Annotated in this window: 42 protein-coding genes and 1 pseudogene; 17 read left to right on the top strand and 26 right to left on the bottom strand. The window is 49.5% G+C overall.

Annotated elements, in window-relative coordinates; translation table 11 throughout:
* Positions 1-631 (bottom strand): DUF1294 domain-containing protein (locus tag OCL06_RS04045; protein ID WP_262992473.1); only part of this gene is annotated, 631 nt, incomplete at its 3' end.
* A gap of 228 nt (positions 632-859) precedes the next feature.
* Here OCL06_RS04045 and gloA point away from each other — a divergent pair.
* Complete coding sequence (gene gloA / locus OCL06_RS04050) at positions 860-1,408, top strand: lactoylglutathione lyase (protein WP_262992474.1); 549 nt, start codon at positions 860-862, stop codon at positions 1,406-1,408.
* A 127-nt stretch (positions 1,409-1,535) separates the two neighbouring features.
* Here gloA and OCL06_RS04055 read toward each other — a convergent pair whose 3' ends face one another.
* The 17 genes from OCL06_RS04055 to OCL06_RS04135 form a co-directional block, all read right to left on the bottom strand.
* The gene (locus OCL06_RS04055) at positions 1,536-2,171 is read right to left on the bottom strand and encodes a LysE family translocator (protein ID WP_262992475.1); all 636 of its coding nucleotides are present in this window, start codon (positions 2,169-2,171) and stop codon (positions 1,536-1,538) included.
* A 630-nt stretch (positions 2,172-2,801) separates the two neighbouring features.
* On the bottom strand, positions 2,802-3,260 hold the full coding sequence (locus OCL06_RS04060) for an SRPBCC family protein (RefSeq protein ID WP_262992476.1): 459 nt from the start codon (positions 3,258-3,260) through the stop codon (positions 2,802-2,804).
* Between the two features lie 225 nt (positions 3,261-3,485).
* Positions 3,486-3,752, bottom strand: coding sequence for a DksA/TraR family C4-type zinc finger protein (locus tag OCL06_RS04065; RefSeq protein ID WP_262992477.1), 267 nt, complete (start codon positions 3,750-3,752; stop codon positions 3,486-3,488).
* A 205-nt stretch (positions 3,753-3,957) separates the two neighbouring features.
* Positions 3,958-4,242, bottom strand: coding sequence for a hypothetical protein (locus OCL06_RS04070; RefSeq protein WP_262992478.1), 285 nt, complete (start codon positions 4,240-4,242; stop codon positions 3,958-3,960).
* Positions 4,243-4,374: 132 nt separating this feature from the next.
* Positions 4,375-4,629 (bottom strand): hypothetical protein, encoded by a 255-nt coding sequence (locus OCL06_RS04075; RefSeq protein ID WP_262992479.1) that lies wholly within the window; start codon positions 4,627-4,629, stop codon positions 4,375-4,377.
* Positions 4,630-4,706: 77 nt separating this feature from the next.
* The gene (locus OCL06_RS04080) at positions 4,707-5,297 is read right to left on the bottom strand and encodes a flavodoxin family protein (RefSeq protein ID WP_262992481.1); all 591 of its coding nucleotides are present in this window, start codon (positions 5,295-5,297) and stop codon (positions 4,707-4,709) included.
* Between the two features lie 134 nt (positions 5,298-5,431).
* Positions 5,432-6,100, bottom strand: a complete 669-nt coding sequence (locus OCL06_RS04085; RefSeq protein ID WP_262992482.1) for an RDD family protein — start codon at positions 6,098-6,100, stop codon at positions 5,432-5,434.
* Positions 6,101-6,286: 186 nt separating this feature from the next.
* Positions 6,287-6,649 carry a VOC family protein gene (locus OCL06_RS04090; protein WP_262992483.1) on the bottom strand — a complete coding sequence of 121 codons (363 nt, stop codon included), beginning with the start codon at positions 6,647-6,649 and terminating at the stop codon, positions 6,287-6,289.
* Positions 6,650-6,786: 137 nt separating this feature from the next.
* Entirely contained in the window at positions 6,787-7,176 is a 390-nt protein-coding gene (locus OCL06_RS04095; protein ID WP_262992484.1) for a hypothetical protein, read from the bottom strand.
* 364 nt (positions 7,177-7,540) lie between these two features.
* Complete coding sequence (locus OCL06_RS04100; RefSeq protein WP_308445993.1) at positions 7,541-8,164, bottom strand: alpha/beta fold hydrolase; 624 nt, start codon at positions 8,162-8,164, stop codon at positions 7,541-7,543.
* Between the two features lie 84 nt (positions 8,165-8,248).
* A complete protein-coding gene (locus OCL06_RS04105; RefSeq protein WP_262992485.1) occupies positions 8,249-8,623 on the bottom strand; it encodes a nuclear transport factor 2 family protein in 375 nt (124 codons plus the stop codon).
* Between the two features lie 130 nt (positions 8,624-8,753).
* Entirely contained in the window at positions 8,754-9,182 is a 429-nt protein-coding gene (locus OCL06_RS04110) for a styrene oxide isomerase (RefSeq protein WP_262992486.1), read from the bottom strand.
* Positions 9,183-9,485: 303 nt separating this feature from the next.
* On the bottom strand, positions 9,486-9,749 hold the full coding sequence (locus tag OCL06_RS04115) for a Txe/YoeB family addiction module toxin (protein ID WP_262992487.1): 264 nt from the start codon (positions 9,747-9,749) through the stop codon (positions 9,486-9,488).
* Positions 9,742-9,996: a type II toxin-antitoxin system Phd/YefM family antitoxin gene (locus OCL06_RS04120; RefSeq protein WP_262992488.1), complete on the bottom strand. Its 255-nt coding sequence runs from the start codon at positions 9,994-9,996 to the stop codon at positions 9,742-9,744. Before OCL06_RS04120 ends, OCL06_RS04115 begins: the two co-directional genes overlap by 8 nt.
* Before the next feature lie 173 nt (positions 9,997-10,169).
* On the bottom strand, positions 10,170-10,973 hold the full coding sequence (locus OCL06_RS04125; RefSeq protein ID WP_373318440.1) for a DUF4437 domain-containing protein: 804 nt from the start codon (positions 10,971-10,973) through the stop codon (positions 10,170-10,172).
* 964 nt (positions 10,974-11,937) lie between these two features.
* On the bottom strand, positions 11,938-13,347 hold the full coding sequence (locus OCL06_RS04130) for a serine hydrolase domain-containing protein (RefSeq protein WP_262992489.1): 1,410 nt from the start codon (positions 13,345-13,347) through the stop codon (positions 11,938-11,940).
* Positions 13,348-13,882: 535 nt separating this feature from the next.
* Entirely contained in the window at positions 13,883-14,419 is a 537-nt protein-coding gene (locus OCL06_RS04135; RefSeq protein WP_262992490.1) for an AAA family ATPase, read from the bottom strand.
* 191 nt (positions 14,420-14,610) lie between these two features.
* On the opposite strand from OCL06_RS04135, the gene OCL06_RS04140 reads away from it, so the two are divergent.
* A complete protein-coding gene (locus OCL06_RS04140) occupies positions 14,611-14,853 on the top strand; it encodes a type II toxin-antitoxin system ParD family antitoxin (protein WP_032095989.1) in 243 nt (80 codons plus the stop codon).
* On the top strand, positions 14,850-15,152 hold the full coding sequence (locus tag OCL06_RS04145; RefSeq protein WP_163088624.1) for a type II toxin-antitoxin system RelE/ParE family toxin: 303 nt from the start codon (positions 14,850-14,852) through the stop codon (positions 15,150-15,152). The genes OCL06_RS04140 and OCL06_RS04145 overlap by 4 nt, the downstream gene beginning before the upstream one ends.
* Positions 15,153-15,246: 94 nt before the next feature.
* On the opposite strand, the gene OCL06_RS04150 is transcribed toward OCL06_RS04145, so the two are convergent.
* The 5 genes from OCL06_RS04150 to OCL06_RS04170 all read right to left on the bottom strand — a co-directional run bounded on the left by OCL06_RS04150 (position 15,247) and on the right by OCL06_RS04170 (position 21,121).
* Positions 15,247-15,747 (bottom strand): YcxB family protein, encoded by a 501-nt coding sequence (locus OCL06_RS04150; protein WP_218398315.1) that lies wholly within the window; start codon positions 15,745-15,747, stop codon positions 15,247-15,249.
* A gap of 122 nt (positions 15,748-15,869) precedes the next feature.
* Positions 15,870-16,190, bottom strand: coding sequence for a hypothetical protein (locus OCL06_RS04155; protein ID WP_262992492.1), 321 nt, complete (start codon positions 16,188-16,190; stop codon positions 15,870-15,872).
* A gap of 211 nt (positions 16,191-16,401) precedes the next feature.
* Complete coding sequence (locus OCL06_RS04160) at positions 16,402-16,734, bottom strand: hypothetical protein (RefSeq protein WP_262992494.1); 333 nt, start codon at positions 16,732-16,734, stop codon at positions 16,402-16,404.
* 139 nt (positions 16,735-16,873) lie between these two features.
* Positions 16,874-17,143, bottom strand: a complete 270-nt coding sequence (locus tag OCL06_RS04165; protein ID WP_262992495.1) for a hypothetical protein — start codon at positions 17,141-17,143, stop codon at positions 16,874-16,876.
* Positions 17,144-17,731: 588 nt separating this feature from the next.
* Positions 17,732-21,121, bottom strand: a complete 3,390-nt coding sequence (locus OCL06_RS04170; protein ID WP_262992496.1) for a hybrid sensor histidine kinase/response regulator — start codon at positions 21,119-21,121, stop codon at positions 17,732-17,734.
* A gap of 176 nt (positions 21,122-21,297) precedes the next feature.
* Between OCL06_RS04170 and grpE the strand changes: the two genes are divergently transcribed.
* From grpE to OCL06_RS04200, 6 genes and pseudogenes are all read left to right on the top strand, one after another.
* Positions 21,298-21,927 carry a nucleotide exchange factor GrpE gene (gene grpE, locus OCL06_RS04175; protein ID WP_262992497.1) on the top strand — a complete coding sequence of 210 codons (630 nt, stop codon included), beginning with the start codon at positions 21,298-21,300 and terminating at the stop codon, positions 21,925-21,927.
* Positions 21,928-22,005: 78 nt separating this feature from the next.
* Positions 22,006-23,946: pseudogene (gene dnaK, locus OCL06_RS04180) on the top strand (molecular chaperone DnaK); the annotation flags it as partial.
* Between the two features lie 175 nt (positions 23,947-24,121).
* Positions 24,122-25,255, top strand: a complete 1,134-nt coding sequence (gene dnaJ / locus OCL06_RS04185; protein ID WP_262992498.1) for a molecular chaperone DnaJ — start codon at positions 24,122-24,124, stop codon at positions 25,253-25,255.
* Between the two features lie 124 nt (positions 25,256-25,379).
* Complete coding sequence (locus OCL06_RS04190; RefSeq protein ID WP_373318441.1) at positions 25,380-25,859, top strand: c-type cytochrome; 480 nt, start codon at positions 25,380-25,382, stop codon at positions 25,857-25,859.
* A 208-nt stretch (positions 25,860-26,067) separates the two neighbouring features.
* Positions 26,068-28,992 carry a TonB-dependent receptor domain-containing protein gene (locus OCL06_RS04195; RefSeq protein WP_262992499.1) on the top strand — a complete coding sequence of 975 codons (2,925 nt, stop codon included), beginning with the start codon at positions 26,068-26,070 and terminating at the stop codon, positions 28,990-28,992.
* A gap of 377 nt (positions 28,993-29,369) precedes the next feature.
* Entirely contained in the window at positions 29,370-31,931 is a 2,562-nt protein-coding gene (locus tag OCL06_RS04200; protein ID WP_262992500.1) for a putative bifunctional diguanylate cyclase/phosphodiesterase, read from the top strand.
* A gap of 163 nt (positions 31,932-32,094) precedes the next feature.
* On the opposite strand, the gene OCL06_RS04205 is transcribed toward OCL06_RS04200, so the two are convergent.
* A complete protein-coding gene (locus OCL06_RS04205) occupies positions 32,095-32,970 on the bottom strand; it encodes a glycosyltransferase family 2 protein (RefSeq protein ID WP_262992501.1) in 876 nt (291 codons plus the stop codon).
* Between the two features lie 296 nt (positions 32,971-33,266).
* Positions 33,267-33,950 (bottom strand): cytochrome b/b6 domain-containing protein, encoded by a 684-nt coding sequence (locus OCL06_RS04210; RefSeq protein ID WP_262992502.1) that lies wholly within the window; start codon positions 33,948-33,950, stop codon positions 33,267-33,269.
* Between the two features lie 158 nt (positions 33,951-34,108).
* Here OCL06_RS04210 and dapB point away from each other — a divergent pair, with 158 nt between their 5' ends.
* The 6 genes from dapB (at position 34,109) to OCL06_RS04240 (ending at position 41,148) form a co-directional block, all read left to right on the top strand.
* Positions 34,109-34,915 carry a 4-hydroxy-tetrahydrodipicolinate reductase gene (gene dapB, locus OCL06_RS04215; protein ID WP_262992503.1) on the top strand — a complete coding sequence of 269 codons (807 nt, stop codon included), beginning with the start codon at positions 34,109-34,111 and terminating at the stop codon, positions 34,913-34,915.
* Between the two features lie 270 nt (positions 34,916-35,185).
* The gene (carA, locus tag OCL06_RS04220) at positions 35,186-36,319 is read left to right on the top strand and encodes a glutamine-hydrolyzing carbamoyl-phosphate synthase small subunit (RefSeq protein ID WP_262992504.1); all 1,134 of its coding nucleotides are present in this window, start codon (positions 35,186-35,188) and stop codon (positions 36,317-36,319) included.
* 13 nt (positions 36,320-36,332) lie between these two features.
* A complete protein-coding gene (gene carB / locus OCL06_RS04225; protein WP_262992506.1) occupies positions 36,333-39,557 on the top strand; it encodes a carbamoyl-phosphate synthase large subunit in 3,225 nt (1,074 codons plus the stop codon).
* 120 nt (positions 39,558-39,677) lie between these two features.
* Positions 39,678-40,154 (top strand): transcription elongation factor GreA, encoded by a 477-nt coding sequence (gene greA / locus OCL06_RS04230; RefSeq protein WP_262992507.1) that lies wholly within the window; start codon positions 39,678-39,680, stop codon positions 40,152-40,154.
* Between the two features lie 44 nt (positions 40,155-40,198).
* Complete coding sequence (locus OCL06_RS04235) at positions 40,199-40,606, top strand: hypothetical protein (protein WP_262992508.1); 408 nt, start codon at positions 40,199-40,201, stop codon at positions 40,604-40,606.
* On the top strand, positions 40,606-41,148 hold the full coding sequence (locus OCL06_RS04240) for an NUDIX domain-containing protein (protein WP_262992509.1): 543 nt from the start codon (positions 40,606-40,608) through the stop codon (positions 41,146-41,148). The genes OCL06_RS04235 and OCL06_RS04240 overlap by 1 nt, the downstream gene beginning before the upstream one ends.
* A 114-nt stretch (positions 41,149-41,262) precedes the next feature.
* Here the strand turns inward: OCL06_RS04240 and OCL06_RS04245 are convergent, their stop codons facing one another.
* Positions 41,263-41,709, bottom strand: a complete 447-nt coding sequence (locus OCL06_RS04245) for an Hsp20 family protein (RefSeq protein ID WP_262992510.1) — start codon at positions 41,707-41,709, stop codon at positions 41,263-41,265.
* 398 nt (positions 41,710-42,107) lie between these two features.
* On the opposite strand from OCL06_RS04245, the gene OCL06_RS04250 reads away from it, so the two are divergent.
* Together OCL06_RS04250 and OCL06_RS04255 are read left to right on the top strand one after the other, a co-directional pair.
* On the top strand, positions 42,108-43,424 hold the full coding sequence (locus tag OCL06_RS04250) for a L,D-transpeptidase family protein (RefSeq protein ID WP_262992511.1): 1,317 nt from the start codon (positions 42,108-42,110) through the stop codon (positions 43,422-43,424).
* Positions 43,425-43,447: 23 nt separating this feature from the next.
* Positions 43,448-44,497, top strand: coding sequence for a D-Ala-D-Ala carboxypeptidase family metallohydrolase (locus tag OCL06_RS04255; RefSeq protein ID WP_262992512.1), 1,050 nt, complete (start codon positions 43,448-43,450; stop codon positions 44,495-44,497).
* Positions 44,498-45,486: the final 989 nt, after the last annotated feature.

Below are 45,486 nucleotides of genomic sequence, written 5' to 3' on the forward strand. Positions count from 1 at the left end.
CATTTTGAGATCTCCATTGTCTCCAGTTTATTGGAAATCTCATCAATGTCATGGTGTTATTTTTGGGGGAGAGGTCAGATTTGTGTCTGAACACTTTCTGTGCCAGTAACCCACCGGGCCAACCACCCAGCAGACTCAACAGGTGAAGGTGGTTTTCCGGTGTCCTGCGGCGTCCAGCTTTGGCCGCAGACTTATCATAACCATACATCATAAATGCCAGTAAGCTGGCCGCCAGATAGACGTAAAGTAGGGGGTCTGGCACTTTGTGCAGCGATACACTTAACAGCAGCACCGACGCAACATTAACAGTCAATACAGCTGGGAGAGTAACAGACCTGGCCTGTTGCGGTGTAACGCGACCAGGCTCGCGGGCATAGCGAATGTTGGTGGCGGTTAATTTACCTGTTGCTTGTGGCTGCGGCTCATAAACAATGATATCGCCTTCCACCGGCCGGCGAGGTGGCCGCTTAAATGCTTTTATATGCACAAAGGCTGTCTTGCCACCGCCATTCGGTGCTACAAAACCATATCCTTTTTCATCATTCCACGTGTGTAACTTTCCCTGATACTTCATCGCTGATCCCCGCACGCTCTTTCTGAATAGTATCTTCTCAATACCATGGGCTGCCAATATATCAGTGTGAGACAGTTATACACTATGCAGTAAATTGTCCACACGGGCGTAACGCCGCACTGCCACGACTTTGCATTGTTTTGTGCGCTGATAGAGACGCGAACTGGCGCTGCTGTTCGAGCAGACGGTGGTTTGGCAACCGCTTATCTTATGTTTACCATTGTGTTGCAGGGGCATAATCCCCATGCTTTTAAGACGTAAGAAAACAACAGAGGAGCACAATTTATGAGTCGTCATTTTGATGAAGCGGAAGGTTTGTGCGAAGAAAAAGATCCAGCCACCGATGGCTTTGTGTTTAATCAGACCATGTTGCGCATTGCCGACCCAAAACGCTCATTAGATTTCTACACCCGCGTAATGGGCATGACGTTGTTAAAGCGCCTGGATTTCCCAGAGATGAAATTCAGTTTGTATTTTTTGACCGCCGGTGAAGATTTCACCGATGTCAGTGAAGATGATAAGGAACGGACCAGACAGACCTTTGGTCGGCCAGCTATGCTGGAGCTTACCCACAACTGGGACGATACCGCCGAATCAGCCGATTATCATAACGGTAATTCTGACCCTAAAGGTTTTGGCCATATTGGCTTTCATGTGCCTGATCTCGGCCATGCCTGTGACCGGTTTGAGTCGTTAGGTGTCCCGTTTCAGAAGCGCCCGGACGATGGAGCCATGAAAGGCATCGCCTTTATTAAAGATCCTGATGGCTACTGGATTGAGATATTTGAAGCTTCGCAGGTGGCCAGCGTGTGCGCCCCACATATTACAAGCTAAAAAGATTGAGCACGGGCAGGGCAGAGTGTGTGGCGCTGCCCGCTGCCACGTGTGGATGAGAGACAAAAACGCGCAGCCACACCGGCGAAGAAACTACACTGGGTACCTGCAGTCCGGCACCATGCCTTTAACTGCCCAGCAGGGCAATTTTCACTCCGAAGCCGATCAGTACCACCCCGACCACGCCTTCAATTATATGTCTGGCGTTATTAAACGCACGCAGCAATTTAGGGTGAGTAAGAAACAACGCCACGCCGCTGAACCACACTAAGTGTGCCATGGAGATAATTGCCCCATATACTAGCTGAATGCCTACCGGTGTGGCCCGGTCAACGACTTGCGTGAATATGCTCAGAAAAAACACCGTGGTTTTAGGGTTCAGCGCATTGGTCAGAAACCCCGTTTTGAAGGCTGACAACGCATTCATAGTGCCCTGTGAAGTCGCTGCCTGGATGGTGTGTCGTGACATGATGGTAGTGACACCCATGTAAATAAGGTAAGCAGCCCCACAATATTTTATTACCGTGTACGCCATCGGCGAATTGGCAATAATTACGGCCAGCCCCGCGATAGAATAGCCCACATGCACCCAAATGGCGACGCTCACACCCAGTGCTGAGCACAAGCCCGCACGCCGCCGGTACAGCAGGCTGTTGCGGGTGATCATCGCGAAGTCTGCGCCCGGGCTTATCGCCATAAAAATGGCAATAACTGTCACGCTCATAAATTGTGACGCATATTGACTTAGTGTTACGGCTTCCATACGCCTCCAGCACGGGCTAATTCCGGGTGCAGGCTTCCAGGTAAGGGCCCGCTCGCTGCATTCTGATCTTACCCTGGCCTGCGCCTTGTTACGGACTTTGCATAGCAGGTAAGCGGCTGACAGTGTAATGCATTCACGCATCACCGGCTATGCTAACAGCGTAGATTAATCGGTCGAAACAAGCTGGTTTGCAGTACCATCATGCAGTAATGAAAGGAGCACGTCGGGCGGGTAAATAGTGGGGTAAGCGAGCCGGGTAAGAAGAGGAGCGTGCCATGGGGGTAACTTTATTCGTCTTTATCCTTGTTTTTCTTAGCGGCAAGTACTGCACCGACAAACAGAACAAATATTAGCAGTCCTGCGGCCAGTAAAATCTGAATTATTAAGTCCATAACCTCTACTCCTGATTGTGTTAGTGCCTGGCAGCCTAGTCTGGTTTGTTGCCGAAAGCCGGGTCACTTATGTCGGTGCTCACTGCCTTCCTGTGCTGAAAATTCTGCCTTTCACGCGTAACCACCCCGTGGTTGCTACACAACGGTAACTGTACCGGGCTGCTACGTAGTAGCCCAGGCAGTCAACGGTCAGTACTGGCAAGTTAAGCAGTACATTCCACATCCTTAGCTACCGTTGTCATAACTTACTGGCTTCCGCCACTGCTTTAATATCTTTAAGATCCTGATCGATGGTTTTCTTCAGGGCACTTTTAGCCATCCAGCCAGTAAGCGCCCAGATTATTTTCGCCATGAACGTTTCCGGTTTGCCATCAAAGTGCATGGTCAGCGCGGTGGTTCCTCCCGCGTGGCTAAGTTCCAGCCGGGAGGTATACACAGCCCCATGGCTCGCAGCTTCTGCTTCATAAAAGTCGGGCGCACTGGCCTGGGTGATCCACATTTCCTCGGTAGCGTCCTTACCCATCATTTCTCTGGTTTCGCGCCATTTCAGGCCGGTAATCGAGGGACCCGTGGCGGGCTTCAGAATTTCTACTTCTTTTATCCCTGAGATTCGGTGCTGCGCATTTTCAATATCGGTAATAATGCTCCATACCACTTCCTGGGGGGCCTGAATGTCGATACTTCTACTGACTTGCATGGTGATGTCCTTCGCTAAGTGCGCTCTGGCAATTTATTATGCTTAGAAGCAAGGGGCGCTCGTAATACAACTGCTGTAATTAGCTGGCAGCTGTTCTAAGCATAAGTCAGTTCCGGTTTTTTGCCAAAGACGCAGAAGACGCGAGAACGCAGCTTGGTTCAGAGTGAGTCAGTAAGCCGCCATGAAATACATGTAGCAGACAGTGCCCGGTAAGCGAGCAGAGCGTTACCGCAACAGACTGTCTTTGCTGGCCCGTCGATTCATGCCGCCCCCGGTGGGATTTTTTGACTCTTCCTCTGCCTGACAGCTGACACAAAGCTGAACGCCCGGAATAGCGGCTCTGCGTGCTTCCGGGATCGGTGCATCACACAACTCGCAGCGTTCTGCGCTTTCGCCCCGGGGCATATTGCTTTTGGCACTGGCGACAGCATCTTCTACGCTGGCGTCGATTTGCTCCTGAACAGCGCCGTCTTTCGCCCATCCACCGGCCATAATTCCTCCTTAATGCGTATACTTAGCATGGTGTTTGAGCAAGCGTGCAGTGCGTAACCCTACCGCGTATGCAAACGCGAATGTGCGCTCACTATTGCTTGCCCTTGCCAGTTGTTACGTCCGCACCGGCAAATACGTTCGCTTATAGCGAAGCCGAGGAGTGGCAGACAGAAAAATTAGGGTTTGGGGTGGGAAGTCACAGGCTTCAGGTTGCTTCAGGCGCAGGGCCACACACTACCCGTTCTTCACCGACGTGGAAAATGTTATTAACCGCCACGTAAGTACCAGAAACCACGCCAGTCACAGGGAGTAGCACGAGTCCGCTGATACTGTAAAAGGTATTGGTCTCTTTAAAGCCGTTTACCACTTTTAAGGTTTTGCGGTCGCTTGATATCCCGCACCGGTTCACTTTGGTGAGATCGTTTTGCGGTACCACGACACATCCGGCCACAAGCGCAGATAGCGTCATGACGAGCAAAGCTTTATTCATAAGGAATTTCATTCATATCTTCCATGACAAATGACAACAGGCAGGGCGTTGTCTGAAGGAGAGGGACTGCCGGAGTGGATTTCACGCCACAGCCCTCTCCGGTAGCCAGCCAGTTTTATGCCGGGCTAGAGTTTAGGCAAAGGCACCCATTAGCGACAGGGACACTAGCAAAAGAGTTAGCAGTCCAACGGCTGCACACCAGAAATCGGTTTTAGCGTGATGGTCGGCGGCGAATGACGTCGTGCGCTGCGGATATTGGCCCAGTGTAAGTAGTTTGCATATCGGGTAACCCACCCAATAACACACGGCCCAAAATAAAATATCCAACAGCACGAAAACTATGATCCTGAATAGTCCTTTACCTACTTCGCTTGCTACTTCTTCCACTGAACATTCCTTTTAATTGTTTTCGACGATTGATATGCAAGCGCATCTTATTTTTTAACGCGCTTCAGGCAGTGAATTTACTCCACATCGTCAGGCATTGACAGGGAATTATAAGCGGCGGCATGCCGGTACACTCTGGCGGCCAGGTACTTTGCACTGGCCATATCCGACTCATGTACTCTGCCGTCATTGCTTTGGGCGGTCACTCCCAGTTGGCACCCCAGGCGATTCATTCCGTCAGGCGTATGGTTATAAGGCGTATCCAGTCCAATCCATAGCATGCCATGTTGGCTTGCCAATAGTTGCAGATAAGTCAGAGTTGACGCCTGATCGCCGTTAAGCCCGGTGCCGGATGTGACGCCGGCTGCGAGCATGCCGGCCCAGCGCTGTTCGGCCCAAAAGTCGCTGGTGGCATCCGCAAACGCTTTAAACTGAGCAGCGACCCCGCCCATGTAGGTGGGGGAGCCGAATATTATGGCCTGGCATGTGTGCAGCCTGGAAAAAAGCTCGCCAGGTACAAAACGCCCCTCCACAATTTCCTGCGCCTCAACACGGTGCTCGACGACCTCGCAAGGAAAGCGGCCCAGTTCAGTGGCCATGGCTGTCATCAGTTTGCCGGTGACATCGGTATTGCTAAAATATACCAATCCTATTTTGACCAAAAGCACGTCGCTCCTTTATTCAGATGAGTTGCGTTATTGTGCCCGATGTCCATGTTCAGAACTATTGTGGTTCGCATGTCCACCAAATCAGTTGGTCTCTTAAAACCCGTATAGACGATACGGATGAACAATTATAAGAGTCAGGTGCGAACCACCACGGTGCCGCCAATAAAGTCATGCAAAGCCCGGCGCTTTTTATTGAACAACATAGTAATAAACTCTGACAATGCCCACACTACACTCAGAGTACCAACGAAGGTGAAGGTACCAAGGAGAAACGGTGAGATGTCGTTGTACAGTTCCAGATCGATAGCGACAAGAACTATCAGTACCGCCCAGACTGCATTGAGTATGAGGGTTACTGATTCTCTTTTGCCAGCCTGGCAGATACCGATACGTTTCTCATCGGCCACGTTTACCACTTTTACCCCTAGCAACATTTTGCCAAATGACTGCCCGAATATACCATGCATAAAGATAAGATAAATTGATAGCTGAACGGCATTTAACGCCTGCAAAAAACTGTCATTGGGGGCATAGTCGATCCCAAATAGCAGACACTCAATATAAATGACTATGGCAAAGATAATACCGTCTACCAAGGCCGCCCAACAACGTGGCCAGAAAGTGTGATACTTGTCACTTTCAGTCAGTTCTTCTCCGGTTTCCACATTACGTTGAGTCTGTTTATTAGCTATTAATCGGTTAACTTCGCTATACCGTTCTGGGAACTGCTCTCTGTCTATATTTTGCCTGACATCGAGTAATTCATCATATGTGTAATTCTGAAATTCTGGTGCATTTTCCATTGTATTTTTATTCTTATATTTAAGGGCAAACAAATTCGATAAATTCACCCTGGTGGTGAGATTAACCAGTCCTCCAGACTGGAGATGTGCACCAGGACCTTAATCAACCAGCGATAAGCGTTTGTCTGTGAACACACAGATAACGCCCAAATTATTGTAAATCACGTCGTAATTATAATCGCACACTTACGCTGAACGGTTAAACTGTCGCAACTGAATGTGATTACCATCGCGATCGGCGATATTTGACACTTTAAACAATGGGTTGGCCCATTCGCCGTCGAATGCCTGTCCACCGAGTGTGGTGGCTTTCTTCCGGGTATCAGTCATGTCTGTGACGGTAAGAAAAACCTTAACCGGGCTCAGCCCGCTTTCGGGTATAGCAAAGGGCGGCGCATGAATGATTAGGTTAAAGCCGTCTTTTTCCAGGCTGGTAAAGTCCTTGGTTTCTCTGCTCACCTGCATATTAAAAAGCTGCACATAAAACTCAGCTAAATTGCTCACATCGTCGGAGTATACAAGCACGCCATTTTGCGCGGGGCCGGTCATAAACATTTCCTTGTGGTTTGTATCATGCAAATACTGTCCAACACGCTAGCTCGCCGGGCAGTATTACGCTTCTGAATGAAAAGCAACTCTTGAGCTGTCTGGCCAGCAGCGTCGCGCAAGCGATGATGGCTGGTTGATCAGGCATTCTCGCCGCCACGGCATCTGAAGTTGATGAGATAAATGATAAAAGCGTCTGCACCAATATGAATGGCTGATGCCAAGAAGGGACCGAAGCCAGCGTCTGTTGATAGTTTGCTTAGAAACCGGTTGTCATGGCGTATTAAATAAGACAGTTGCTCGGTGGCTGCCGAAAGTAAACTGTACTCATTGTATATTGCAGATAGATTAGTAAGGGCGAATGCAGCGAATAAACCGATAACTACCTTCCGCTTTGTCTCGTTCCAGATGATTTTTGACGAAAAAATCCAGCCGATCAGAAATACGCATGCCGTAACGTAGAAATTCCAGAGAAATCCAACCTGCTCCCGGATCGTCAAAATAGCCGTTACTAATTCTGATTCATTCATCTTACTTCCTTGTTGATACCGGGTGCTGCACGTCCGTTGCTTGGGGCAGTTTCAGTTTGACTGTACTGTTATATGTAGTCGGTACCTAATTTAGCACCAGTTGCTAAGCAGGCCAGACCGTTTAATAGTTAAAAAATCACTGTAAAACAGTCCAGTACGAAAAGCCAGACTAAAGAACGGTAACCGGCTAGGAGAGGGGCTATGAAGTCGGGCCGTAGAAGCTTCGACTGGTCTTTAGTTTTGGGGGAAAGGTCACTATCGCGGTATTTTATCTAAAAGAGTTAGCCACCGCATGGTGCTGTGCCACGTTAAAGGTTGTTGCACGGCATCACGGCAGCGTTTGTTTGTATCGGGATAAGCTGCGTTATTCGCGTTCTGGTAACGCCGCCATAAAGGGCGAGATAAATGCCTCAAAGTCTTCAATAAAAGGCAGGTGGTCAAGATCTTCCAGCTCTACAACGTTTATAGCCGGGTTACGTTGCTGTACCCGCTTACCAAGCTTGTCATACTCGCCTAACGTGTAGGTAACACCCTCTTTTTTCCAGTTACGGCCCGGGCCGGTGGTATCGCGGGTGCCCAGTATCAGGGTTACAGGCATGGCAAGTTTATCAAACTCGTCAATGACCGGCTGGGTAAAGATCATATCGTAGGTGAGGGCACTCACGCGGGCCAGAGTCGGCCAGTCGTCCCCGTTTACCCAACCTTGCAGGGGCAGAGTCAGTGCGGTGTACCGGTCATTCCATGCACCGTCATAGTAGTTCTTACGCTGATAGCTAACTATCGCTTCGGGCGTTTGAGATAACTCGTTTTCATAAAAGAACTGCACATCCTTATAACGGACATAATAGAGATAATTTTCCAGCCCTATCGGGTTTACCAGGATCAGTTTGTTCACCGTGTTTTCATACATCAGTGAAAAACGGCTGGCCAGCATGCCGCCCATTGAGTGACCAGCCTCAGAAAAGCCAGTAGCGCCATCACAGCTCACGATAATCTTAATCCCATCGGTCTCCCTTACTATGCCTGACTTTAGTTTTTGCGGGGCATGAGCCTGGCATGCGTTCAGCTTACTTTAAACTGCTGTTTGCGGGTCACCAGTTCCGACGAAGCCCACCATGCGGGATATTAAATCGCCGTCTTTTTCTACAAAATACTGCCCCAATTGAACTTTATTTTGGCCATCAGGGCCAGCCCCGCTAAAAGCCACCGTGGCCCGGGTCACGCTACCATTCGTGTCGCTTTTAACGACGTTGGCCGACCACCCCGGCGCATTCGCGCTAAACATACCTACGTAGTCACTTAATGCGTCCACCCCCTTGATAGTGTCTGAAGTTCGAGGGTCATCGTATTGAATATCTTTTGCTACCGCACTGGCAATTTTATTAAGCCGCTCATTAGCTTCTTCGATTTGCCACGCATCAAAAAAGTCTGAGATAGGGTCTGACATACATTTCTCCGTTTGAGTTTGGTACTGCTCACGATTGAGCCCCATGACGAGCTAATTAACGTAGGCTAACAGTGTAGCAAAGCGGCTACCCCTGTAAGTGTTCCGGAAAGTCTATGAGTTTGTGCGAATGTTATACGTCGTCCCGTTTATACAACCCGAAAACAATAATTGCTATACCAGCGAGCATCGTTAGGCCGACAGATATTAGTCCAAGACTAACAACCTGCTCTTGCAAAGGTGATGCAGAGTAACCTGTCCCTGCAATGGGCGTCATTTCGCTTGAACCGAAAATTGCAGCAAGGGTAACGAACGCCCAATTAGCGAAGCTGCCGTAGACGAGAAGCCAAAATGCAGCAGATTCAAGCTTCGGAGACAGAGTCACGTATCCCCATGCGGCGCCGAGTGCGATCAGGAAAGTGCCATTCATAACGCCCTCCAAATGACTGGCGAGGCCCATCCGCGGGTTTGTGAATTCAGGGATGCCGAAGCCGGTGAACAGACCGAGTAAAAACAGCACCGCGCCGAGACCTACGAAGCGTTTAGCTATCAAATTAGTCATGACGTTTAACTTCTAAAAAAGGAACGCAAGCATGCGGGTTAAAATCCCAAGCAGGGCGAAGGAGCCCATGTGTTTGTGTCCCAAAGACAGAAAGATCTGGCTTGGCCATTTTGCTATAGGTCACGGTTCACAATATCCTAATCATTTAATTGTAAAAGTAGCAAAAATCTTTGATATTGCGACAAAAAAAAGGAAAATTTGAATAGTAAAGTGAACAGCCGCATAACCGGCTAACATCCGGTTCGAAGTGACGGTAACACTTCTAGGTAGTGCACTGCTTACCTATTTATTACCTGCTACTTATTAGTAAAGGTATCGACACGAGATAACTGTAATTGCTTTATCATCCACGGCGTATACCAAGCGATTAGTATCATCTATTCTGCGAGACCAGAAGCCTGAAAGATTTTCTTTTAGGGGTTCCGGTTTTCCAATACCCTCAAACGGCGAACGTTTAACGTCGGTAATTAGTTTATGCATACGTTTTAAGGTTTTATTGTCTTGAGTCTGCCAATAAACGTAACTACTCCAGGCTTCATCAGTCCATGATAAAAGCTTATTACTCATCAATAAGCTCTCGTTGCGCCGTTTTACCGGATTTAAACTGCGCAATTGAACGGTTTAAATGTTCAGCGTTCGCTGGCGAACGAAGTAAATGCACAGTTTCCATAAGGCTGTTGTAGTATTCCAGTGACATTACCACCGCATCCTCAGAGTCACGACGCGTTATTACCGTCGTATCAGCATCATTAATAACACCGTCCAGAACGGCTTTCAGCCCGTTGCGGGCTTCGGTAAAAGAGACAATTTTCATTTTGGACCACACTTGTACAGTATATAGGACAAGCTTAGGTCGGGACTGAGGACATGTACAGAATGTTGTGCATGAGTTCGCTGTCGCAGCTAGCGCTTGCAACTGTGATGCACAAGCCAGCGCAAAGCAGCGATTTATTGGGCCTTAGCCTACATTTGATATGGCGTAACTGGTTATTTTACGGTGTAGCTGCCACTTGAGTTAATGTAGAGAACGATTTCAGTTTCAGCATTAATTCTATGTTCACCTTGCGCTTTCGAACTAAAGAAGCTGCTGGGCGACAGTGCAGTTTTCGTTTTAAGGTCATTCCACTGATGCGTAGCTTTGCCTCTTACCAATACAGCTTTCAGGCCATTATCGTTTTTGATTGTGGCTTCGAAACCTGCTGGTATTTTAACGAAGCTGCCATTGGCTGAGTGAGGTTCTCCCCATAGGTAAGCTATTTGTAAAACACCTTTATTAAGCCACTTAATGTCTTTAGCACTAAGCCAAACCAGATTGCGTTCATCTATATTGATTGGACGCTCTCCGCTATCAAACGCTTTGTCTGAAGAAAGGACGAGGTACGGACCGCTGTCGATTTCCAGATAGATTAAGTTCTTTTTTCCATCAGCCGCTGTGACATGGTTTTCGCCCGTTGGTTGTGTCCAAAAAGAGCCTGGTGGTAGCCACATTTTTTCGGCCGAAGGGTCGTCGTTATGCATCAGTCCTTCGATTACAATTCCACGGTAGGTAATATTGTGAATGTGCGGTGGCGAAGAAAACCCTTTATTAAATTTCACCAACATACCTGTTGCCATATCTTTGGTGCGATCTCCCCACAGGTCAGCTGCTTTTGGGCTTGCCTCGCCCCTGAGAGGATTAAGGAGCCCCCACGCGATATCATCCGTCGCTATTACCGTGTGATCATCAGGCTTAGACGGCAAGGTAGTCATACTCATTACCAGCGACAATAAAGCCAATCTCACGTTATTCATTTTCAGCTCTCTTAATTCGATTCAAAACCATCTATCGTTTTTCCAAACTTTCGCGTTACGGGCAAAATACGCAGGCTACAAGACCCAGCAAAACGCAGGGCGCCGATACGATAATGTTCCCGCGAACACAGTGACCCACAATAGTTGTTTGTTATGTTTCTATACTGGTTATTGAGCACCAATTAGCCAAGGCATTGATGCGCCTAACAAGACTGAGAACACTCCACAGATGAATCTGATGTGGTTCATAGTGCTACATTTTGAATATAGAAAAAATCCGATGAATAGTGCCAGAATGGACCAAAGTATTGATCCCATACCAAATACATACAGCGCAGATTGATTCACTGAAGTTGTATAAGCTGGTCCTGATAGCCAGCGTAACAGAAAGGCCACGATCACGCCCAATATGGGGAGTGCGGTAACCATAAAGACTCTTTTCTTTGTAATCCATTTAAACATCGTTACATCCTTGTGATTCAGAAGAAGTGTTAGCCTCCCGCTGGCACTGCAAGCGCCTTGGGAGGTGGTATTAAGCGCCTTACCCAACAGTACCGAGATACATTAGTGCTCCCCCGGCCGAAAGCGCGAAAATGCCGACTGGACGAAACCAGCGTCCAATTTGGGCTGTTAATATTGCAAAGCGTTTATGCTGACCAGAGCCGATTACAACTAAAATAATACTGATAAAGCAAAGAACACTACCCAGCACCAAAAGTAATCACGGATCCATAGAATACTTCGACTGCCAGAGGAATAATAGCCCAACAATAAGGCGACTCGCTATTTCAAAGCTGTGAAACCAAGGTTTACTGGTGAACCCAGAAATGCCATTTGCACAAGCCATTGGTTTAAAGAGCATGATGCCACCCAGTGTAAACATACCCGAACCAAAAAGAGTTAATAACATTCAAATATTCCGTGGTGTATAACGTTATGCGAAGAGACACGGGATAGCGTGTTGCTACTTGAGCGTAACGTTATGACCGTAATTATCACTTACATAATCGCTGTGGAACCTGGCGTCAATTGCTAACGATTTACTAAATGTACTTTTCGCTTTATCGCTATCGCCTTTCGACCGATAGGCAAACGCCAGGCTGTCATAAACCTGCGGAGCATCAGGAAACAGCGCAATCAAATATTCAAACATATCAAACGCTTCTGCCCATGATTCTGTTTTGAGTAGTTCCATACCTAATTCATTGACTATTCGGCCGATAAATTGTGTATAGCCGCTATCACTGTAAGCCTGTTTGAAATGCTTGGCGAACTGCTTTTTTCCGTTGGCTTTGTAATACTCGTAGGCATAGTTTTTTTCTAATGGCCTAATCGGTTCATACTCACTGTTATTTAGGAACGAGAGTATCCGGCCAGAAACGAGCTCGGCAACCAGGTTATCAGTATTTGCCAGCACGACAATTTCATAGCCATTGTCTAAATCGACTTCAACTGCAGCACTGACTCCCAGACCACCCCCATATGCGCCCCAATGGGCCCCGTCCATTGCAAATACCTTGCGGTTAAGAGGATCTGAGTTTGTTAAGAGCTTATCTGTATAGAAGAGTGCCCGGTAGAAGCGTTGCACATCCTCCACGGTCGACTCCATTCCGCCATCAGGACTGGGATGTTCAGTGATACCTGCTCGCCTCAACACGTTATCGTACTGGTAGGTATACCGAATCGACTGATGTTTGTGAGAATTAATAGGCTGGAAGGTTGTTGAGGACATCCCAGCCGGATTGAAGATATTGCTTGTCAGTAGATCCTCAAAGGATTTCCCCGTTACTTTTTCAAGAATCACCCCCAGCACCACATACCCGTAATTCGAATATCTGTGGTCAGTGCCAGGTTTGAATAAAAGCGGCCAGTCTACTAACAGTTGAAGCTTCTTGTCTAACGTATCAAATGCACGCTGATTTTGACGATATTCGGCCACAAAGATGTCAGCAAAACCCGCGCAATGATTTAGTAGCTGTTCAATGGTTATTTCGTCAGCATGAGCTTGCTCGAACCCCAATGCAAAGGTGACCAGTTTATCGCTTAATTTTAACTTACCTGCCTCAACCTGCTGCAAGATCAAGACTTTGGTAAAGTCTTTCATAATGGAGCCAAGATTAAACCGGCTTTGAGTACTGTTCTTAATTTTGTTTTCAATATTCTGATAACCATAAGACGACGAAAACACCTGCTCATCATCTTTCGTTATCAGTAAGTTACCCGAAAACCAACCCATTTGATGGTATTGCATGGCAATATTATCTGCGACTGTGGCAAGGCTGGTGGACTGACTTTGACACTTACCCTCGCTACTCAAAACCTGCGAACAGCCAACGAAAAACAGAAGAAAAACTAAAACTGATTTTAGAGCCATTTAACTGACACCTTTCTGTCATTACTTCCTACTTAGTGGCACAAACCCGCAGGGTATTCTGCAAGGCGAGGGGAGACCTGAGTGTTTGCGTGCCAGCGAACGCAGTAAGCGCCAACAGTTGTTTGTTAGGCATGTGTTCAAATATCCTTGCTTATTGCATGAGCCAGCAAACCTAAGGGAGTTGCCATTATAAAAGATATAAAAAGTCCAAAAGGCATCACTACAAATATTAAGGCGGACTCGTTTAGAGGCCCGTCAGCAATAACAGCATATGCAGTCATAGATAGAATGGCGAGTGTAAATGCGGCTGACATTATGAAGTTGGTTCCCCAGATAAACCTCGACTTTCCGCTGTTTGCTCCCGCATTTTCAAACAGATAGGCAAATATAGCTGGTAAACTTGCACACCAGAAAACAAGCTCGATTAAATTCCCAAAATTTAACGGGTAGTCATATCCACTGATAATGCTCAGAAAACGATTACACCTGTGACAACCCAAAAATACCTTTCCATGGTCTAGTTTCCTGTATATGTCTAACCCTTCGCTAAAATGTGCGCTTTTTCAGCGTCGTTTTTGAGCGTTTGGTTATGTCTTTTTTTATTACTGGTTATCTCTGTCTTTCTGCCTTTAAAACCTTGAAAAAGGTTACTATGCGCACCGTATGAAAGTGAGTCGTCTCGTTTCATATAGCCTGCAATCCAATCAAGAAGCATTGGCAAGTTATTATCCTGAGCTTCTTTGGATTCGTATTTATGAGGCTCCCATGGCCTGTTCCTCGCATTGTTCTGACAGAGCTCCGTTGGCAAATTCATAAAAATCGCTTCGTTTGCGAACGGCTTCAGCAACTCGAGAAAATCTGCGTAACAGCCCTCCACAACCCACTCATCATTTTTCCTGATGAAAGCCTGAATCTGTTTATACGCCTGCTCTATCGGTCGCCGTTCGGGCGGATTCGTCGGAAGCCAGGCGAGGGTATCTAAATCGAGATGGGCTAATCCTTCATCTCTAAGTTCTTTTGCTAATGTAGACTTTCCTGAACCCGAGTTTCCAAAGACAATGATTTTTCTCACGGATTCTCCGCTTTCAATTTAGACATAACACTCACCTAAGGGGCAGGAACGCGTGGTCTACTATCGGAGCGAAGCGACAGCGCCCTTAGTGTTACTTACCCAGCGAGCGGTTTAATGTGATTGTTATGAGCTATTGACTTATAATGCACAAATACCATAATTAGGTATATATTGGTACTTGGAGAAAGCAAATGGCTAAAAATACCAGCATTACCCTTGGGGACCATTTTGATGGCTTTATTGCTAGCCAAATTCAAACTGGTCGATATGGTTCAGCGAGCGAAGTGATTCGTTCAGCTCTTCGCTTGCTAGAAACACAGGAGACCAAATTAAACACTTTGCGTCAATTACTTGTAGCAGGTGAAGAAAGCGGCGAGGCTGAATACGACCTTGAGCACCTGGTATCAGAACTAGATGGTGAATTAAAAGAGTGAAGCCATTTAAGTTAACTGTACTCGCAAAATCCGATTTAAAAGATATCGCGTTGTTTACGCAACGGAAATGGGGCCGAGAGCAGCGTAATGTGTATCTAAAGCAGTTCGACGATTCATTTTGGATGCTGTCTGAAAATCCTGATATCGGCAAAAGCTGCGACGAAATAAGGGACGGATACAGAAAGTTTCCGCAAGGTAGTCACGTTATTTTCTACAAGCAAACAGGTAGCCAGGAAATTCTGATTATTAGAATTCTTCATAAAAGTATGGATGTAAATCCTTTACGCTTTGGCGCATAACTTTTAAATAAGGGGCGCAGGCGCGTGGGCTAAAATGCGAAGCAGCCCACGTGTATGCGTCCCAGCGAACGAAGTGAGTGCCTTTATTTTTTTGTTAGGCATGCTCCCAAAACTTCCTTGCAGCATTTGCAAAATCTATAAATGCCTTTGAATCCGAAAAACTACGAGACGGTATTGTATGGAACAATCCTGGTGCTATTTGGATATACAGAATAGGGCCATGCACTTTTACGGAGAGAACTCCAGACCATTTCGTAAGGGTTTCATTCGCATCCGTTTTTTCAAATAACCCAGCTTCCGAAATTTGGTAAATATGAGTGCCTAATACTCCATTTGATTGCTTAGACATTATAAGAAGGCAAAAAACGTTTATTGCGAATGATAGCGCTGCACCTAAAAATCCAGAGAATAAAGCTATGAAGAAAGCAGTAGCCCAGAGAACTGGTGAGTCTGGAAGTCCACTTTTATAAAATGAAAAGCATAGTACGAGTAGAGAGATCCCCAAAATAAAGTAATAAGTTCCTTTACTTCTTAGTGCTACAGATAGATTTAATTTCAGCAGATCCGATCTGACAATGTTAGTTGTAATTTCCATGTTACTCCTGAATGCCTAACACCCACATAAGGGGCAGTAATACGTGGGCTAAAATAGGAGCGAAGCGACCGAGCCCACGTGTTACTGTCCCAGCGAAGCGCCTTAATGTGTTTGTTATATTTTTAGTTAAAAATAACCGGCACTGTTACCGAAATACCACAGCCTTCACCGTATGAAAAAACAAAAAAGTGTTTTCTAACCAGTTCATTTCCAACTGTATACCAAACCACCTTTCCTTCATCATGCTCGAAAGCGTCCGCTGGCATAAACAGAGAAGGCTCCTCAAGACTATCGATAAAAAGTACCGAATTTTGATATTCTCGATCGTCAATTTTGTTTGGTATCACAATTTCTACTGAATAACTTCCATCAAAATAATCGGTATTAACTTTAAAAAGCGATCGATATTTTTCATTCCAAAGAAACTCTTGTTCCTCAGTCATAATGCAAGTAGTCGCGTTCGAAGCGCCGCAAAATAATAAACTTAATAAGATCCATCTCAATTTTAACTTACTCCGAAAATATAACGGCCCGCATAACGGGCAAAAATACGTAGGCTAAAATACCGAGCGAAGCGAAGGGAGCCTACGTATTTTTGTCCCAGCGAGCTTGCGAGCGAGTTTATGCGATTGTTAGGTGCGTGCATATTAAACCCTAGCTTTTACGCCATTTTTCCATTTGTTCTACTATTCCAGGGTAGCGCCAACTGGTGATAAATAGAATGGGTGAAATAAAGATGACCGCCGAAAACAGAAGGAAAACCAATTTTTGTAATTGTGGCAGATTTAGTGATGAATACGCACGCCAAAATATTGCTACACCTATTAAGGTGAAAACAAGATAAAAGATAGTAATGAGGTAATGAGTTAAAAGGTTTATAACCGTTTTACTTTTAGTTATTTGCGTTTTTTGAAGCTTACAGTGAAGCTCTGCTGCTAATGCAGCGACAAAGGTTGAGCATAGAACCAAAAGAGCTTGAGAAATCATTACAAAGTTTTCTTCCCTAAAAAGCACCTAACTTCCAAATATGGGGCAAAAACACAATGCTATGATCGCGAAGCAGCATTGTGTTTTTGTCCCAGTGTGCGCATGCGCACACGCCATTATTTGTTTGTTATAAGCCATGTTAATCACAACCGCTATCCGGACTGCAGCTACCTGATCCATTACCGCCGGGGCTATTCACCACGACCCCTCCATTTCTCTTATTAACCATTTTTACCTTGAGAAAATCTGATACTAGCGCAGCCCCAATTAATGGAATTAACCACAATGCTAAAAACAATATTACCCGAGCGTCGCCTTTTATCTTTGATTGCTTAAACAGTTTTACTGACATGCTTACTGCTAGTAGCAGATGTAAAATAAGCAGACCTACAAAAAACAACTCAAACATGCTCGAATCCTAGAGGCTTATAACACCAAGCTAAGGGGCGCAAGCGTGTGGGCTAAAATACGAAGCAGCCCACACGTCTGCGTCCCAGCGAGCGTAGCGAGTGACTTGAGCGCTTTGTTAGCCGAACCGCTGAACATGCGCAGCTTGCTGCCACCACTAGCTGATTAGCCTGGCCTTTTTAAATTTAAAAACTGACTGTAAAGCAGCCTTCTGCGAAAAGCCAGATGAATGAAAGGTTGCCGGATAAAAGAGCTAGCAGATATAAGCGGCTAAGCGGCATAGTCTGTGCGGTGTTGATACTGCCTAACGAAACAACCTTGATATTGCCTGTTGCTTACCAAGCGAAAACTTTAAAGGGTAGGGCAATGACGGCTAACAATTTACTAGATCCCCAACCGGTCTGATTCCCCAAACCGAAACGGGGTTTTTAATTTTTGTAATAACTAGAGATTACGCGATAACTCCCCGATACGAAAGTGAAAACCCATTGTGGGGCTTTCTGCTCATGAATTAAAAACACCAAAACGCCGGTATAGTTTAAATGGTGTATTTTGCGCATTGAAGCAAGCAAAACCAGCCACGGCCACATTAAATTTCAGGCGATTCAGCGCCCAAATTGCCAAAATGTACATCACGCTTAATCAGCCGTTTCAGCGCAGCGGGTTTGACAGGTTTGGGCAGATACAACAAATCTGCTTCCATCGCCTCGTCCCGAATGCCGTCGCTCCGGTTCGCCGTGATTAAAATTCCCGGTACTGGAGTTTTCCACTGTTTACGCAAACACTGAGCGGCCTCAATACCCGTTTCTCCGTGGTCAAGGTGGTAATCTACCAACACGATATCCGGGGTAGTATCGCAGCGCGCTAGCGCCTGCGCGTAGGTGGCGGCACTCACTACACTCGCCCCCCAGTCCGATAACAGTGAGGTCATGGCAACTGTAATTTGTGCATCGTTTTCTAACAGCAGGACTGTTTTGCCCGCCAGAAGCTGGCCACTTGGCTCAACCGCCGGGGCCGCTTTGCGGCTTTGTTCCATGGCTACAGCGCAGCGCGGCAGTGTGACTCGAAAAACGGTGCCTTTGCCCATTTGTGAGTGTAAATCTACATTGTGTTTCAGCAGGTGGCTGATCCGCTCAACAATCGTCAGCCCCAGGCCCAGCCCCTGATTGTGGTTATCTTTATCTAACTGATGAAACTCGTTAAATATTTCATGCTGCTGATGTTCAGCAATACCCGGCCCGGTATCGTATACACATAAAACCACTTTGCCGCTGCCCTGACGGCGGGCGCCAATCAGTACACCGCCGTGCTGGGTATAGCGAATAGCGTTGGACAATAAATTCTGCGCTATACGCCGCAACAGCTTTTTATCTGATTTAACAATCAGGCGGGTTTTGCAGTAACGTAATGTGAGTCCCTGTTCAGCGGCAATTACCGAGAACTCGCGCACCAGTGAGCTCAACACATCATCCAGACAAAACTGACTAACCTGCGCAGTTAATACCCCAGACTCCAGCTTGGTCATGTCCAGTAGCATCGACAGCAGGCTTTCGGCGCTGTTAAGTGAATTTACCAGCCCTTCAGTTAACGACGCCTGTTCAGTGCCTGAATGCTTTTGAGCCAGCATGGCTGCAAATAAAGTGGCGGCATTAAAAGGTTGCATTAAGTCGTGCCCGGCGGCAGCTAAAAACTTGGTTTTACTCTCGTTGGCATGATCGGCCTCCAGTTTGGCCTGGTGCAGCTCTTCGGTGCGTCGGCGTACCCGGTCCTCCAGTTCAGCCTTGGCCGATTTCAGCTCATCCTGAATGGCAATGTATTCGGTAATATCGCTGTATGTGGTCACGTATCCGCCACCGGGCAGGGGGCTGCCGTTCAGCTCTATTACCCGGCCATCGGGTTGCTTACGCACATATTTGTAGCGGCTGCCTGCTTTCATATATTCAATGCGTTTGGCAATTTCACGTTCAAAGTCGTGCACTTCGCCAAGCAAGCCTCGCTGAGCGTTGTATAACAGCAGCTCTTCTATCGCCATGCCCGCTTTCAGAAAGCCTCGGGGGTAATGAAAAAGCTCAACGTAGCGCTCATTCCACGCCAGCATGCATAACTTGTCATCCAGCACGCTGATCCCCTGTTCAATGTTCTGCACAGACGACTGCAATACCTCATGATTAAACTGAAACGACAGCGAGGCTTCCTCTACCCATTCCACCAGTTCAGGCAGGGTATCCTGGGTAGTATCGGCAATGGCGCTTAATAAAATACGCGCACTGGGGTTGCCTACCTGACCGGCAATCAGCTTTTCCGCGCGTTGCAGCAGTGAGCTGCTGGCATAGCCGCCGCGCTGCTTATTAATATCCACCGACAACTGCTGAATGAGCGCCCGGTTAACTTCCGGCTCCAGTACCTTTTCAGTCAGCGCGGTCAGGTCGCTGATGCGTATAGCTAAATCCGGTCTACCAGTTTGTGAATTGTCTTCTGGCATCACCGGCAGAGCGCGCCGGGAGGTAAGCAGGGCAACCACCACAAATACCACGCAGTTCACCAGTAAGGAGTAGGCAAATCCCAGGCCTAGCTCGCCGTCAGTGGGGGCGGGGTTAAAGTAATAACTCGACATTACACTGGGGTATAACAACCACATCACCCAGCAGACAAAACCGGCCAGCAGCGCACATTTGGCAGCCTGCCGTGTGGCCCGGCGCCAGTACACTCCGAACATAAGAATGGGAAATGCCTGCGCAAGCAGGGCAATGGCGATGATGCCGCTTTTTACCAGTGGAGCCGACTGGCTTACATTGAGGTGATACCAAAACGCTACCGACAACACCACCAATACCGTCACCCGGCGAATGGTAAGCAGGCTGCGAGCCTGCATGGTGTTGTGCGGATCCTGTTTAAGCGCCAGCTTCAGCCACAGCGGGGTAATGAGGTTATTGGATATCATAATACCGAGGGCCAGCGTGGCTACAATGACCATAGACGTGGTGGCAGACAACCCGCCGATAAAGGCAGTAACCGATACCGCCAGATTGTCAGCTTGTAGCGGTAACGCCAGTACATAGGCATCGGCCTCCATGGAAGCGGGCAACAGCAAACTGCCGGCTAAGGCAATAGGTAGCACAAACACCGTCATGCCCAGCAAATATAGCGGAAACAGCCAGCGCGCGGTGCGTAACTCACCCTCACCATTTAATTCTATAAAGTTCATATGGAACTGGCGGGGCAGTACGAACATCGAACATACCCCCAGCATCACGTGACTGATATACACCCACAGCCCGGCATCGGCATACAGCACCTGACTGGCGCGGGGATCAGCCGCGGCCTTAGCCACCACATCCAGCACGCCGTCAAACAATACATAACAAACAAAAATGCCGACGACGAGCAGGCCTGCCAGTTTGATAAGTGATTCCGCGGCAATGGTGAGCAGTAAGCCGGGGTGCTTGTCGGTCAGGCTCAGCGTGCGGGTGCCAAATAAGATGGCAAACAACGCCATCAGCGCCGCCACATAAAATCCCACTGTTCGGCTACTGTCCTGAGTGGTGGGGGTCAGTAAGTTAATACTTTCAGTAATGGCGTCCAGCTGCAGGGCAATATAAGGAATCACCCCGATAAAACTGAGAATAGTAATAAGGCCTGCCAGCGTATGGGAGTGCTGATAACGCAAACCAATCAGATCGGCCAGCGAACTGACATTATGCCGCTGACACAGCCGGGCAATCCGCAACACCACCGGAAACGCAAACGCCATGGTCAGTATAATACCGGCATAGGTAGGCACCACCGCCCACCCGTATTGCGCGGCCTGGGCGGTGGTGCCGAAAAAGGCCCAGGAGGTGCAGTGCACACCTAAACCCAGGCTGTACAGTACCGGGTGCTGCTGATTATCGCGCAGGTGTTTGTCGCCCCAGAAAGCGAGTAAAAACAACAGGCCCAGATACAGAGCGACAATGCAGCCAACCGTCCAGATACTTAACATGCGCGTATTTTGTTTGTTAAACAGTGTCTTACCCTAGCACACCTGTTTTGCAAAGAGGATATTTTCAGCAAAACCCATAAAAAAATCAGGGTGAGACTTGAAGGCAGCTAAACCAACCCCATTAATAGCTCCAACGTATATTTTGCCCCAATTATCGCAACATTCTGGAGGTAGGCATGAGCGAACCGCGCGACGTGCAGGAGCAGCAAGAAGAGCAGAACGCACAACAGGCTGAACAGCAGTCTGCAGATGCGGCGCAGGAAACTGTACAGGCGCAGGAAGACGCGCCGGTAGATGAAAACGCCCAGCGCATTTATGAGCTGGAAACGGCGTTGTCTGAAGCCCAGGCAACCATTAAAGAGCAACAGGACGGTGTACTGCGTGCCCGTGCTGAAATGGAAAATGCCCGTCGCCGTGCCGAAGGCGAAGTTGAAAAAGCCCGCAAGTTTGCGCTGGAGCGCTTTGCCGGTGAATTGCTGCCGGTTATTGATAACCTGGAACGTGCAATTGAGATGGGCGATGCCGACAACGAAGCAGTTAAGCCGCTGCTGGAAGGCGTCGAAATGACACGTAAAACGTTCATCAGTTCTATTGAAAAATTCGGACTGGCGCCGGTAGATCCGCAAGGTGAAAACTTTAACCCGGATCTGCACCAGGCGATGTCCATGCAGGAAAGTGCCGAGCACGAACCGAATACGGTAATGGCGGTAATGCAAAAAGGTTACACGCTGAACGGCCGTTTGTTACGCCCGGCGATGGTAATGGTATCGCGCGCACCAAGTGACGGCGTCGACACCAAAGCATAACGCTGGCAGAACTTTTTTTCTGTCAGGTATTGAAATACGTGGGAAATAACCCCACAAAAATAGCAAGAATTTAAACAGACTTTTCGGAGACACGTAATGGGTAGAATCATTGGTATCGATTTAGGTACAACGAATTCATGTGTCGCAGTGTTAGACGGCGACAAACCGCGAGTAATTGAAAACGCGGAAGGCGACCGCACCACGCCTTCTATTATTGCTTACACCAACGACGGCGAAACCCTGGTTGGTCAGTCTGCAAAACGTCAGGCAGTTACCAACCCTGAGAACACATTGTTCGCTATTAAGCGTTTGATTGGCCGCCGTTTTGAAGACAAAGAAGTTCAGCGCGACATCGACATTATGCCTTACAAAATCGTTAAGGCTGACAATGGCGATGCATGGGTAGAAGCGAAAGGCGACAAAATGGCGCCTCCGCAGGTTTCTGCCGAAGTGCTGAAGAAAATGAAGAAAACTGCCGAAGACTATCTGGGCGAAGAAGTTACTGGCGCGGTTATCACCGTACCGGCCTACTTTAACGACTCTCAGCGTCAGGCAACCAAAGACGCGGGCCGTATCGCCGGTCTGGAAGTTAAACGCATTATTAACGAGCCAACTGCGGCCGCCCTGGCCTATGGCATGGACAAGAAGAAAGGCGATAACGTTATCGCAGTCTATGACTTAGGTGGTGGTACGTTCGATATCTCAATCATCGAAATTGATGAAGTAGATGGCGAGCACACGTTCGAAGTACTGGCCACAAATGGTGATACCCACTTAGGTGGTGAAGACTTCGATAACCGTATTATCACGTACCTGGTAGACGAGTTTAAGAAAGATCAGGGCATTGATCTGCGTAAAGATCCCCTGGCCATGCAGCGTTTGAAAGAAGCCGGCGAGAAAGCGAAAATTGAACTGTCTTCTTCACAGCAAACTGAAGTGAACCTGCCGTACATCACAGCAGATGGTTCAGGTCCGAAGCACCTGGCTATCAAACTGACACGTGCGAAGCTGGAATCACTGGTTGAAGACATGGTGAAAAACTCACTGGAACCTGTGAAGAAAGCACTGGGCGACGCTGACCTGTCTGTGAATGATGTTCATGACATTATTCTGGTAGGTGGTCAGACGCGTATGCCATTGGTACAGAAGTACGTTACTGAGTTCTTCGGCAAAGAGCCACGTAAAGATGTTAACCCTGACGAAGCGGTTGCCGTAGGTGCAGCTATCCAGGGTGGTGTACTGTCCGGCGACGTGAAAGACGTGCTGCTGCTGGACGTGACGCCACTGTCACTGGGTATCGAAACCATGGGCGGTGTGATGACCGTACTGATTGAGAAGAACACGACTATTCCTTCGAAGAAGTCGCAAACCTTCTCAACTGCGGAAGACAACCAGTCAGCGGTTACCGTGCATGTACTGCAAGGTGAGCGTAAACAGGCACAGGGCAACAAGTCGCTGGGTCAGTTTAACCTGGAAGGTATTCGCCCGGCAGCCCGTGGTGTACCGCAAATTGAAGTCTCGTTTGACATCGACGCCGACGGTATCCTGCACGTCTCTGCAAAAGACAAAGACACAGGTAAAGAACAGAAGATCACTATTAAAGCTTCTTCTGGTCTGAGCGAGGAAGAAGTCGACAAGATGGTCGCTGACGCCGAAGCAAATAAAGAAGCGGATAAGAAATTTGAAGATCTTATCCAGGCGCGTAACCAGGCTGACGGCATGATCCACGCTACCCGTAAGCAACTGGATGAAGTAGGCGATGCATTGTCTGCAGAAGACAAAGCACCAATTGAAGAAGCTCTGAGTGCGCTGGAAACAGCCACAAAAGGTGAAGATAAAGAAGAAATCGAAGCCAAAACTCAGGAGCTTATTCAGGCATCCAGCAAGCTGATGGAAGCGGCACAAGCCAATGCTGCCCAGGGCGGTGAAGGTGAAGCGCAGTCTCAGGAAGGCGGCAAAGCTGACGATGACGTTGTCGACGCTGAATTTGAAGAAGTGAAAGACGACGACAAGAAGTAAGCTGTTGCACTTGCCCGGTGGGACTGCAAGTCAACACCGGGCACCATGAGCAGTGTAGGCGCAACAGGGATGACTTGTTGCGCCTTTTGTTGTGTAACGCAACACGCAACCTTAAGCAGTATACGTTGGCTGGCCACTAGGGCTGACTGACAAACGAGTAGGAAAAGTAAGCGATATGTCGAAACGTGACTACTACGAAGTGCTAGGGGTAGACAGAAGCGCCGGCGAACGCGAAATTAAAAAAGCGTATAAAAAGCTGGCGATGAAATACCATCCCGACCGCACCCAGGGCGATAAAGCCATGGAAGATAAATTCAAGGAAATCCAGGAAGCCTACGAAATACTGACCGACTCGCAAAAGCGTGCGGCGTATGATCAGTACGGTCATGCCGGGGTAGATCCTAATCGCGGTGGTGGCGCTGGCTTCGGTGGTGGTGCCGATTTCGGTGATATCTTTGGCGATGTATTTGGCGACATCTTCGGCGGTGGCCGGGGTGGTCGACAGTCTCGTGCCCGCCAGGGTTCAGACCTGCGCTATAACCTTGAGCTGTCGCTGGAAGAAGCGGTACGCGGAAAAGAAGTTGATATCCGGGTACCGACACTGGTTGGCTGTGACAAGTGTGATGGCTCTGGTGCAAAAGCGGGCTCTACGCCTACAACCTGTCCAACCTGTCACGGTAATGGCCAGGTTCAGATGCGTCAGGGTTTCTTTGCTGTACAGCAAACCTGTCCCACATGTTCAGGCAAAGGCAAGATCATCAGCGATCCGTGCAACAAGTGTCGTGGACAGGGTCGGGTAGAGAAAACCAAAACTCTGAATGTGAAGATCCCTCCGGGTGTCGATACGGGCGACCGTATTCGGTTATCGGGCGAAGGTGAAGCCGGTGAAGCCGGTGCACCACCGGGCGATTTATACGTCCAGGTGCATGTGCGTGAGCACAAGATATTCACCCGCGACGGCAACAACCTGTATTGCGAAGTGCCGCTGAGCTTCACTACCGCAGCCTTAGGCGGTGAACTTCAGGTACCTACCTTAGACGGTAAGGTAAAACTGAAGATAAGCCCCGAAACACAAACTGGCCGCATGTTCCGCTTACGCGGTAAAGGTGTGAAGTCGGTGCGTACCGGCGCCATGGGCGATCTGATGTGTAAGGTGGTAGTAGAAACCCCGGTCAATCTGTCGTCTCGTCAGAAAGAATTGCTGAAAGAGCTGGAAGATTCTATGGGCGGCGAAACCGCCAAGCACCGGCCGAAGGAGCAGGGCTTCTTCGACGGCGTGAAGAAGTTCTTCGACGATTTGACTAACTAGTTATTGAGCCCTCCTTCAGGAGGGCTTATTGTATGGATAGCGGTAAGAGCACACGTGAGCTTATTTCGTATATGCACCGTACTCTTATTGAAATGGAAATGTGACAAGACCGGAGAAATTGCACATGACACGAACGTTAAAGCAGGCGTTGTCGGCCACAGTATTATTGGCGGCAATGGGTAGTCCGTCAGTGGGCGCAGCAGAAGCCGTTTCAGAAAAACACGCAAAAGCAGCGGTAGAATACCGTCAGTCGTTATTCCAGCTGGTGCGCAGCAATATGGGTCCGCTGGGCGGTATGGCGAAAGGCGCCATTCCGTATGATGAAGAAGTTATGATGACCAACGCGGTTCGTCTTGAGCAGCTGGCCGACATGATGGTGGATTATCTTGAAGTGGACACCCGCAAGTTTGATGTAGACACAGCAGCGAAAGATGCCCTCTGGGAAAACTTCGACGAGGTTGAAACGAAGGTTGCCGCCTTACGAAAAGCATCTGCGCATTTGCAGCAGGTGGTTGAAGCTGGCAATGAAGACGCGTATCGCGCAGCCATTGGCGACATTGGCGCTTCATGTAAATCGTGTCATGATGATTACAAACGCGACTAGCGTGTAAAGTAACTAGCCTAAACAAAAAATCGTCGCTTTGCCGGCGATTTTTTTTTGGTCGAAAGTCCAATTGCCAGGCCCGGTAATTTCGCTGCGAACATTAAAAATAAAAAAAGTTCCCTTACATGATTGAAGTTTAGAGAAAAACTGGTGATAGTAAGGCCGCACAATAAAAAGATGCGCAAAATAATAACATTTAGGAACAAGTATGTTTAAACACTCATATCTGACTCGCTCTATCAAACGAGCGACCTTACTTGGTCTGGCCGGCTCACTCTCATTAGCGGTCCACGCACAGGATAACAATGCGGGGACAGATGCCCAGGCTGAAGAAACTGTTGAAAAAATTCAGGTTACTGGTTCACGCATCGCGCGACCAGAGCTGTCGACTCCGGCTCCAACAATTACGGTAAGCGCAGAAGAAATCGCGCGTTTCGGTACACCTGACTTAGGTAGTATTCTGGCCGAGCTGCCAGCAATTGCAGCTGGCTCTACACTGGTAGGTAACAACAACAGCAATGCCAATGCTGGTATCAGTTCACCGGATCTGCGTTCACTGGGAGAAAAGCGTACGCTGGTGCTGGTAAACGGTAAGCGTCACGTAGCAGGCTCCCCTTTCTCTAACGCCGTAGATACAGGCTCTATCCCAGCAGCTCTTATCGAGCGTATCGAAGTTATTACCGGTGGCGCTTCGGCTATCTACGGTTCTGACGCGGTATCTGGTGTTATCAACGTTATTTTGCGCGACGACTTCGAAGGTCTCGAATTTAACGCCGATATGACTACAGACCTGGAAGATATTGGTTATAACACCAATGTGTACAGCTTCCTGGTAGGTGCGACCACCGAAGATGGCCGTGGTAACGTGACTTTCTTCGCTGAAACTAACCATATTGACGAAGTCATGAAGCCGGAAATGCAACAGTTCCAGAACTGGGGCACTATCGAAAACCCGGAAGATGGTGGCGAAGATGACGGCATTGTGGATCGTCTGCGCGTTCCTAATGTTGGGTCAGAGATGATCAACCGCTTTGGTGTATTGAACCCGTTCGGTAGTGGTTCACGCATCACGTTCAATGCAGACGGTTCACCCCGTGATCAGGTATCTCGTATCGGCGATAACAGTTTCGCATTTGGTAGCTTCGACCAGGCCTACGATTCTGTGTTCTTCACTGAAGATTACGAAAACTACATTCCCGACCAGGAAACACTGACGTTAGCCAGTACGTTCCGTTGGGATCTGAACGACAACGCCCGCTTCTACGGCGACGTAAAATACGTTGATAAGTACATTGAGCAGCAATTCCAGCCTTCTTTCCGCTTTGGAAACGTAACGATAAATGTAAGCGAAAATGCCTTCTTAGACGAATCTACCAGAGCGCGTCTGATTTCAGAGGGGCAGTCAGGCAACATTCGCATGGCACGGTTCTTCGACGATATCGGTAACCGTTCTGCATCGAACGATCGTAAGTTATGGCGTGTCATGACCGGCGTGAAAGGCTTTTTCACCTTAGGGGATACTGACTTCGATTACGATGTGTATTACTCACGTGGCGAAGTATCTAATGAGCGTCGCACATTAAACGATTTAATCCCGGATAACCTGGTTGCCGCACTGGATGCAGTAGTTGATCCTGAAACAGGTGAAGCTGTTTGTCGTAGCCAGTTGCCAAGTGCACAGGGCGAAGGCTATGAAGATCCTGCCTCGGTCAATGGCGACCAGTGTGTGGCCTTTAATCCGTTTGGATTTGGTCAGGCCAGTGCTGAAGCCTACGACTTCGTTTCAGGCGACGTGACGCGCACTGACGAAATTGAACAGCAGTACTATGGTGCTACGCTGGCATTTGATTCGGCTAACTGGTTCAACTTACCGGGTGGGGCCATGGGCTTCGCAATGGGTTACGAGCACCGTACCGAAGAAGTTACTACCACTACGGATGAATTCACTAAAGCCGGGTTCTTTACTAACGCGGCCACGCCTGATTCATTTGGTGGTTATGACGTAGACGAGTACTTCCTGGAAGTGCGCTTACCGCTGTTAAGCGATATGACCTTTGCTCATGAGTTCTCCATCGACGGTGCTTTCCGTGGCGCAGACTATTCACATGCCGGTAATGCCGATGCATGGCAGGTAGGCTTCATGTGGGCGCCTGTTGAAGATGTACGCTTGCGTGGTACAACCGGTGAAGCGGTACGTGCACCTAACGTAGATGAGGCATTCTCGCCGCAGTCACCTGGTTTTGCGCGGGTGAGCGATCCTTGTGATGCGGATAACATTGACAACGATCCGGATCGTCGCGCTAACTGTGCCGCCATTGGTATCCCAGAAGGCTTTGAAGCCAACGATAACGTAAGTGTAAACATTCTGTCTGGTGGTAACCCTGACCTGTTCTCAGAAACCAGTGAGTCAACCACTGTAGGTATTGTATGGACACCGGCATTTATCGAGAACTTATCGGTAACCCTTGACTGGTACGATATCGAAATCAGCGATGCGATTATTGAAGTATCGGCTCAGGACATTGTTAACAACTGTGTGGATGCCACGGGTGGTCCCGACACGGTATTCTGTGCGCAGGTAGACCGTAACGAGCTGAATGACGTTGACCTGGTACGTACCGGTTTTGTTAACGCCGCGCGTATTGAAACCAGCGGTATTGAGTTCCAGGTGCGTTATGTGACTGACCTGACAGACTTCGACTTACCGGGTGAAGTTCGCCTCAACTTCCAGGGTAACATTGTTGATGAGTTGAACGAGTTTGAATTCCAGACCCGTCCTGACGAGATTGATGTAGAAGTGGGCGAAGTGGGTGACCCTGAGTACCAGTTCCGTACTATCGTCGATTATCGTATTGATGACTGGAACTTCAACTACACGAGCCGTTTCATCGACCGTTCAGCTCTGTTTGATGTGTCACCGGGTGGCGATACGCCTGAAGATGCCTCCCCTGCGTTCGTGGGCACAATGTGGACTCATGACTTCAGCGTAGAGCACATTTATAACGAGCACGTTGAGCTGTCACTTATTCTGCGTAACGCCTTTAACAAGGTACCACCAGGCTACACTGACAATGCTCTGTATGACTTAGTGGGCCGTCGCATCAGCGCGGGTATCACAGTACGCTTTGAGTAAGTTTTACTCCCACGTCCGCCGCTTAGCTTATAGTTAACGGAAAGGATGTCAGCTAGAAGCCACCGAGGTTAACGCCCGGTGGCTTTTTTATTTCTTAAGTTTTGATAATCCACGTGAAAACCTTCTGCTATTTGCCTTAGCCTGCTTTCCATCAATAGGTCGCTATACTAACCAATATTCTGGTTTCAATCGGATAAGCTCCGCCAGCCGGGCAATCATGTCTCTCTCTGCGCAGTTATCCGTGTCGCTTTTGGTTCACTAGTTTGCATACTGCCATTCCTCCACTACGCTTATAGCATTCAGTCCTGCCGGCAAATTTTACAGCCACAGGAACTACTGCCTACACTCTGCGACATATTTCGCAAGGAGAGCGAACCGTGAACCTGTCTTATAATTTGCAGACGTACGCCTCTGCCGGGGTTGAGCAGGCGTTGTCTGACATTGCTACCCAGTACAGGCAAGACTGTGGCGCTTCAGACATTATGGTAGTGGCCACCCACTTTCATAGCCAGCAAGCCCCGCTGCTTTTTACTACATCCAAGACACTATCAAACAGTGACAGCATTGGCTTACCCGGCCATTGCCAGACGCTGCTGTCACTCACAGAGTTAAGCGCGCCACTTAAGGCGGAAGAGTTTGTCTGGCCAGCTCAGTTGAATGATCTGGCAAATTTATTCGTTTTAATCGGCAGGCTGAACGATGCGCAGGGCAACATTTTTGGTGCGGTGCTGTTTTTATATCACAAAAGCACCGTGGCACCTTTGCATCAGGCTTTTATGGAGGTTACCCGCCAAAGAATGGCGCTGATAATTCAAAGCCAGCTAATCCAGCACCCGTACGCCGAACGCCTCACGGAAAAGCTCCAGTTGCTGGACGAGATAGGCAGAATGTCACACACCGGTGGATGGGAGTACGATATCGATGCAGGAAAAATAAGCTGGACAAAAGAAACCTATCATTTTTTCGGTTTAAACGAAGACGAAGACGTAAACTTCTATCGGGCTCTCGCCAACTTTCCCAGAACCGCACGCAAACGACTGCTGCGGGCACTCACCCATACGGTTAAAGAAGCGCAGCCATTTCAGCTGGAGTTACCATACTTCGACAGCGCCGGGAAGCAGCGCTGGCTTATTATCACCGGGCGGACCGCGCTCACCACAGGTAGTGTGAAACGCCTGTACGGGTCGGTACAGGACGTGACAGAGCAGCATCACCTGTCCGATACCCAGCACAGCTACACCACCTACTTTGCCAGTATTCTCGACAACCTCAATGATGCGGTTATCACTGTCGATGCGCAGGGTACAATTCTAACGGCGAATGCAGCTGTGTTCAGCGTATTTGGGGTGAGTGCTGACGAACTTATTGGTCAGGATGTGTCAGTACTCCTTCCGGATAATGTGGGGAGCAACAATCATCAGTTACTGAATGGCTTTGTAGACTTCGCCAATAACCATCCTAACGACCAGGCGCAGGAGCTTATTGCTCAAAATGCCTCGGGCGGTCTCTTTCCTGTGGAGTTGTCGCTCTCGCAGGTTAGTCAGGATGGCCAGCGGCGTTTTATCGCAATTATCCGCGACATCACTGAGCGCCGATTAGCCACCGATAAAATTCTGAAACTGGCCTATACCGATGCAATAACCGGTCTGCCTAACATGAAATCGTTGGAACAGGCGGTGCAGAGCGTGATAAACGCGGCGGGTCCGAAGCGGCAGGATATCTATTGTTGCATGATAGATTTTGATAATTTTGCCCAGCATAACCTGTCTTTTGGCAGGCAAACCGGCGATTACCTATTGCAGATAATAGCCCAAAGACTGACCCGGGCGTTGCCAGCACATTTCGTAGTGTACCGGGGCGAAGCTGATCATTTTTACGTGCTATACGACCTGCCTTTTCCGCCCGACGATAAAGCCACCACCACATTAATCAATGAAATGGAGTGGAAGCTCTATAACACGCTACTTAATAAAATGATGCTGAACGGTCATACTCATACGATTACCGCCTCGCTGGCATCGGCGCATATTCACAGCCATGCCACAAGCTACGAAAAAGTGATCGGCATTTTAGCGTTCGCCCGCACCAAAGCAAAAGCGCAGGGACCGGGGGGAAGGGTAGCCCTGGCGCGCGCTGCATACGAAGAATATGAACGCCTGAATTACATTAAGCAGTCGTTTGGACGAGCACTGGCTGAAGGTGAGTTTCACATAGTATTGCAGCCTCAGTATGACGCCTCTGGCTATATTGTGTGCTCCGAACTACTACTACGCTGGCAGCACAAAAATATCGGGCCGGTTTGCCCCTCTGAGTTCATCCCCCTCGCTGAAGAAAGCGACGCAATCGTACACCTGGGTTACTGGGCGCTGGAACAGGCATGTCAATTGCTGCATGAGTGCCGCCACCAGGAAATATCTACCCGGCTTGCAGTTAATGTGAGTGGCAGGCAGATCGCACGGGCAGATTTCTACGACAGGTTGATTCAGTTAACGGAGAAGTGGTGCGTTGATCCGCAGCAGTTAGTACTGGAGATAACAGAAACCAGTCTGGTTGAGGGCATTGATTTAATTAGGGAGCGCATTATCGCGCTGGCCGAGTTAGGTTTTGCCTTTTCGGTTAACGACTTTGGTACTGGGTATTCAAGCCTGAGTTACCTCAAAGAGCTACCAGTCTCGGAACTTAAAATTGATAGCTACTTCGTGGATGAGATTAATTTTAGTAGCGAAGATATACCGATACTTAATACTATCCTCGATATGGCCCATGCGCTGGGAATCCGTACTGTGGCGGAAGGCATTGAAAGCGATATGCAACTGGAATACCTGAAAACCAGAGGCTGTGATGTTTTTCAGGGGGATTTCCTGTCGAGACCTGTCAATGTGATGTGTTGGCAGACTATGCTAGGCGGGCAGCAGCCCGTCACGCAGAGTTGCACATAGTAATAATGGTTTAAACTATGCAGCAGGCATTGCAGCCTGCTGCATGGGCGAGCCGGTCTGTAGAATCCCGGCTGCCTGAATGCCATACAGTGCAGCTACATCATTTACCACTGCACTGGTGCTCACCACGACCAGCCGCTTGTGCACAGTGCGAACATAGCCGTTATGCCATCTTGCGCGGGGTGCCCGAAGTATTTTCTGATATGCTCTCCCGGCTGGTGAGGATATCGCGTATTTCTTTTTCTGACGGCAAACGTGTCACGGTAAGCGGGGCGTTAGCGCGTGCTTTGCTTACAAAACCTTGCGCCATGAAAGCAGTCAGCCAGGCAGTCTCAGGATAATAACCCCACTTCTCACGATAGCGGTTCGCATTCGCCACAATATCCAGTAAGTGATTAAGTGGGCACCGGCGGCAATGACGGTACTGCTTAAAAGTGACCACGGGGCGGGTTTTAATTTGCATCCCGCGTTTGGCACACCGGGTAGCAAAGTCGATGTCCCCGATACCGAATCCGTAAAAGCCTTCATCGAACCCGCCCAGCTGCATAAAATCCTGGCGGTTCAGGCTGAACAGTGCTGAATTAAATGTGCCCCGTGAGGGAGTAGTAACGTGCTGGTTGTTACCCTTGGCCGCCAGCGCGCTGAGTTCGCTGTAACAGGCGTTGCGGGACATGACGGTCATTTCTGTGAAACCGGTAGTCTGGATAACGCCGCGAGTGGGAGCTTCAGTTAGCAGGCTGAATAACTCAGGGTGCGGCACACAGTCAACATCCGTGAACACCAAGTTGTTTGCTTCACTGGCCTGGGCCCCGCGGTTACGTGCCTGAGCAATGGGTAGGGCAGAGGTGGTAGTAAACTTGTGTTTAATGGCAAAGTGGTCTGACTGCACCAACGAATGGGATGAGGGCGATGTCATCCACACCACGATAAGTTCGCGGGGTTTTACACGGGTAGCTTCCAACTGCCTCACAAGCCGGTGAAACTCGGGCACTCTGTTCTTAACCAGCGTGATTACGCTGACATCAGATTGGGCGGACATGGTATTTCCCTCCATGCAGATAGTATTTACCTCTGATTAAAAGTTGCTGCAACCTGTCCAGAAAAAGATAAGCGGTCTGCAGCGTATGGCCGCTATGGGGCCTGCTTTTTTTTAAAGCCGTGCCGAAGTTATTGCAAAACTCAATCCAGTCGAGCGTTACTAGTATGTTGCTGTTTATTAATGACTTTATTTTTAGTCGTTTAAATAGAAGGTAGGGCAGGACAGGAAAAAATTACAAACATCAAGGAAGGGAACACAGAGAGCCGCACAATGTGGCGTACAGCTCTCAGGCAGGATTAATAATAAAAACCGTCGTCTACGGGCGCCGGTGGCAGCCAGAAAATTGCCGCGTAGACCGTTACACCGACAACAATGGCAATCAGCAGGGCACGCCAGAGCCGGGAAGAACTAATACCGCCAGTACGCGTGGTTTTTTTACCGTGCACCATGGCGGGCGTCAGCGATTGGCGTTTGTACAGTGCATAAAACGCTATTGCGGCAATATGTAAAGCAATTACACCCAGCAGAATGTCTATCACGGTATGGTGCAGGGTGTTCATCAGCTGTAGTGTTGGCTCACTGGACAAATGCCGGTACGGCCCATCCAAAAAGACGTCGTCGGTCATAAACAGCCCGCTGACGGCCTGTAGTGCCACGCAGGCAAGCATGATAATAACGAACCAGCCGCCCAGTGGGTTGTGCCCCACATGAGCAGGTGCACTGGCGTCGGGCAGTGTTTTCAGGTAGCGCCATACGGCAACCGGGCCGGTGATAAAGTTGCTGAATCGGGCGTGCGCCGGCCCGACAAGCCCCCACACTATCCGAAACACGATGAGCCCAATCACAAAGTAACCAATCCAGAAATGCCACTGCATGGCGTCGTCCAGCCATTCGGCTGTCACATACTGCGCGCTGAGCGCCGCCACCAGTAACCAGTGAAACAGTCGGGTGGGCAAATCCCAGACAAGTTGTTTATCCATAGCGGGTTCCGGCAATATTTAAAATGAATACTTTGCGGGATATTGTGGCGTGACGCAAGCCATGCCGCGGTGTGTGGTGGTGTTGTTCGCATCCTGCTGTTTTTTTCTGCATAACCTTAAGGCACAATGCAGTCATCGATAATCAGGAAACTGAAAACATGGTTAAAGCAGGAATTTTTGGTGCCAACGGGCGCATGGGACGGGTGCTGATTGAAGCGCTTCAACAGCAGGACAATGCACAGTTGCAGGTGGCTACGGTGCGTGATGATTCGCCCTGGCTGGGAATGAACGTGGGGGAGCTGGCCGGCATCGGAAAACTCGGTGTAAGCTGCTGTGCGGTGGGTGAAATTAATCCGGATTCTGTGGATGTGATGATCGACTTCACGCTGCCCGCGGCTTTTGAAGCAAACCTGCAGTGGTGTGTCGATAACCGCAAGCCGGTAATCATAGGTACGACCGGCCTCTCAGACGCGCAACTGGCCGCGCTGGATGAGGCGGCTAAGGCTATACCGGTAGTCTTTGCGGCGAATTACAGTGTGGGTGTTAACCTGATGTTGTCGCTGGTTCGCCAGGCAGCGCGCGCGCTGGGCAAGACCGCGGATATAGAAATTACCGAGGCTCATCACCGGTTTAAACAAGATGCACCGTCCGGCACGGCCATGGCCATTGGCGAAGCCATTGCGGATGAGCTTCAGCGAGATCTGTCACAGTGTGCGGTTTATGGCCGGGAAGGGAAGGGGCCTGAGCGTGACCGTGACACCATCGGCTTTGCTACAGTCCGGGCCGGTGACATCGTTGGTGAACACACAGCATTGTTTGCGGATATTGGTGAACGTCTGGAGATCACCCACAAAGCCTCCAGCCGGCTGACGTTTGCCAAAGGTGCGGTGAATGCTGCCGTGTGGCTCAGCGACAAGTCACCGGGTTTGTATACAATGGCCCAGGTGATTGGCCTGGAAAACTAAGATAATTAGTCTTTTTCCTGCTTTCGCGCTAATTTCGAGGTGTGTGCGGTGTTTTTAGTTATTTTCTAAATCTAATTAGACCTTTTCTGATGAGTCATGTATACTTATCGGAATTTGCCAAAATTTCGCGTCGTTAAGCTGTATGACGCAGTTTTATTAGCTGCAAAGATCTGTAAACGGGAAGTAAAATACACATTACCTCCCGTTTTTTGTGCGGTTTTGACAGGAAAGCTGTTAAAACACTCGGTTATCCTTAATCTGGAGGTTGACTTGGCTAATTCTGCCCTTTTGGTGTTAGAGGATGGTTCTGTCTTTAAAGGTACCGCAATTGGTGCTCAAGGTATCGCTGTTGGGGAAGTGGTTTTTAACACGTCCATGACAGGCTATCAGGAGATTCTGACCGACCCATCTTACGCTGAACAAATCATTACCCTTACCTATCCACACATTGGCAACACCGGCACTAACTCAGAAGACGTTGAAGCAGATACTATCTGGTCGAAAGGCCTGGTAATCCGCGATCTGCCTCTGATTGCCAGTAATTTCCGCCAGCAACAAACGTTATCAGAGTACCTCGAAACGAAAGGGGTAGTGGGCATCGCAGACATTGATACCCGACGTCTGACACGTATATTACGAGATAAAGGGGCGCAGAACGGCTGCATCGTGTGTACTGACGAGCTTGATGAAGCCGACGCGCTGAGCAAAGCAAAAGCGTACCCGGGCCTGAAAGGCATGGATCTGGCGAAAGAAGTCTGCACGAAAGAAGTAAAAGAGTGGACCGAAGGCAGCTGGCAGCTGGGCAAAGGCTACGTCACGCCCTCCGAGCCAGCGCAATACCACGTGGTGGCCTTTGACTACGGCGTGAAGCACAACATCTTACGCATGCTGGTAGACCGCGGTTGCAAAATTACCCTGGTGCCTGCACAAACCCCTGCGGACGAAGTTCTGGCACTGAATCCTGATGGCGTATTTTTGTCCAATGGCCCGGGCGACCCGGAACCCTGTGACTACGCCATTGAAGCCATTAAAACTATTGTGGCGAAAGGCATTCCTACCTTTGGTATCTGCCTGGGGCACCAGTTACTCGCGCTGGCCAGTGGAGCTAAAACTGCCAAAATGAAGTTTGGCCACCATGGCGCCAATCACCCAGTAAAAGATCTCAAGCGCAATGTGGTAATGATTACCAGTCAGAACCATGGCTTTGCCGTTGATGAGTCCACGCTGCCAGACAATCTTGAAGTGACCCACGTATCGCTGTTCGATAAGTCATTACAGGGTATCCACCGCACCGATCAACCGGCATTCAGCTTCCAGGGCCACCCAGAGGCAAGCCCGGGGCCGCACGAAGCTGCACCGTTATTTGATCACTTTATCGACCTCATCAAACAGCACAAGCAGTAGGAACGAGCCCGTTATGCCAAAACGTACAGACATACAAAGTATTCTAATCCTCGGTGCTGGCCCTATTGTGATTGGCCAGGCGTGTGAATTCGACTACTCCGGTGCGCAAGCATGTAAGGCGCTCCGCGAAGAAGGGTACCGGGTCATCCTGGTGAACTCGAACCCGGCCACCATCATGACCGACCCGGAAATGGCAGACTCAACCTACATTGAGCCCATTCACTGGGAAGTGGTCCGCAAGATTATCGAAAAAGAGCGTCCGGACGCCGTGCTGCCGACCATGGGCGGACAAACCGCCCTGAACTGCGCACTGGAACTGGACAATCAAGGCGTACTGAAAGAGTTCGGTGTGGAGCTTATCGGCGCGACCGCAGATGCAATTGATAAAGCAGAGAACCGTGACCGCTTCGACCAGGCTATGCGCAATATCGGGCTGGAATGTCCCCGTGCAGAAATCGCCCGGAGTATGGAACAGGCCCACGATGTACTCAGCCGCATTGGTTTCCCCTGTATCATTCGTCCGTCTTTCACCATGGGTGGATCGGGCGGCGGTATTGCCTACAATATTGATGAATTTAACGAAATTTGTCACCGCGGTCTGGACCTGTCGCCCACCAATGAGCTGTTGATTGATGAGTCGCTGCTGGGCTGGAAAGAGTACGAAATGGAAGTGGTGCGGGACAAAGCCGACAACTGCATCATTGTGTGTACCATCGAGAACTTCGACCCGATGGGCGTGCACACCGGTGACTCCATTACCGTTGCGCCGGCCCAAACGCTGACCGATAAAGAATTCCAGATCATGCGTAATGCGGCGATGGCCGTATTGCGTGAAATCGGTGTCGAAACCGGCGGTTCTAACGTGCAGTTTGGTGTCGACCCTGACACCGGGCGCGTGGTGATCATTGAAATGAACCCACGGGTATCCCGTTCATCCGCCCTGGCATCGAAGGCGACTGGCTTCCCCATAGCCAAGGTTGCCGCCAAGCTGGCAGTGGGCTATACGCTGGACGAACTGGCCAATGAAATTACCGGTGGTCTTACCCCGGCGTCGTTCGAGCCGTCTATCGACTACGTGGTCACTAAAATTCCACGCTTTAACTTCGAGAAGTTTGCTGGCGCCAACGACCGTCTGACTACCCAGATGAAGTCAGTGGGTGAAGTCATGGCGATTGGCCGTAACCAACAGGAATCACTGCAAAAAGCGCTGCGTGGACTGGAAGTCAATGCCACCGGTTTTAACTCCATGGTTAATCTGGAAGACAGCGATGCGCGCAACACCGTGGTATACGAGCTGCGTCAGCCAGGCGCGGAACGTATCTGGTATATCGGTGACGCGTTCCGGTTGGGCATGAGCGTTGAAGATGTATTCGGGCTGACCAACATCGACCGCTGGTATCTGGTGCAAATAGAAGAAATTATCAAGCTGGAAGCGCAGGTTGCCGAGCTGGGTCTGAACGGTATCGATGCTGACCTGATGCGCAAGCTGAAGCGCAAAGGCTTTGCAGACACCCGCCTGGCTGAACTGACCATGGTGGCAGAAAGCGATATTCGCGAGAAACGCCGTGAGTTTGGCGTGACCCCGGTGTACAAGCGGGTAGATACCTGTGCGGCTGAGTTTGCCACCAGTACTGCGTATATGTATTCCACGTACGACGAAGAGTGTGAAGCTGCGCCCACCGATAAAGATAAAATTATGGTGCTGGGTGGCGGGCCTAACCGCATTGGCCAGGGCATCGAATTCGATTATTGCTGTGTGCACGCGGCGTTGTCTATGCGCGAAGACGGTTACGAAACCATCATGGTGAACTGTAACCCGGAAACCGTGTCCACCGATTACGATACGTCAGACAGACTGTATTTTGAACCGGTGACACTGGAAGACGTGCTGGAAATCGTGGCCGTAGAAAAGCCCAAAGGTGTGATTGTTCAGTATGGCGGCCAAACGCCGCTGAAGCTGGCTCGTGCACTGGAAGCGAATGGTGTGCCGATTATCGGTACGTCACCGGATGCGATTGACCGTGCCGAGGATCGTGAGCGTTTCCAGCATATGGTTAATAAGCTCAGTCTGAAGCAACCCGCAAATGCCACCGTGACTAATGTGGATCAGGCGCTGGCTAAAGCCGACGAAATTGGCTTCCCGCTGGTGGTTCGTCCGTCGTATGTACTGGGTGGCCGCGCAATGGAAATTGTGTATGACCTGAAAGATCTGCGCCGTTACCTGAACGAAGCGGTAAAAGTGTCTAACGACGCACCTGTTCTGCTTGACCGTTTCCTGGATGACGCTATTGAAGTAGATATCGATGCCATCTGTGACGGCACCGAAGTGGTCATTGGCGGGATCATGGAACACATCGAGCAAGCCGGCGTTCACTCTGGTGACTCTGCATGTTCACTGCCACCGCATTCGTTGTCTAAAGAAATTCAGGACACCATGCGCGAGCAGGTGAAAGCCATGGCGCTGGAATTAGGCGTAGTCGGTCTGATGAACACCCAGTTCGCCATTAAAGACAATGAAGTGTATCTCATTGAGGTGAACCCCCGTGCCGCGCGTACCGTACCGTTTGTGTCAAAAGCCACCGGTATTCCTTTGGCTAAAGTAGCGGCCCGGGCTATGGCTGGTGTCAGCCTGAAAGAGCAGGGCGTCACTCAGGAAGTGATCCCGCCGTTCTACTCGGTAAAAGAAGTGGTGCTGCCCTTTGCTAAGTTCCAGGGCGTCGATCCACTACTGGGTCCAGAGATGCGCTCCACCGGTGAGGTGATGGGTGTAGGCGATACCTTTGAAGAAGCCTATGCCAAAGCCAACCTGGGGGCCGGCGCGCCGCTACCTAAATCAGGTAAGGCGCTGCTGTCGGTGCGTAACACCGATAAGTCGAAAATTATCGAGCTGGCCAGGGCGCTGGTAGATAACGGTTTCAGTATTGAAGCTACCCGTGGCACCGCCACAACACTTTATGATGCCGGCATCATGAGTACGGTAGTCAACAAGCTGTCTGAAGGCCGCCCGAACATCGTGGATGCGATTAAAAACGGTGAGTATGATTACATTATCAATACCACGGAAGGGCGCCAGGCCATCACCGACTCAGTGTATATACGTCGGGAAGCGCTGCTTAACAAGGTTACATATACCACGACCATGAATGCCGCGTTCGCCACAGTGCGCGCAAAATCGGCTGATGATCGCAGTAAAGTGGCCTCTGTGCAGGAGCTGCACGCCCGTATAGCGAAACAGTGATGACATTATTCAGGATACGCGCTATCCTGTTTTAATGTAATTTTGAAGTGCGCCTGAAGGCGCACTTTTTATCTCTGTCTGTGACAACCTACAAGACAATCAGGAAGTGAGACGAAACCCATGAGTCAGTATCCCATGACCGCTCGTGGCGCACAGCTATTGCGCGACGAACTTATCGAGTTAAAAACAAAGACACGCCCACGCATTATTCAGGATATTGCTGATGCCCGTGAGCATGGCGACCTGAAAGAAAATGCTGAATATCATGCCGCCCGTGAGCAACAAAGTTTTTGTGAAGGCCGTATTCAGGATATTGAAGGTAAGCTGTCTAACGCACAGATTATTGATGTGACAAAGATGGAAAACACCGGCAAGGTGATTTTCGGCACCACCGTCACTATTCTTAATTTGGAAACAGACGAAGAAACCCGCTATCGCATTGTGGGTGATGACGAAGCCGATATTAAAAACAACCTGATTTCAGTGAATTCACCGATTGCCCGAGGCCTGATTGGCAAGGAGCTGGATGACGTAGTCACCATCCAAACTCCGGCAGGACCTGTTGAGTTTGAAATTTCAGAAGTTGAATATATCTAAATAAAAGCCGGTTCCCACCGGCTTTTTGCTGTAAGGACGCCAGCATGAAACTTATCCCCTTTATCGCCGTGCTTTTACTTACCGCGTGTCAGAGCGCACCACCCGCAATTTCACTGCCGCCCCCTACAGAGGCAGACCTGGCAGATACCATATCCGTTTTGCAGTTTGCCAACGGTGGTCCGTGTGAAGCGCTTGATGAGACAATGTCAGGGCTGGCAGACTCCTCGTGTGAACAAAGAAAGCAACAGGTTTCTGAGCTGTGCGGCGACCTGGCGCGCAAACCAGTAAGTGTACTGCACGACAAGGCTGATCCCAGCGCGCTGATTATCGCGCGCTACACGTTCTGTTATACCTCGCTGATGAAATCACAGACTTTTGATGTTGAGCAATTTGATCGCTGGTTCGTGAATAGCCTGATGGAGCAGCGAGCAAAGAATGGTAAAGGCGAGTAATGACCCAAGATATTAAAACCCTCAGCTCAAAAGTGGTTTATCAGAACAAGTGGATGACCCTGCGCGAAGATGCCATTCGGCGTGCCAGCGGAGCAGAGGGCATTTACAGTGTGGTAGACAAACCCCACTTCGCCATTGTCATAGCCGTGGATAACGATGCGGTATATATGGTTGAGCAGTTTCGATACCCAATAGGCGAGCGCCAGCTGGAGTTTCCTCAGGGCGCCTGGGAAGAAAACCCGGAGGCTGATCCTTACGCGCTGGCCGCAGGCGAACTGAAAGAAGAAACCGGGTTAAGCGCTGCACAATGGGAGTATGTCGGTTTCCAGTATCTGGCCTACGGGTTTTGTAATCAGGGCTACCATATTTTCCTTGCCAGGGAATTAACGCAGGGCGAAAAGAACCTGGATCCTGAAGAAGAAGGGCTGATCACCCACCGGATTCCGCTTAAAGAACTGGAACAAAAAATTAAACGGGGCGACATTAAAGACGCCACTACCTGTAACGCCTTTGGTCTGGCGAGGCTGCACGGGCTGTTATAGCACACCAGTGTGTCAGCCCAGATACGCTGACTGCCGCGAAAAATTCATCGGGCAGCAAAAAGTCACATACAAAAACGGCGCCCGAAGGCGCCGTTTTTCATGCTCATCAAGAGTTTAATTATTTTCCAGTAAGCGTGAGCCAATCTCAATCTGACGCGGCTTCTTCGCTTCTGGTATGACTCGCTCCATATCGATATGCAGTAAGCCATGCTCCATGTCAGCGGCCAGGACTTTTACATGGTCGCCCAGCTGGAACTTGCGCTCAAAGCTGCGCTCTGAAATGCCTTTGTGTAAGAACTTACGCTCTTTACTGTCTTCGTCATCACTGGGCTTTTTCCCCGTGATGGTCAGGGTATTGTCCTGAACCTCAATAGTGACATCGTCTTTACTGAATCCGGCAATAGCCATCGTCACCCGGTACTTATCCTCATCCAGTACTTCAATATTGTACGGCGGGTAAGAACTTTGTTTTTCAGTACGGGTCGCGGCATCAACCAGAGACGCCAGGTGGTCTGAACCAATGAAAGAACGGTAAAGTGGAGATAGATCGATAGTACGCATAGTCATATCCTCAAAATAAAGCAATATGTTAGTGTCGAGCCCCATCTAATTGGCGGCTCTCATTTCAATGTTGACCTGACCATTCAGCGCCAACACCTCATATATATATTCGCCCCAAGAGTTTTCAAGTCAGCCGATATAAAAATTTTCAAAATTTTTATATCGGCGCGTGTGCCTCCCTTTAGACAGGTAAATTTGGTAACCCGACAACGCCGCCAGCTGAGAAAGATTTACTGTTACTTCCGGCCATATCTACACAAAGTCGTTAAACCATGGTTGCAGTAAACTTCCCAGTTTAAAGCAACCTACTTCAATAAATTCATTGGGTTAGGAGTAAAACTTTGAGTTGGCACTTCATCTGCTTCCTTAAGTAATAGTTGTAAATGGAGGATGCAGTGTTGAAATCTAAAACAGCGGAAAGGGTAATTGGCAGTCTTGATGCAGTAAACCAGAAGCCTCATGGCAACAAAGGTCGCGGCCTTCGGAAAGCTTTGTCTGCGCTGCTGGTGTGCGGTGCTGTCATCGGACAGGTGAGTGCCACACCTGCTATTACACAGGGACGCTGGTCTACTGTGCAAACCTCCACTGACAATTTTCCCAGTCTGGACAGACGGCTAGAGCGCATGCAGTCGGCCCGGGATATTTACGCGATTGCTATGGAAAATGGCGGCTGGGACACTATCGACAGGGAGAAGCTGCTTCGCGAAGGGGCTACCGGGCCTGATGTGTATGCGGTGGTAGAGCGTCTGCGGGTAGAGTACCCGCAACTGGAAAACGTGTGTGTCCAGCATCCTGCTATGCAGAACAACGTTAAGGAAGACTGTACCTATACAGAAGAAGTGGCTGACGCTGTGAGAGACTTTCAGGACAGACATGGTCTGCAAGTCGATGGCGTGGTAGGTAGTTCAACCACCGACGCGTTAAACGTGAGTGCCCGTCAGCGTTACCAGCAGCTAACTCTCAACATTGAACGGCTGCAGGCCTTTAAGCCAAAAATTGAAGAGTCCTATGTACTGGTGAATATACCCGAATACGCCCTGCGTTATGTGAAAAGCGGAAAGGTGGCCTTCAATAAGGATGTGGTGGTAGGCAAACCCAGCTGGAAAACCCCTTCATTTAGCGACTCTATTGAGAAATTCGTGGTTAATCCGGAGTGGCGAATTCCTTTATCCATTGCCACCCGTGAAATAGCCCCAAAAGCCGCAGATAACCCCGATTATTTCGAAGAAAATAATATTGTTATCCGTAAAGACAGCTATGTGGATGACGAACTCATAGACCCCAAGAGTATCGACTGGGAAGACGTTGAGCCGTACGAGTTTGACCACTTTATGGTGAAGTTGCCCCATGAGAAAAACCCGTTAGGGGAGGTGAAATACCTGTTTCCTAACAGTCATGCCGTATACGTGCATGACACCCCCTTCGAGCAATGGTTTAAAGAGCCTCAGCGGGCAGCCTCGCATGGCTGTATCCGGTTGGAAGACCCTTTCAGCCTGGCGGAAATCATTGCTGAAGAGCAGGAAGTAACGCGCATGCTGGAAGATGTGCATCGGGCCCGTGTCAGGGAAGAGCCAAAGACGTTTCATCTGGAAAACCCGCTACCTATTCACTTGGTTTACTGGACTGCGTGGGCAGATGAAAAAGGGCGTATTAATTTCCGTGAAGATATTTACAACCGTGACGAAGAGGCACTGGAGCAACTGGCTGCAAGATAGCCTGTTTAAAAGATGAGGTGAGCATGACATTGAAAAACGTTATCAAATCAACCCGTCAACGCGTCTCTCACAGAGGGAGCCTGCTGTGCTTACTCACCGCGCTGGCAGCCTGTACAGGCCCCGCGGTAGAAGTGCAGGCGCAAAGTTCCGAGCCTGTGCATGATCCCCTGGTTGTTGACAACCCGGATGCGTTACCGGAAGCAGAGTTTAACCTGCAAATGGGCGATGTGGTGGTGCCTTACGACGTGTTTTCCCTGTTTGTGGTGCCCGGCGAGCGCACTGAACTGGAAGTTCTCTATCCGCAGAGCGAAGCGCCGTATGTACTGCGGGTGGACGGCGAACCGGTCCAGAGTACGGGAAAAAACAAATGGTCCTGGCTTGCCGGCGATAAACCCGGCACCCATACCATGGAAGTAGTTAACGCCGAGGGCGAAACCGGTATGACTATCAATGTGTTCGTTAAAGTGCCCGCGGAAGAAGTTAGTGGAGGGAAGCTGAAGTACTATCACATTGGTCCGTATCCCAGTGAGAACGAAATTACCCACAAAGATCTGTACGTTGAGCCCGACGGGTTTATAGAAGTGACCAAGGAAAATCAGGATACCAAGGTCTCTCCTCATTTCACATTGAAAGAATTTATCAGCAAGCAGCGCTCCAATTATCCCAAGTTTGTGTATTTACAGGCGCCATTATTGTTAAAGCTGGAAATGCTGCGCCGTGAAATGAACCTGCAGGATATAAATGTGGATCGTATGGTGATTATGAGCGGCTATCGCACGCCCCAGTACAACCGAGCCATCGGCAATGTGAAATTCAGCAGACACGTATATGGCGATGCCGCAGATATCTTTGTGGATAACGACGGCAACTACCGCATGGATGATCTAAATAATGATGGCGAACATGACATTAATGATGCGGATGTCATGGCAGGGGTTATTAACGAGCTTAACAAGCGCAGTGATTTTAAGGCTTTGATCGGTGGCCTGGGCGTTTATGGTCCCAAACCCCATCGCGGAGCGTTTATCCATATCGACACCCGGGGGATAAAAGCGCGCTGGCGAAAACCTTAATTGCCCGCGGAAATAATAACTATTGTCATCCCGGCGCTCATAAAGTTACCGTCATCCCGGCGAAGGCCGGGACCTCCACCCCAGCGGTCATAAAGCTACCGTCATCCCGGCGCAGGCCGGGACCTTTACCCCAGCGCTCGCAACGCTACCGTCATCCCGGCGCAGGCCGGGACCACCATCTCAGCGCTCATAAAGCTCCCGTCATCCCGGCGCAGGCCGGGACCTCTATCCCAGCGCTCGTAAAGCAACCGTCATCCCGGCGCAGGCCGGGACCTCCATCGGATTACCGTGTCCTATCCATTACCTAGACACCAGTACCTCAGGGTATAAGTCACGCCCATCAGATTTAACCTCTGCTATTAACTGGTACCCCCACCGACGATGCCACCATAAGCCTTTTCTCTCTTAGCATGGCGTTTTCCTGCATAAAGTCCCTTTCCTGTGTTCTATAACAATTCAGATTATTGAGCCGGGTGAGAAAAGGACGGTTTTGGAGCAGTCACTTTGTTTAGGAGATCCCGGCCTGCGCCGGGATGACGGTAGTATCTATCAGTCAGGCTGTTTAGGAGTTCCCGGCCTTCGCCGGGATGACGGTAGTATCTATCAGTCAGGCTGCTTGGGAGGTCCCGGCCTTCGCCGGGATGACGGTAGTATCGATCAGTCAGGCTGTTTGGGAGGTCCCGGCCTGCGCCGGGATGACGGTAGTATCTATCAGTCAGGCTGTTTAGGAGTTCCCGGCCTGCGCCGGGAGGACGGTAGTATCGATCAGTCAGGCTGTTTGGGAGGTCCCGGCCTACGCCGGGATGACGGTAGTATCTATCAGTCAGGCTGCTTGGGAGGTCCCGGCCTTCGCCGGGATGACGGTAGTATCTATCGGTCAGGCTGTTTGGGAGGTCCCGGCCTACGCCGGGATGACGGTAGTATCTATCAGTCAGGCTGCTTGGGAGGTCCCGGCCTTCGCCGGGATGACGGTAGTATCTATCGGTCAG

This window comes from Alteromonas salexigens, assembly GCF_025628895.1.
GTDB classification, from domain to species: domain Bacteria; phylum Pseudomonadota; class Gammaproteobacteria; order Enterobacterales; family Alteromonadaceae; genus Alteromonas; species Alteromonas salexigens.

Coding starts and splice junctions, on each gene's coding strand:
- OCL06_RS04065 (WP_262992477.1), bottom strand. CDS start 3,752: ATGGCCGGTGGATGGGCGAAAGACGGCGCTGTTCAGGAGCAAATCGAC.
- OCL06_RS04255 (WP_262992512.1), top strand. CDS start 43,448: ATGACATTGAAAAACGTTATCAAATCAACCCGTCAACGCGTCTCTCAC.
- OCL06_RS04085 (WP_262992482.1), bottom strand. CDS start 6,100: ATGGAAAATGCACCAGAATTTCAGAATTACACATATGATGAATTACTC.
- OCL06_RS04245 (WP_262992510.1), bottom strand. CDS start 41,709: ATGCGTACTATCGATCTATCTCCACTTTACCGTTCTTTCATTGGTTCA.
- OCL06_RS04120 (WP_262992488.1), bottom strand. CDS start 9,996: ATGAAAATTGTCTCTTTTACCGAAGCCCGCAACGGGCTGAAAGCCGTT.
- OCL06_RS04165 (WP_262992495.1), bottom strand. CDS start 17,143: ATGTTTGAGTTGTTTTTTGTAGGTCTGCTTATTTTACATCTGCTACTA.
- OCL06_RS04190 (WP_373318441.1), top strand. CDS start 25,380: ATGACACGAACGTTAAAGCAGGCGTTGTCGGCCACAGTATTATTGGCG.
- OCL06_RS04240 (WP_262992509.1), top strand. CDS start 40,606: ATGACCCAAGATATTAAAACCCTCAGCTCAAAAGTGGTTTATCAGAAC.
- gloA (WP_262992474.1), top strand. CDS start 860: ATGAGTCGTCATTTTGATGAAGCGGAAGGTTTGTGCGAAGAAAAAGAT.
- OCL06_RS04125 (WP_373318440.1), bottom strand. CDS start 10,973: ATGAATAACGTGAGATTGGCTTTATTGTCGCTGGTAATGAGTATGACT.
- OCL06_RS04160 (WP_262992494.1), bottom strand. CDS start 16,734: ATGATTTCTCAAGCTCTTTTGGTTCTATGCTCAACCTTTGTCGCTGCA.
- greA (WP_262992507.1), top strand. CDS start 39,678: ATGAGTCAGTATCCCATGACCGCTCGTGGCGCACAGCTATTGCGCGAC.
- OCL06_RS04115 (WP_262992487.1), bottom strand. CDS start 9,749: ATGAGTAATAAGCTTTTATCATGGACTGATGAAGCCTGGAGTAGTTAC.
- OCL06_RS04105 (WP_262992485.1), bottom strand. CDS start 8,623: ATGTCAGACCCTATCTCAGACTTTTTTGATGCGTGGCAAATCGAAGAA.
- OCL06_RS04205 (WP_262992501.1), bottom strand. CDS start 32,970: ATGTCCGCCCAATCTGATGTCAGCGTAATCACGCTGGTTAAGAACAGA.
- OCL06_RS04060 (WP_262992476.1), bottom strand. CDS start 3,260: ATGCAAGTCAGTAGAAGTATCGACATTCAGGCCCCCCAGGAAGTGGTA.
- OCL06_RS04150 (WP_218398315.1), bottom strand. CDS start 15,747: ATGGAAATTACAACTAACATTGTCAGATCGGATCTGCTGAAATTAAAT.
- OCL06_RS04095 (WP_262992484.1), bottom strand. CDS start 7,176: ATGAATGAATCAGAATTAGTAACGGCTATTTTGACGATCCGGGAGCAG.
- OCL06_RS04090 (WP_262992483.1), bottom strand. CDS start 6,649: ATGACCGGCCCCGCGCAAAATGGCGTGCTTGTATACTCCGACGATGTG.
- carB (WP_262992506.1), top strand. CDS start 36,333: ATGCCAAAACGTACAGACATACAAAGTATTCTAATCCTCGGTGCTGGC.
- grpE (WP_262992497.1), top strand. CDS start 21,298: ATGAGCGAACCGCGCGACGTGCAGGAGCAGCAAGAAGAGCAGAACGCA.
- OCL06_RS04170 (WP_262992496.1), bottom strand. CDS start 21,121: ATGTTAAGTATCTGGACGGTTGGCTGCATTGTCGCTCTGTATCTGGGC.
- OCL06_RS04055 (WP_262992475.1), bottom strand. CDS start 2,171: ATGGAAGCCGTAACACTAAGTCAATATGCGTCACAATTTATGAGCGTG.
- dapB (WP_262992503.1), top strand. CDS start 34,109: ATGGTTAAAGCAGGAATTTTTGGTGCCAACGGGCGCATGGGACGGGTG.
- dnaJ (WP_262992498.1), top strand. CDS start 24,122: ATGTCGAAACGTGACTACTACGAAGTGCTAGGGGTAGACAGAAGCGCC.
- OCL06_RS04140 (WP_032095989.1), top strand. CDS start 14,611: ATGGCTAAAAATACCAGCATTACCCTTGGGGACCATTTTGATGGCTTT.
- OCL06_RS04070 (WP_262992478.1), bottom strand. CDS start 4,242: ATGAATAAAGCTTTGCTCGTCATGACGCTATCTGCGCTTGTGGCCGGA.
- OCL06_RS04155 (WP_262992492.1), bottom strand. CDS start 16,190: ATGACTGAGGAACAAGAGTTTCTTTGGAATGAAAAATATCGATCGCTT.
- OCL06_RS04110 (WP_262992486.1), bottom strand. CDS start 9,182: ATGACTAATTTGATAGCTAAACGCTTCGTAGGTCTCGGCGCGGTGCTG.
- OCL06_RS04235 (WP_262992508.1), top strand. CDS start 40,199: ATGAAACTTATCCCCTTTATCGCCGTGCTTTTACTTACCGCGTGTCAG.
- OCL06_RS04130 (WP_262992489.1), bottom strand. CDS start 13,347: ATGGCTCTAAAATCAGTTTTAGTTTTTCTTCTGTTTTTCGTTGGCTGT.
- OCL06_RS04195 (WP_262992499.1), top strand. CDS start 26,068: ATGTTTAAACACTCATATCTGACTCGCTCTATCAAACGAGCGACCTTA.
- OCL06_RS04210 (WP_262992502.1), bottom strand. CDS start 33,950: ATGGATAAACAACTTGTCTGGGATTTGCCCACCCGACTGTTTCACTGG.